Raw genomic sequence first — 57671 nt, 5'->3', positions numbered from 1 at the left:
CGGTTCATTGGCTAAACTCATTGGTGGAATACAGATTGCTACACTCATTCATACAGCTCTTTGGATATTCTTCAGTGCCTTTATAATTGTCCATTTCTACCTTGCCACACTAGGACACACACCAATGGCACATATTAAGGCTATGTTTACAGGTTACGAAGAAGAACATGAATAGTGTGAAAATTATAAAAATTAACGAAAGGAGGTGAAAGAGGATGAAATCTAAAAAAGGATTGATGGTTCTTATTGCTGCTAGTTTTCTATTTGCTATTTCCTTTGTCTATGCTCAGCCTCAGGATGTTTACAAGTTACATTGGGATGGTGGAAAGTTCCCACCAGTTGATTTTACGCACAAGAAACATATTGAAAATTATAAGGTGGATTGCAAAGTCTGTCACCACAAGGATGCAAATCCTGCTGAAAAGGCTCAGAAATGCACAACATGTCATGATGTTGCAGAGGCAAAAGACAATGCACCAAAGGCAATGGATGCATATCACAAGAACTGTATAGATTGCCATAAAAAGGAAAACGAGGCTGGAAAAGCAGCACCAACAAAGTGTAATGAATGTCACAAAAAGTCTTAATATTTAATTTTGCATAAAGAGGAGTCTCATCTAAGAGGCTCCTCTTTTATTTTAAGGGATTCATTTATGGATAAGTTTAAAAAATATATAGGGAAAACAGTTAATACTGAAAAAATCAAAGATTTTAAATTCTTACAGAACTGTGGTCTTTATTGTGAAAGAATACCTGATGATCTAAGTGAATTTGAAGAAATAGAATTCACAATTGACAACATTGTTATGTGTGTTGCCATTCTTGAAGGTAAAATTAAAAGAATAATGCTTGTAAAAGTTGACAGTTCAGAACCTGATGCATGCAGTCCTCTAAACAGAGAGGAACTTGAAGAATTTTTAAAGAAAAATGAAGAGAAATTAATTACATTTTTTGAAAATATAATCTCTTAAATGCTAAAATAAATAATCATTGGAGAGGTGCCGGAGTGGCCGAACGGGCGCGACTGGAAATCGCGTGTGGGGTCTAAAAGCTCCACCGAGGGTTCGAATCCCTCCCTCTCCGTATTTTATTAAGGGAGGAGGAAGGGGTGAAAATGAAGGTTACAGCCTTTAATGGAAGTCCAAGAAAAAACGGTAATACTTATCATGCTATAAAAATGGTAGTTGAAGAGTTAAAAAAAGAAAAAATAAAAGTTGAAATAATTCATGTTGGAAATAAGAAAATAAGGGGATGTATTGCATGTTATAGATGTGCAAAAAATAAGGATGAAAAATGCTCAATTAATGATGAGGTTAATCAATGGATTCAAAAAATAAAAGAATCTGATGGTGTTATACTAGGTTCTCCAGTTTATTTTTCAGGCATAGCTGGTACATTTAAATGCTTTTTAGATAGAGCCTTTCTTGTAGCATCCGTAAATGGAGGAATGTTTAGACATAAAGTCGGAGTAGCTGTTGTAGCTGATAGACGCTCAGGTGGGGTATCAACTTTTGATCAACTTTTGCATTATCTCCATTATGCAGAGATGATTGTTCCATCGTCTAATTACTGGAATGTAGTATTTGGAATGAATCCAGGAGAAGTTTTAAAAGATGAAGAAGGTATGCAGATAATGAGAATACTTGGGAAAAATATGGCATGGACATTAAAACTCATTGAAAATGGAAATAGTATAATAAGTAAGCCTGATAAGGAAGCAAAAATATTTACTAATTTTATAAGATAAAAATTAATCTTTTTTCTGAAAAAATTTCAATGCTTCAACCAGCTGTTTTTTTTCGCCTACATAGATTATTATATCTCCCTCTTTTAAAACAAAATCAGCAGGTGGATTTAAAATAGTCTCTTTTCCTCTTTGAATAGCAATCACTGTAACTTTTGCTCTATTTCTTATATTAAGAGATTTAAGAGAATGTCCTATTAACCATGAATCTTTTTCTACTAAAAAACTATCCATATCGAGTCCTTCAAAAATAACACACTCAATTCCTGCACGAGTTTTTGGAGTGTCGGCAAATCTTAAAATTTCATAACCTTCTGCTCTTATTTTTTCTATCATTTGCAATATTTGATTTCTAGGCACACTAAAGTAATGTAAAACTCTGGCAAAAATTTCCAGAGACGTTTCAAACTCCTCAGGAATAACTTCATCAGCTCCTAATTTTTTCAACTCTTCAATCTCTGTTACAAATCTTGTCCTGACAATTATATGTATAACGGGGTTTTCAGTTTTTGCTATTTGAACTATTTTTCTTGTTGCAGAAGGATCTGATATAGCAACAACGAGGACTTTAGCTCTTTTAATACCGAGTTTATGTAATATTTCCTGACTTGTTCCATCTCCATAATATATGGGTTCTCCTTTCTTTTTCATTTTTCTAACTGTTTCAGGATTAAGCTCTAAAACTACATATGGTATATTCGTCTCTTTAAGAACTCTAGCAAGATTTCTTCCATTTAGACCAAAACCTATGATAATTACATGATTTGATTTTTTGATGACAATATCTGATTCTTTAATTTTTTTAGCCCTTTCAAAATATTTGAAAAACTTCTTGTTAGATAATGAATCTACTATATTTGGTGAATACCTGATTATCAATGGAGTAAGTAGCATTGTTATGACTGAAGCCGAAATAAAACTCTGATATGCATTTTCATCTAAGAGAGAGAGAGATTTTCCAGTAAATGCTAATACAAAAGAAAATTCTCCAATCTGTGATAGTGAAAAGGCAGATTTTAATGACAACTTTAATGAATGCATAAAAATGTATATAATCAATGCAACTACCATTGTTTTTACAGAGAAAATACCACCCACAATAAGAAATTCTTCCAATAAGTTAGTTCTTACATAATCGAGATTTAAAAGCATTCCTACTGATATGAAAAAAATGCCAGAAAATATCTCTTTAAAAGGCAGAATATCTGATATAGCCTGCGCAGAGTATTCAGACTCTGATATAACTACTCCAGCCAAGAAAGCTCCAAGAGCAAGCGAAAGTCCCAACTTTGATGTAAAAAGGGCGGTTCCAAGACAGATAAGTATTGTTGAAATTATAAATAGTTCTCTATTTCTTGTCTTGACAATTTCATGGAGAATGTAAGGTACAGCTAATCGAGAGAATATAAAAACAATTGAGAGTATTAGCGATGATTTAATAATAACAGTGAAAAAATTAGAATATGTTCCACTGCTACCAGAAAGAATATTGGTAAAGAGCATGAGAGGAACAACACAGAGATCCTGAAAAAGAAGAATTCCAAGACAAATTTTGCCATGAGGGGAGTTCAATTCTCCTTTATCAGCGAGTAATTTCATAACAATAGCTGTACTGCTGAGGGCTACAATAAATCCATAGAAAATTGAGCTGTTTAAAGAAACATCCAGTATGAATTGACTCAAAATGGTTATTACAATAATAGTTAAAATAACTTGAAGACCTCCGAATAGAAATACTTCCCTCTTAAGAGAGAGCAGTCTTGGAAGAGAAAATTCTACTCCTATGGTGAACATCAAAAGTATAACTCCAATTTCAGCAATAATCTCAACATCATGAGGACTTTTAATAAATCCAAGACCATAGGGACCTATTACTGTTCCAGCAATTAAAAATCCTACAATAGAGGGAATGTTGAGTTTACCGAGAATATAAATTATTAAACCTGAAATGCCAAAAATTAAAAGGATAGCTTGTAAAAATTCGTACATTTTTATATTATGAGATAAAATTCAAAAATCTTCAAATAGTTGTTTGAAAATAAAGTAATCTTGCCTGTTATAATAAAAACATGAAGGGAAGGGCAGTTTACATAAAAACTTTCGGTTGTCAGATGAATGAACATGACACTGAAAGAATGCTTGGAATATTTGAATCAAAGGGATTTATTGAGGTTGAAGAACCAAAAAAGGCAGATATTGTTGTCTTTAATACCTGTGCAATAAGACAAAAGGCTGAACAAAAATTTTTAAGTAGTCTTGGAAGGATAAAACATCTTAAGAAGAAAAATCCTGAACTAAAAATTATTGTAGCAGGTTGTGTAGCGCAACTTCAAGGTGAAAAACTTTTAGACAGAGTTCCCTACATTGACTATATTATTGGACCAGATAATATTCATATGATTGAAAATATTTTAGAAAATCAAATTTCTAATAAAATATTTACTGATGAAAATCCCCTTGTTGCAAATATCAAAATTCCTGCTAAAAGAATGCATCATGTAAAGGCATGGGTAAATATTATGTATGGATGTAACAACTACTGCGCATACTGCGTTGTTCCATACACAAGGGGTAGGGAAAGAAGTAGACCTGTAGAGAGTATTCTTGAAGAAATTAGATTGCTTGGAGAGTCTGGATTTAAAGAAATTACACTACTTGGACAGAACGTAAATTCTTACAGAGATGGAGATATTGATTTTCCCTCTTTACTTGAAAAAATTAATGAAATTAAAGGGATTGAAAGAATTCGTTTTGTTACCTCTCATCCTAAGGATTTATCAAAAAGGCTTATCAATGCAATTAAATATTGTGATAAAGTATGTGAACATATTCATCTTCCTCTTCAGGCAGGGTCCAATAAAATTCTTAAATTAATGAATAGAAAATACACCTATGAAGAGTATTTTGAAAAAATATGCTGGCTTCGTGAGGCAATTCCAGATATTTCCATTACTTCAGATATTATTGTAGGATTTCCTCAAGAACAAGATGAAGATTTTGAAAAAACTATAAATGCTTTAAAGGAAATCCAGTTTGATGGTATTTTTGCTTTCAAATTTTCTCCACGAACTGGAACTGTTGCGGCAAAACTTGATGGACAAATTTCAGAAGAAGTCAAATCTCAAAGACTAACAGAGATCCTGAAACTTCAGGATAAAATAACAGAGAGAAAGAATAAATTACTTGAAGGCACAATTCAAGAAGTCCTTATTGAAGATAAGGATGAAGAAGAATACTCAACTGGAAGAACAAGAACAAACAAAATAGTAAAAATTGCTTCTGATATTGGCACAGGTAAAATCATTAATGTAAAAATTATAAAAGCACACAGGCACTCCTTAGAAGGAGAAATCATTAAACAATGAAAGTATCCTTTTTTACCTATGGATGCAAAGTTAATCAGGCAGAATCTCAGAAATGGGAAAAATTTTTAAAGCTTAGAGGATATACCGTTACAACTAATCCTGAAGAAGCAGATTTCTGGATTATAAATACCTGTGCAGTAACTCACAAGGCTGAAGTTCAATCAAGACAGATTATAGAAAAAGCTAAAAAATCGGGTAAAAAAGTCTATGTCACAGGTTGTTTTGTAGAGCTATGTAAACCCAAAGAAACAGAAAACTTAAAAGTATTTTTAAATTTTGAAAAAGACAGTATAATCAATAATTTTGAATCATTTAATAAAAATAATACTTTAAATATTTCAAGACATAGAGCTATTGTAAAAATTCAGGATGGATGCAATCACTTCTGCAGCTATTGTATTGTTCCATACTTAAGAGGAAAACCCAGAAGTTATAAATTGGAAGATATTATTGAAGAAATAAACGATTATCTCTCAATGGGAATTAAGGAAATTATTTTAAGTGGAATAAATATTGGACTTTATGGAATAGATCTTGAAGACAATGTAAATTTAAATACACTTCTAAAACAACTACTTAAACAAACTACGGGGTTTAGAATCAGACTAAGTTCTATTGAAGTAAATCATATTGACGAAGAATTTCTTGAAATAATATCTGACAGTAGAATTTGCAAACACCTTCACATTCCTCTTCAGCATGGAAGTGATAGAATCCTTAATTTAATGAATAGAGCATATAATTCTAATCAATTTTTAAATATCATAGAAAAAATCTTTAAATTCTATCCTGATATTTCAATTGGGACTGATGTTATAGTTGGTTTTCCATCAGAAACTGATGAAGATTTTAAAAAAACCTTACAACTAATTGAAAGAATTGGATTTTCCTATTTACATGTTTTTTCATTCTCAAAAAGACCTTTTACAAAAGCCTCTCAGATGCCAGAACAAATTCCCGAAAATATTAAAAAAGATAGAGCAAATTATCTTATAAAAATAGGCAAAGATAAAAAATCAAAATATATTAAAAAATTTTTAGGATCAGAGCTTGATGTAATTGTAGAAAATAAAAAAAATGGTTTTTATTCTGGAACTTCTGACAATTATATTAAATGTTTTATCACCAACAGCAAACTTTCCGAAGGAGATATTTTAAAAGTAATTGTTAATTCAGTTGACGATGAACACGCATTTGTAAGTTTAATTAACAACAAATAATAACTCAAAAATAAAAGTGCCCGATTACTAATCAATTGAAGATTTCTCTATAAAATTTACTAAGTTTTTAAATTTTCTCACAAAATTTTCAACAGGTTTTCAACAGTTTTTATCATTAAAATTATGTCTGATAATGTATATTATGTTAAATTTTTAGCAAACAAAAAATTATCGGAATGTGCTATACTTATTTAATCTAAATTGCACAGGAGGAGATTTATGAGATACTCTAAACTATTTATCCCTACTATGAGAGAAATCCCTTCTGGAATTAACGCAATATCTCACATTTTAATGCTCAAAGCTGGATATGTCAGACAACTAGCTGCTGGATTATTTATTTTCTTACCACTTGGATGGCGTGTTTTAAATAAAATAAACACGATTCTCAAAGAAGAAATGGAGCGAATTGGAGCTCAAGAGATTTCAATGCCTATTCTTCATCCAGCAGAAATATGGCAACAAACAGGTAGATGGTATACAATCAAAGAGGAAATGTTTAGATTAAAAGACAGAACCGGTAGAGACATGTGTCTTGGAATGACCCATGAAGAAATTATGGCATGGATAGCTTCAAAAGAAATAAAGTCCTATAGACAACTACCTCAGATATGGTATCAGATTCAAACAAAATTAAGAGATGAAGCAAGGCCTCGTGGAGGGGTTTTAAGAACAAGAGAATTTATTATGAAAGACAGTTACAGTTTTGATGTTGACTGGGAAGGTCTTGACAGAAGTTATAATTTGCATGCTGAAGCATATCATAGAATTTTTACAAGATGTGGATTAAAATACTACCAAGTTGAATCTGATCCTGGAGTAATGGGTGATATGGAATCGCATGAGTTTATGGCTCCAACACCTGCTGGTGAAGACGATATTGTTTTATGTGATAAATGTGGCTATGCAGCAAACATAGAAGTTGCTAAATCTCAGTTCCCTACTCTATCACCTTTAAATCTGGAATATAAAGAAGTATACACACCTCAAAAAAAATCAGTAAAAGAAGTTGCAGAATTTTTAGGTTTAGACGAAAAGTATTTTATTAAATCTCTTCTTGTTATATCAGAAAAAAATGAACCTGTACTTGTTATGATTAGAGGTGATCAGGAACTTAATGAAAAGAAACTTGCAAGAATTATAGGAGAATTTCGTTTTGCTACTGCTGAAGAGGCTCTTGATATAGTTGGAGTAGAAATAGGATTTATCGGACCAACTGAACATAAAATCAAAAAAATTGCTGATTTATCAATTCAAAAAGGAATTTCCTATATCTCTGGAGCAAATAAAAAAGACTATCATCTTCAAGGAATTATTCCTGAAAAACATTTTGATGCTCAATGGACCGATATAAGAAAAGTTAAAGAAAAAGACAACTGTCCAAAGTGTGGAAATCCTTTGAAGATTGAAAAAGCAATTGAAGTTGGTAATATCTTTAAATTGGGTACAAAATATACAGAACCTCTCAATGCCTATTTTTTAGATAAAGATGGTAAAGAAAAACCAATTATTATGGGAAGTTATGGTATAGGACCTGCAAGAGTAGCTGCTGCTGCAATTGAACAAAATCATGATGCTGATGGAATAATATGGCCTAAAAGTATAGCTCCGTTTGATATTGAAATTATTCCTCTTAATATGGCTGATGAAAAAACAATTAGGATTGCAGAAGATTTATATGAAAAAGTTACAGAAATTTATAACAGTTTCGCAGACAGACATATGGAAGTTTTAATTGATGATAGAGATGAACGCCCAGGTGTTAAATTTAAAGATGCCGATTTAATTGGAATACCAATTCAGGTCATAATTGGTGAAAAGGTACTTAAGGAAAATAAAATTGAAATTAAGAAAAGGAGAACAAAAGAGAGTAAAAAAGTTCCTATAAATAAAGCTGTTGTTGAAATAGTTAATTCCTATTATGAAACCTACTGAAAATATAGCCGTTGTTGATATAGGAAGTAATACCCTGAGATTATTAATAGGAAATATAAGAAAAAATAAAATTTGTAGAGTTTACACTGATAGAGTTGTAACCCGTCTTGGTAAAAATCTTGAAGAAAATGGAAATATTAAAGAGGAAGCAATAGAAGATTCAATTAATGCTTTAAAAAATTTTAAAAAACTATCTGAAACTTTTAATGTTTCCTGTATAATTGCTGTTGGAACAAGTGCTTTAAGAGAAGCAAAGAATAGTATTTATTTTTGTGAAAAGGTAAAGGAATCTACAGGAATTAATGTTCATATAATCTCTGGAGAAGAAGAAGCCTATTATACATTATGTGGAATTATGAATGAAGAATTGGAAAAGGAGCATTCACTTTTTATAGTTGATATTGGAGGAGGAAGCACAGAGTGGATAGAGTGGAAAGATCAGACATTTAGGATAGGTTCAATACCAATAGGTGCTATAAAAATTAAGGAAAAATTCTTGAATACTGATTCTTACTTTGAAGAAAATATAGAGAGTGCAAGAGAATTTATAGAAAAAAAAATAAGTATAATTCTACCAAAAGTAAAAATCAGGAAATTTATTGCTAGTGGAGGGACGGCATCTACACTTGCTATGATTAATTTTGGATTATCAACTTATCAACCAGAAAAAACTCATATGAGTGAAATTGATGTTATAAAATTTAAGATGATACTTAAAAATTTATTATCTATTTCCATACAAGAAAGAAAAAAAATAAAAGGAATGCCTGCTGATAGAGCAGATATTATATGTGCGGGGTTGATCATTTTAGAAAAAATTATTGATTATCTGAATGTTGAAAGATTAACTATTAGTGAATATGGAATTTTGGAAGGGATAATGAAAAATTATAAAAAATTTTGCTATAATAATCCGTTATGAAAAAGAAATTTTCAAGACCTGAATCATTAAAAAATGTTCCATTTAGATATTGCCCTGGCTGTGGACACAGTATTGCTCACAGGCTTATTGCAGAAGTGATTGACGAACTTAAAATAAAAGAAATAACTATTGGGATCGCACCTGTCGGATGTGCTGTATTTGCCTATGATTATTTTGATATAGACATGCTTGAAATTCCTCATGGAAGACCACCTGCAGCAGCAACTGGAATGAAGAGAGTATGTCCTGATAAAGTAATATTTACTTATCAAGGAGATGGAGACCTTGCAGCAATTGGAACTGCTGAAATAATTCATGCTGCCAATCGTGGAGAAAATATAACGATATTTTTTATAAACAATGCCAATTATGGAATGACAGGTGGGCAGATGGCACCAACAACTCTTGTGGGACAAAAAACTACTACAACTCCACTTGGTAGAATTCCTGAAGTTGCAGGATATCCAGTTCATGTCTCAGAATTGCTTGCAGTTCTTGAAGGTTCGGCCTTTATTGCAAGAGGCTCTCTTGATAGTTATAAAAACATTGTCATAACTAAAAAATACATTGAAAAAGCCTTTAAATATCAGCTTGAAGGGAAAGGATTCAGCCTTGTTGAAATGCTCTCACCCTGCCCTACTGATTGGGGAATGACTCCTGAAGAAGCTTTAAAGTGGCTCAGGGAAAATATGATGAAGGAATTTAAATTAGGAGTAATTAAAGATAAATGGAACAACGCATAATTATAGCAGGTTCTGGTGGTCAGGGAATTCTTTTTTTAGGTAAAGTTCTTGCCCATGTTGCAATTAAAGAAAACAAGGAAGTAACATGGTTCCCATCTTATGGTGCTGAAATACGTGGAGGAACAGCAAATTGTATGGTTGTTATATCTGACGAACTTATAGGTTCACCAATTGTTAAAAATGCCGATTATCTTATCGTGTTAAATGAAGCTTCCTTTAATAAATTTATGAGTAGAGTAACACAGGGAGGTTATCTTATTTATGATTCTTCAATAATAAAAAATTCAAAATCCCTTAATGATATAAATGTTTATCCAGTTAATGCTTCCCAGGAAGCATCATTGATTGCAAATCCTCGGCTTGCAAATATGGTTCTCCTTGGTGCTTTCGTAAAAATATCCAGAATATTTAACATAGAAAAAGTTCTTGAAACAATCGAAGAAATTATTCCACCCAAAAGAAAAGAGATGATTGAAATTAATAAAAGTCTTATCCTTAGAGGTTTTTCCATCGTTGAAAGTTAGAAAAGCTTTAGTACCCGATATCAAATCAATTCATAAATTAATCAATGAATTTGCCAAAAAAGGAGAGATGCTTCCGCGTTCTTTGAACGAACTCTATGAAAATATTAGAGATTTTTTGGTTTTTGAAGAAGATAATGAAATTAAAGGGGTATGTGCTTTACATATATTATGGGAAGATCTTGCTGAAATTAGGTCATTAGCAGTAAAAAGAGAGTCACAAAAAAAAGGAATTGGAACTATACTTGTGAAAAAGTGTCTCAATGAAGCTAAAAAGCTTGGAGTTAAAAGAGTTTTTGTTTTAACATATGTTCCAGAATTTTTCAAAAGAGCTGGATTTAAAGAGCTTGACAAATCAAAGCTTCCTCAAAAAATATGGGGAGATTGTATAAGATGTCCAAAATTTCCTGAATGTGATGAAGTTGCTCTTATTTACGAATTCAGGGAATAAAAATTATTTTAATATCTGATGTTTCTTTTAATTCTTCAAGATAATTTTTAAGTTTTTTATTTAACTCTTTTTCAAATAAATATTTTTCAATTTCATTCCTCACAGAAGCATATGGGATGTCTTTAAATTGAGTTTTATTCTGCTCATAGTATTGTCTAATCTCACTTTCTGAAATTACTATTGTTGATTTTATCTTCAAATCAATGTAGTTGTTGATTAATTCTTCATCTTTTCCTTCAATAAAAAGTTCTTTTGCTTTTTTTAGAAGAAGAACTCTGTTGATCATGGTATTTAAAATTTCTTCATTTTTGATTTGAGGAATTTTTTCTTTCGTTTTATCTGCTACTTTTTCAAAATCTCTAAGTGTTATTGCATAACTGTCTACATAAGCAACTACTCTATCTATAACCTCTGTGAAAGCCATAGAAAAGAAAAATAAATTAAAAAGCGTGACCGATGCTAAAATGAATTTCACCATGTGATTCACCTGCCTGTCTATTTAGTTTATATCCATAATCTATCCTTAAGGGACCAACAGGAGTTTTATATCTCAGTCCAACTCCTGTAGTATATTTAAGATTTGAAACATCTACATCCCCTACTCTTTTCCAGATATTACCAAAATCAAGAAAATTAACTATAAAAAAGTTTTTACCAAGATAGGTTCTAAATTCAAGATTTCCCATTAAAAATGCATTTCCACCTGTTGGTTGATTATTCTGTTTTGGTCCAAGTGTATTCTGAGCATAGCCCCTTACAGTATCTCTTCCTCCAAGAAAGAATCTTTCAGAAATTGGCAAATTTTCCGTTTTTCCGTAAAGCCATGCCCATCCACCTCTTAAAGAAGTTGCCAGAACAAGACCTTTTGTTAATTCTGTATATTTGTTAACATAAAATGAAGATTTCATAAAATTAATTTCGGAACCCAAAAATTCGTTGCTTAGTTTTGATGTAACTCCTGCGAGCCATCCTTTTGTCGGATCAAACGGATTGTCTCTACTGTCATAAATTAATGAAGCTTTTATTCCACTTATAAACAATTCTCCAATATCTTGATCAGAAATAACAACCTCGGGCATAACATCCCATGTTTTTGAATATGTTGCTTCATAAAGGATTTCAGCCTTGAAAGACTCAAAAAATTTTTTTTCAAACCCAGCAGATGCGCTATATCTCTTTAATTTGTAAATAATATCTTTTGTATCAATGTTTTTAATATCACTTCTTTCAAAAAGTAATGATGATTTAAAGGTAAGGTCTTTCCACATCCATGGGTCAACATAGGTTATGTAACTTCGTTTTTCTAAGCTGCTTAGTTCAATTCTTGAAAATATCTGTTTATTCATGCCGAATAGATTTATATAAGAAAGTTCTGCAAAACCTTTTGCCTTTTCATATTCTCCATATCCAAAACCGAATTCAAAAGCTCCTGCTGGAGTTTCTTCAAAATTATAAATTAAATCTACTGTTCCATCCTGAGGCTGAGGCTTTATATCTATACGAGAAAAAAGGCCTGTTTTATAAAGAGTTTGTCTTTCTTCCTCTAATGTATAAGGATCATATGGTTTATTCTCTTTTGGTAGAAGTCTTTGATAAATAAATTTAGTTTTCGTTTTTTCATTACCAAGAATAATTGATTTACCAAAATATTTTTTATTGCCTGGTTCAATCTTTAAATTTATATATGCATTAGAGTCCTTTATTTCATATTTTCCTTCAATAGTTGCATCAGAATATCCATTTTTTAAATAAACTTCCCTGATTTTTCTTTTTATTTCGAGAAAAATTGCTTCATTGAATGGATAGTCCTCATATGTTTTAACTAATTTTTGAATTTCTGACTTTAATAAATTATCATTCACTTCTATATCAATGTTTTTTATTTTAATCTGTTTCCCTTTTTGCACTTTAAACAAAATTTTTACCTTATTATCTTTTTCTTCTATCTGCGGCGGTAAAACCTGAGCAAAATAATATCCTTTTGTTTTAAAATAATCTTCAATTCTTTGTCTGTCATTTTCTAATTCTTCTGGATTAAATGGATAACCTTCTTTATTTGCAAGAATATTTTTTATTTCTTCCTGAGAAACTTCTGTCTGAATTTCAATTTTTTCAATGGTTCTTCTGTCACCTTCCTTTACAAAGTATGTTATTTTCCATTTGTTTTCCTCCTCTTCCATTAAAGGAATGATTTTCACATCAATAAAACCATTAGCTCTGTAGAAAGTAATCAAACTATTTATGGTGTCTTTTATAATATTGTCATTTACTTTATCCTGAAAATGAGCCATTGCTATATTTTTCAAATCATTCTCACTTAGAGAATCAACACCATTAAATTCTAAATCCAGTTTTTTACCTTCTTTAATTATTAAAGTAAGTTCTCCATCTTTAAAGGAATAAGTAATTTCAGAGCCAACCAATCCCTGTTTTGCAAAATATTTCTTCATGTTTTTAATGAAATCTTCAAGTAATACTTTATCAAAAGGATCTCCCACGTTCAAAGAAAAAAGATTTTTAATATATTCATCAAAATTCCCTTCCCATTTTATATTTTTTATTCTCAATGGTTCACCTTCATTTACATAAATCGTTATATTGACATAGTTTTCATTAAAGTTTTTTTCTATCCGAATTCGGCAATTTATAAATCCCCGTTTTTTAAGTTCTTCTTCTATATTAAGCTGATTTTTTTTGATCTCAATTTCTTTTAATCTGTCACCTTTTTTAAAAGTAAGTAATTTTTTGAAAAAACTTTCGCTAAAATGTTCATTTCCTTTTATCTCTATTTTGTCTATAAAAGGTTTTTCTTTAACTGAAATTTTCATTACTCCTTCTTTGTATTCGACAACTATGTCATCAAATACATTTTTTAAAAATACTCTTTTAATTCCTTTGGTTATTTCTTCGGCAGTAAAAATTTGATTTTCTTTTACTCCCATAAGATAAAGAAATTCTTTCTCAGAAATTGATTTTAACCCATTGACTTCTAATTTTTTGATATATTCCTCTGCATAGACAAAATTAAACAAAATCAGAAAAATACTAACGAAACTCAAAACGAAACTTAACTGCACCTGAAAGTCCTCCTATTTCGTCTTTTATACCAACAAGAGATATTCCTTTTTTGACTAAGTATTCAACTTTTATTATTTGCTCAGCAGTTGTTCCAGTTGTAGTGGAGTAAGTAACAGTGAGTCTGCCATCCATGAGTTTCTTACCCACTGTGACTCTTGGAGCAATAGAACCTGTTGTTTTTGATATTCCGGGTTCAACCGTCATGACATCAAGTCCAGTGAGCCCTCTAACTCTTTCCTCAAGCAATTCATACATCTGTCCTGTAATGAATGAAGCAGCTTCAGAACCTCCGGGAATGCCCTTACTTCCTCCATTCTGTCCCAATACTAACAGATTAAATAACTCTGACTCTGAAAGAGGCGGATTTGAGCTTAATATGAGATTAAACTGATCAATATATCCGTTTAAATTCAGATTTATATTATATTGTGATACATTGGTCCTTGCTGAAACATTAAGATAGGGCCTTATTGAGTTAGGATCATTGAATTGAATAAGGGCTTGCATAATTTCAAATTTACTACCTCTAAAATATATCCATCCATCTTTTGCATTTATCCATCCAATTAATGATGGCTCCGGAATACTGCCTTTCAAAAGAAGATCACTATTTAGATTTACTGTTGCGAGATTATTGTTAACGAAAAAGTTACTAGTTTGGACTCGCAAATTAAATCTTAAATTATTAAGCCAACTGTTTTTTTCTACTGTGATTTTTGGAGGACTTGATTTAAGAGCCAAACGAGTCCATTCAAATTTTTCAGTATATACACCTCTCTGAATATTTATTTGTCCTGAAAGCAAAGGCTGGGAATATGCTCCTGTAAGATAAATTTGTCCATCCATGTATGCCCAGCATCTTGGTGCAAAGATCCATCTAACCCCTGAGAATCTTCCTGAAAGTCCAAGTTGTTTTACTACAAACTTTTCAAGATATATAGTTCCATCCAACTGAACAGTACCTTCGGAAAATGTGCCATAAGCTTTTTCTATTACAATTCTGTCTTCATTAAATGACACAGTAGCATTTACATTGGATAAAGAAGGGAGATCTTTTCTTAAAGTAATTGATGCATTGTTTATGTCAACTCCTCCTACTATTTCAGGATTTTTTCTGCTTTCGTAAATATAAACCTGCATTAACGCGCTTCCTCTTAAGTCATCAACTTTGAATAAAGCTTTAAAGGGTCTTAAATCAGAATAACCTTCAATTAGAATATCAAAGTAGTCAACTATTTTACCTTTTATTGTTAATTCAGTAGATTGTCCTAAAAGAGTAATGGGAGTAAAATAAACATTACCCTTTTCTACTTTGATATTTACAGGATTTTTATTATTGAGTCCTATCCCATAAAGCCTCATAAATACTCTATTAAAGTCAATTTGGGCATCAAAATTTTTATCATTTATTGAACCTTTTAGATTTCCATTAACTAAAATAACTAAATCTTCTGGTAAATTATTAACAAAAGCTGATACAAAGGGATCAATTCTTGCTGAAGCAAAATTACCCGAGATATTCCAATGTTTTTTATCTGGGAGCCCTCTAATTGTAAAAAAGATATTTTTCATAAGATTCAGTTCAACTATTAAATCATTTTGTTTATAGTTAAACTTAATTAAGCCATCAATATTTCTACCATTTTTTACTTTAGCGATAAAATTAGTATATGCATTTACTGCTGGATTTTTTATTGAACCGGTAATAGAAAAATTCAAATTGTTTAATTTTACTTTTTCAAGATATTTGATGCCAAATCTTTTCATACAATGTTGAGTAATATCCGTTATATCAAAAGTTTTTGATATGCCAGAAATATTTACATCTCCATTAAAATTCAGATAACCCGAAGCATTTAACAAATCTCCATCGTTAAAAATATTTAAACTTTTTATAACAATTGTATCCTTTTCAAGAGAAACTGATCCTGCGAATTTGTCAATAAATTTATTCTTTCCCAAAAATAAGGAGTTACCATTGATTTTAGCTGTAATTTTCCCCTTATCTTTTATAGTGCCTTGTAGATTTAAAAAAGTCTCAATATCATTATCCAAAGCTTTTATATGGAGATTTTTTAGAGACAGGTTTTTTACTGAAAACAAGAGGTCATATGAAGGCTCTTGTATACCAAATAGCTTTTTTGAAAATGGAAATAAAATTTTTCCTTTAAGTGAAATATCCTCCCCATTTAATTCATTGATTGATAGGAGATTTTTTTTATAGAAGATATTTCCTTTTAAATTATTAAATGCAAATGCCTGCTCGGGAAGGGATTTTTCTATTTCCTGAATAAAAATGTTAACTCTTTTTGAGAAAAAACTAATAGAGATTTCAGGATCTTCTGTATTTCCATATAATTTTCCATTAAAATCTAATTCTCCATATATGCCCTTTTGATATGGAATTAAAAGCTCACTTATATCTTTACTGCTTCCTGTAAAATTAAAGTTAAGATTACTATTTTTTGTATCTATGTAACCATATGCCTTAACCTGACTTTTAGATAAACCAACTTCTATCAAGGAAAATCTATAAACTTTATCTAAAGAGTCAAAATTGCCATTTATCCATTCAATTTTTCCTCTTAAATCATCAGGTTTATGGCCTTTTCTTAAATAAACAAATGAACCTTTTGGAGAAAACTTCTCTCCTTCTGAGACTAACCAGCCTTTTACTATTCCTTCAGCAATTCCAGGATTCCAATGAATGAGTTCAAAAACTCCATTGCTTGATACATCATTTAATTCGATATAAGCATAGTGAGCTACCACTTTGGGAAGAGTTATCCAAACATGAGCCTGAGCATAGCCACCATAAAGTTTTACTTTCCCATTTTTGAAATCTAATATTCCATTTTTGTACACAGCATGAGATTCTACTTCATCTACTTTAACTCCAAGAATATTTCCTTTTTTCAAACTTACCTTAGCATTAACTTGAGGATTTGAAAGAGATCCTTGAGCTTCTCCCTTAATTTCAGTAACTCCTGATAATTTCTCAGAAACTTTTAAAATTTGCATTAACTGTTCAAGAAGAAAACCGCCATTAAATTTTAAATTCAGTTTAATTTTATCCTGCCATTTTCTGCCTTCATCAAATGTTACTTTACCATCAACATTAATTTCTCCATAACCGTCATCCATACCAAAAATCTTCATAATGGATTTAAAAAGAATTTTCCCCGAAACAATAAATTCTCCTAAGAAATTGATATAGTTTATTTTTCCTGAACTTTTTAAAAGAGAGTTTATATCAAAAAGTTTAAGTTCTTCGAGAATTATTTCATTATCTTTAATTCTAAGAAAAACTTTCATATTTGTATCAATGTTGGGATACTTAGATGAAAGAAGTTTTATACTGGAAAGCACTGAAATCTGAGGTTCTGTCTTTAAAATTACTCTACCGTAAGACTCTCTAAAATTCAAGTTTAAATCACTGGTATAAATTGAGCCAGAGAGATTTTCTATTTCAAAGGAATTAAATCTCAATTTTATTGGAAATTTTGTTGGTTTTTTTAAGTAATTTGAAACACTTTCTATACACTTGTTAAGATTTGAGTATTTCATTGAAAAATCAGTTGAATACAGAACAACTCTTCTTATTTCTATTTCTTTACTAAAAATCTTAGTTAGCCCCACATAAAATTTTGCTTTTTTCAGTGTCAATTTCTCTTTTTCCGCATTAAACACGACAACATTTTTAAACTCGAGAGAAAGTGGAATAAAATGCAAATAAGCTTTCTCAATTGATACTTCCATTCCAAGCATATCCTGAAGCTCATTAATAGCTGGTTTAAGAACAAGTGAAGAAACATCAATTTTACTAATAAGTAAAAACACTACAAAAATTGAAATTATAAGCGACATCAGAATCTTTTTTTTCAAACCATCGCCTCCTTTGTAATCTTTTCATTCTATATTTGTTTTAATCTATTGGTCAACTTAGTGTTATACTATTTTTATGAAACTAAGATGGATCACAGTGGCATTATTAATCTCCATGGTTGCTCATATAAGCATAATGATGGCTCTTGGTAAAATTCAGCTAAATCTACCTTCTTTTGATTTTATAGAAACTTATTTTTTTCAATCTAAAAAAGAAAATCCAAAACCCAAAATATTCTCAAAAACAGAACAACCACAACATTCAGAAACAGAAAAGCCAGCAGAATCAACACAAACTGAAAATTCTGTAACAGAAAAAAATACAGATTCTCAGGAAACTCAAAGCCTCTCTCAATCTACAGTCTCCGAGAATACTGAAAAAGTAAGAACTTTACCAGAAAATAATCCTTTTACAAAATTTATCAATGAAACAATGAAATTTGATATATACTGGATGGGTATATATGTTGGTTCAGCAACAGTTTCTGTCAAAGGTGATGGAAATACAATTACAATAACTTCAATGGTTAAGTCTGCTAGTTTTATTTCAAATTTTTATTATGTTAATGATCATGCAGAAAGTCAGATAGAAAATGGTAAACCAAAACACTTTACATTGGTTCAAATAGAGGGAAAATATAGAGGTAATAAAGAAACAATCTTTGATTACGAAAAGGGAGAAATTGTTTTTATCAATCACCTTAAAAATAATACAACCTATCACAAAGGCATAGATAAAGTATTCATGGATGTTCTTTCGGGATTTTTCTATCTCAGAACCTTAACGATCAACTTAAATGAGCCTGTAGCAATAGATATTTTTGACAGCAATAAATTTACCACTGTTGTGGTCCAGCCAATTAAAGAAGAAAAGATAGAATTATCAGATAAACAGATTGATGCGATTGTTATAAAGCCTCAACTTGATACAGAGGGACTTTTCAAAAGAAAAGGAGATATCATTATCTGGCTAAGTAAAGACAACAGTAAGATTCCATTAAAAATTGAAACAAAAGTTCCTGTAGGAAAAGTAGTAGCGGAGTTAAAGGAATACAAAAAAGATTAACCATGCAGCAAAGCATAATAATAAAAGGTGCAAGGCAGCATAATCTTAAAAATATTGACTTAGTACTTCCAAGAAATAAAATCATCGTTATTACAGGTCCTTCTGGCTCTGGGAAATCCTCTCTTGCGATGGATACAATCTTTGCCGAAGCTCATAGAAGATATCTCCAAAGCCTTCCAATAGAATTAAGAACTATCTTTGATCAAATCCAAAAGCCTGATGTTGATCTTATTGAAGGACTCTCACCAGCAGTATCTGTTGATCAAAAGACAATATCAAAAAGTCCTCGTTCAACAGTGGGAACAATAACAGAGATTTACGATTATCTTAGGCTCCTTTATGCAAAAATTGGAACTCCCTATTGTTTCATATGTGGAAAGGAATTGATTTCTCAAGATATACACAAAATGACTGCCTCCATTCTGAGTTTACCTGAAGGAACAAGAATTCAAGTGTTAGCTCCTGTTGTGATTGAAAAAAAGGGAGAACATAGAGAAATTATAGAAAGAGCTAAAGCTGAGGGATTTATAAGAGCAAGAATAGATGGCAAACTTGTTGAACTCACACAGAACATTTCACTAAAAAAAAATATCAGACACACAATTGAACTTGTTGTAGACAGAATTATCATTAAAGAAAAATATAAAAATCAAATAAAAAGGGCATTAGAACTTGCCATAAAATACACTCAAACAGTTGTAGTAAACATTGTAGATAAAAACAAAGATATCATATTCAGCAGTACCCTTGCCTGTCCAACATGTGGTGTAAGTTTACCAGAGATTGATCCAAGACTTTTCTCTTTTAACAGTAAATATGGCGCATGTCCAAGATGCAGAGGCTTGGGATATGAAAATATTGAAGAAGAGGAAGAAATAGATGTTCTAACCTTAACTCCCTGTAAACTTTGTAGAGGAACAAGACTTAGGCAAGAAGCTCTTGCAATAAAAATTAATGAAAAGAACATAGCAGAATTATCAGCAATTTCCATTGATGAATTAAAAAACTTTCTGTCTGAATTAAAAATTTCTTCCCATGAAAGTCTAATTGCAGAAAGAATACTAAAGGAAATTTTTATTAAACTTGAATTTCTTCAAAAAATTGGAGTTGGATATTTAAGTCTAAATAGACCAGCTTTTAGTCTTTCAGGAGGAGAAGCTCAGAGAATACGCCTCGCAACTCAGCTAGGTTCACATTTAAGCGGAGTTCTGTATGTACTTGATGAACCAAGCATCGGACTACATCCAAGAGATTGCCTTAAACTTATTGATTCAATGAAAGAGCTTTCAATGAGAGGAAATACTTTAATTGTGGTTGAACACGATGAAAAGACTATCATGAATGCTGATCTTATAGTGGAGCTTGGTCCTGGAGGAGGAAGACAAGGTGGGTATCTGACAGTAGTATCTGCTCCAGAAAAACTTATCAGAAATAAAAATTCAATTACTGCTCAATATTTAAATAATTCCAGTAAAATTGCCATACCTAAAGAAAGAAGAAAATCATCTGAATTTATAAAAATTATTGGAGCAGAAGCTTATAATCTTAAAAATATTGATGTTAAAATTCCTCTTGGTGTATTTGTTTGCGTTACAGGAGTGGCTGGTTCAGGGAAAAGCACATTAATATTTGAAGTATTATATAAAGCATTGATAAAAAAGCTATATAACACCAATGTTTTGCCTGGCAAACATAAAACAATTGAAGGTATAGAAAAAATAGACAAAGTTGTCTATATTGACCAATCTCCAATTGGTAGAACTTCTCGTTCAACACCTGCTACATACACTCAAGTTATGAATGAAATAAGAGAACTCTTTGCAATGTTACCTGATGCAAGAGTTCGGGGTTATACTAAATCAAGGTTCAGTTTTAATCTTTCAGGAGGTAGATGTGAAGATTGTCAAGGTGAAGGAGTAAAAAAAATAAAAATGCATCTACTTCCAGATGTATATGTTGTTTGTGATTCATGCAAAGGTAAGAGATATAATGAAGAAACACTTCAAATTAAATATAAAAACAAAAACATTAGTGAAATTCTTGAAATGACAGTGAGTGAAGCACTTGAGTTTTTCTCTGCTGTACCAAAACTGAGACATAAACTCCAGGTAATGGAAGATATAGGACTTGGATATATAACCCTTGGACAGCCAGCAACAACGCTTTCTGGAGGAGAAGCTCAAAGAGTAAAACTTTCTAAAGAACTCAGTAAAAAACCAACAGGTAAAACTCTTTACATTCTTGATGAACCAACAACAGGGTTACACATGGTTGACATAGAAAGGTTACTTAATATACTTCAGCGACTTGTTGAGATGGGAAACACTGTTATAGTAATTGAGCATGACTTAGATATCGTAAAATGTGCTGACTACATAATAGACCTCGGGCCAGAAGGTGGTACAGATGGTGGTTACATTGTTGCAGAAGGAACTCCCGAAGAAGTTGCTATGAATCCTAAATCCTATACTGGAAAATTTTTGAGAGAAAAATTAGGATTATGAACCTTTTTTTTCAAATTGACAATCTCAGCGAAGGTAAAAGGCTTGATGTTTTTGTCTCTGAAAAATTAAATCTTAGTAGGGCAAAGGCACAAGAGGCGATTGAGAACGGATTCGTTAAAGTTAATAATTTTTTAAAATCAAAAAGTTATAAATTAAAGCTTAATGATTTAGTCGAAATTTTCGATGAATTTTTACCTAAAACTGAAGAAAATGAGGGATTAATTCCACAGAATATACCAATTGAAATAATCTACAGAGATGAATATTTAATTGTGCTGTCAAAGCAGGCTGGTATGGTGGTTTATCCCTGTGCAGGGCATAAAGATGGTACACTGATGAATGCTTTGGCTTATCATATAAAAAAACTTGCCAGCGTTGGTGCACCTTTAAGACCTGGTGTGGTTCACAGACTTGATAAAGATACCTCCGGAGTTATTGTTATTGCTTTGGACGATAAAGCTTATTATGGATTGGTTGAAGTTTTCAAAAAAAGAGAAGTTAAAAAAGAATACATTGCGCTTGTTTATGGAGAATTAAAAGGCAGTGGCAGAATTACGCTTCCAATTGGAAGAGCGATTTATAATAGAAAAAAGATGTCAACGAGAGCAAAAAAGGCAAAAGAAGCAATCACAGAGTGGACAGTAGTTAAAAACTTTAAAAATTACACTCTTGTAAAAGTAAGAATAGTTACTGGAAGAACCCATCAAATAAGAGTTCATTTTTCAGCGATTGGACATCCAATCTTAGGTGATAGAATTTATGGAAAAAAAACACATATAGAGTTGGGCAGGAAAAGATTACCTATATTGAGGCAAATGCTTCATGCTTGGAAAATCGAATTTAAACATCCAATCACTGGTGAAACTCTTCAGTTTGAAGCCCCTCTTCCAAATGACATGAGAGAAATAATTGAGGTACTGGAAAGTATCTAGTAATCGGCTTTTATGAGAAAAACTCCTTTTTCATCAGCTAATTTTTCTACATCTTCTTTTAACTCGGCAGTAACAACAGTAGGAATTACTTCTTCATGAAGAACATGAGCCAATACTCGAGCTCGCTCAATTGCCCTTTGAATGTCATCTTCGTACAAACTATAGGAGACCTCTACTGCTAAAATAACTTTTTTGTGAGATGATTTAATCTCTCCTTTTATAAGAAGGTCAAGATTTAATAAGCTATCCCTTTCCTCTTCGGTAATTAAACCTTTCTCTTCTGCATCATCAAGGATTGGGATAATTTCCTCAAATTGAACAAGTTTGGATTTTCTTAAAAGTTTACCAAAGTAAGAATAATATCTCTCTTTGATTGTTCTTTCAAAATCTTTACCTTTAAATCTTCCAAATTCTCCTTTTAGATAAGCCATGTCTTTCTTTAAGACTGTTACATCCTGCTTGAGTACTGCTACATCTTGTTTGAGTACTGCTACATCTTGTTTAAGTACTGCTACATCTTGTTTTAAAACCTCTACATCTTTTTCGATTTTATCAACTCTTTTAAGAAGTTCATCAAATTTTTTAGGAAGTTCAAGAAGTTCTGTAGTTAAAATAATTCTTCTCAACTCTTCAAGCCAATCAGGATGGCTCTTAAGAGCATGCAAAATATCTGCAAAAGTAAGTATTGGATATTCTTTCATTTCTTTTTCTATGTCTTTTTCAATAGTTTGCACAATCAAATTATAACATATTTGTTAATTGAATTACTGTATTTAGATTAAATAGCTTATTCTTATAACTTTTCTTTAATTTTTTTGTAAATGATTTATACTCTTTTCTCCAAAAAAGCCGAACCCATAACAAAAATATCAACTCCTGCTTTGACAATTTCTTGGGCATTTTCAAGTTTTACACTACCATCAACTTCTAATAGAACCTGAGAGCTTTGTTAAAAATCATTGATTTTGCTCTTTTTATTTTATCTATTGCAGAAGGGATAAAACTTTGTCCTCCAAAGTCTGGATAAACTGACATTATCAATAAAAGATCAACATCTTGAGTTATTTCTTCTACTGAAACTAAAGAAGTCACAGGATTTAGAGAAACTCAAACTTTAATGATTTGTTTTTTTATCTGACATACTTTTCTGTGTAAATGTGCACAGGTTTCGACATGAACTGTTAAAAAATGAGCACCAGCCCTTTTAATCCGAAATGTACTTTTCAGAATTTCTATCTTTAAGTGAACATCAATGGAAAGGCATGTCTCTTCGAGTACAACTTCCACTTTTTATCAAAACGAGTTGAGATATCCAAATTTATATGAGAATTTTAAAAATCAAAAGAATTTGTATAAAAAATTTTTTTAATGTTAAAATGTTTTAAAATTATGAGTTTAAACAGTACATTACTAAATGAAATACTTGATACAGCCAATAAAAATTTTGTATGTCTAAGATGCGCAGAATGCTGTTATCGCTGGGCTATTCCTCTACCAGAAGGAGTAAAAAAGCCTGAAAATCAAAAATGTCCTTATTTAATTGATATTTCAATAGACGGAAATCAATGGAAAGAAGCATACTGCGCAATTTATGAGAGTCGTCCTCAGGTATGTAAAAACTTCAAAATAAGCTTTGCTACTGTTTGTCCAATCGGACTTTGGAAGTGGTTAAAATTAAAAGAATCTAAGCCAGAGATAGAACTTCCTGAAAGAGTAAAAGAAATTATAAGAGTTTTAAGAGAAATAAAATGAATATGCCAAAATTGAAAGGACTTTATGTAATAACAGATGAAAAACTGACTACATACGATAAAATTGTTGAAATGGTTGAAAAAGCTTTAAAAGGCGGTGCTAAAATTGTTCAACTCAGGGATAAAACTAATTCAGATGACTTTTTAATTCTTAATGGATTTTTATTAAAGGAACTCTGTGAAAAATATAACGCTTATTTTATTGTAAATGACAGAGTTGATTTAGCTTTGAAAATAAATGCTCACGGAGTTCATATTGGCAAAGAAGATGCTGATATTACCGAAGTAAAGAAAAAGCTAAAAAATAAAATAATCGGAGTTTCCTGCTACGGTGATATTGAAAGAGCTAAAATTATGGAAAGCCTGGGTGCTTCTTATGTAGCCTTCGGAAGTTTTTACCCTTCTCCAACCAAGCCCGAGGCTAAAATAGTTGATAAATCAATAATTCAACAAGCCAAAAAAGTGCTATCCATTCCTGTTTGCGTAATAGGAGGATTGAATGTGGAAAGAGCTAAGGAATTAGTTTGTCTTGGTGCAGACATTGTGGCAGTAGTAAGTGATATATGGACTGCCCCTTCAATAGAAGAAAGAGCGAAAGAGTATAAAAATTTATTCATCTCAGGGTCAGTTTTTTAAAACTTCATTAATCTTGTTTACTAAGAAAGAATGGATTACAGGATTGCCAGCAATGATGTGGCCTGTCTTTAAATATCCATCATCACCTTCAAAATCTGATACTACACCACCTGCTTCTTTTATTAAACTCACGCCTGCTGCAATGTCCCATGGACTTAGAGCAAACTCAAAAAATCCATCCACTCTTCCACAGGCTACATAAGCAAGGTCAATTGCTGCTGCACCAGCTCTGCGAAGGTCACTTACTGAGTAAAGGAGTTCTCGAAATATTTTTATGTAATTCGGAATGTACTGTTTGTTTCTGAAAGGAAAGCCTGTAGCAATAAGACTTAGCTCTGGTAAGTTTGTTGTTGAAACTTTAATTCTTTCTCCATTTAAAAAAGCTCCGCTACCTAGTTCAGCATAAAAAGTCTCATTTCTTGTTGGATCGTGAATAACTCCTAAAACAATCTCTCCTTTATACATTAAAGCAATGGATATGGCAACAAAAGGAAAGCCATGAATAAAATTTGTCGTTCCATCAAGAGGATCAATTATCCATAGATACTCTGCTTTTTTATAATCATTTGATGACTCTTCAGCCATTATCTGATGTGCTGGAAAATGTTTTTTTATATGATTAACTATTGTTTTTTCTGAATAAATATCTATCTCTGTAACGTAGTCTGAGATACTTTTATGTGTAATTTGTTCAAAGGTAATTGTGCCAATTTTTTCTTTTATTATTTTTCCAGCCTGCTGAGCAACTTCTATTGCAACGATTAGATAGTCTCTCATTCAACAAACTCCACTGCTTCATGGATTGAAACTCTTGGTGGTGCTGAAGGTACATAGGCTGGATATCCAACAGGTAAGATAACCACAGGTCTTAAATGTCTCGGCAAATTAAGAATTTTTGAGACCTCTTCTTCTCTGAATGCTCCCACCCAGCAACTGCCAAGTCCATTTTCATGAGCCACAAGCATGGCATTTGTAATACTGCATGCAACATCCTGTATTGCATAGAGTTCGACTCCTCTTTCTCCGTATCTTGGGAAAATCTTGTTTTTATCAATACATCCGACGATAACCAGAGGAACTTCTGCGATAAACATCTGATTTAGAGCTGCTTGAGCAAGTTTCATTTTTATTTCTTTATTTTTAACAAAATAAAATTTTCTTGCCTGAAGATTTCCTGCAGATGGAGCCCATATCAGAGCCTCAATAAGTTTTTTAACTATATCCTCTGGTATGTCTTTTTTCAAAAAAGACCTGATACTTCTTCTTTCTTTAACTGCTTTTAAAACCTCATCCATGTTTATATTGTAACAACTTCTCTTTAAGCCTGCAAACACTGCAAAGTTGAGTTGTTGTTGGATAACCGCAGTTCGTGCATCTCTGAACCGATATCTTTGTAGATGAACTTGAATAAAATTTTTCTACTCTTTTTAAAAAGCCCTTGTAAAATCCTGCAACTGAGCCTGGAAATTCTTTATTTATTTCATATACAAGACTTTTAAATATTTCATAAACTTCAGATTTATAGGGGCATTGTTCCTCTACATAGGTTATATTCGAAACTTTACAAAAAACTTTGGTTTCTTCCTCTGTAATAAGACAGAGAGGTTTAACTTTTCTACTTAATCCCTCCCTTTCTTCAAGAACTGGTGACACTCTTGCTAAAAGTTCATCATTCCAAAAAATCAAATTTTTCAGAATAAAAGAAACTTCATCATTGAGAGTGTGTCCTGTCACAATTATTTGCCCTTCTGCATGTTTGTTTAAAACATATCTTCTCAACATTCCACATACGGCACATACAGGTTTTTTTAATATCTTTGAAATTTTTTCAAGTGATACTTGAAATTCTTCCATTAAGTTAATAATTTTTAGATAAATTTTTTCACTTTCACAAAATTTTTTTACAATTTCAACGGATTTTTTCGAAACTTCTCCCAACTCTGCATTTATATGAATAGCTTTTATATTATATCCTAAATCTTTCAATGCTTTTGTAATACTAATGCTGTCTTTTCCACCTGAAAGAGCTATCAAGATATTGTCTTCCTGTCCAAACATTTTAAACTTCTCTATAGTCTCTTGAATCCTTTTTTTGAAAAAGTAAGGAAAACATTCAAGGCAAATTTTTAAATTATAATGTCTAAGAATTATGCCTTCTTTCAGGTTGCTACAGATTTTGCATCTTATTTTTCTTGTTTCCATGATGCTTGTTTGGCAAGCTCGTCTGCTATAGAGTTTTCTTCCCTATACACATGAAATATTTGATATTTTTTAAATTTAGCTAACAATTCTTTAGCTTTTCTATACAAAGGGATTAAGTTATTATTTCTTACTTTGTAAATTCCATTTAGCTGACGCACAAGGAGTTCACTGTCTGAAAAAATTTCTATTTCCTGTACATTTTGTTTTAAAGCTTCCTGCAACCCTCTTATTAATGCCGTGTATTCTGCTACATTATTTGTTGTTTTGCCAATATATTCTGATATCTCTATTTTTTTATCATTTAAAATAATTAAACACCCAATTCCAGCATCGCCTGGATTTCCTCTGGATGCACCATCGCAGAAAAGTTGAGCTTTCACTTAGTCTGAACCTGTGTTTGCTCTAATTTTTCCTCAGGCTTATAATAGAGAAATCTCCCACATTGAGGGCAATGATAAATTGATTGATTTAACTTTATTTCTACATAAAGCTGTGGAGGAATATGAAGAAAACATCCCTGACATACTGAGTTTTTTACTTGAGCAACTGCTAATCCTTTATGTTTTTTCATTAATTCCATATATTCTTCATAAAATTCTGAAGGGAGTTTACTTATTATCTGTCTTCTTTCTTTTTTGTATTCATCAATCTGCTGAGTTATTATATTAATCTGGTTTTCAAGTTCTTTTTTCTTATCTTCAATTTCTTTCTTTTTTTTATCAATATCACCCTTTATTCCCTTAAGAACTTTTTTGGCTTCATCAAGATCATAAAGAATTAAAAGTAGATTTTCCTCTTCTTTCTTTAAGCTTTCTTGAATCGTCTCAATTTCTTTCAATAGTGCTTGATACTCTTTATTTGTCTTAACTTGTGAAGTTTTTTCTTTGAGTTTATTTATTTTTTCATTGATATCTTCAATTTCTAACTCTTTTTCTTTTCTCTTTTTTTCTAAATTTATAACTTTTTTGTTTTCGTTCTCAAATTGTTTATCAATTTCATCCATTTTTTTTTCAAAATTTTTTATTTCAATAGGAATTATTTCAAGTGTTTGTTTTAAAGATAGAATAGAAGAATCAATTTCCTGAAGCTTTATAAGAGTATCAAGTACCTCTCTCACTTTCTACATCTCCTCATAAAATATGGGCCCACCAGGATTCGAACCTGGGACCAACCGGTTATGAGCCGGTAGCTCTGGCCGCTGAGCTATGGGCCCTTATTAAATACATATTTACTATAACCTTAGAAAGATAGATTAGTCAACTGTCTCTGATAAACTCTTTAAGCCATTTTAGCCTGCAAAGTCTTTTCAATTTTTTCATAGCTCTTAATTCAATCTGTCTAACTCTTTCTCTTGATACGGAAAATTCCTTTCCTACTTCTTCAAGGCTCTTCGGCTTTTCTTCATTTATTCCATATCTCTTCATTAATATATCTTTTTCTTTTTGAGTTAGAATAGAAAAAAGTTTCTCAATTAAATATCTTAAATCATCATGCAGAGCTTCCTCATATGGATTTGGAGAATTTATATCTTCTATAAACTCCCTTAACAAAGAGTCGTCATCTCTAAAAGGCATATCTATAGATAAAGGTTCTTTGATTATAGACAAAAGATCAGTAATTTTATCACGTGGAATGTTTAAAGTTGATGAAACTTCATCTATATCAGGCTCACTTTCTGAATTTTGATACCACTCACGATAAAGTTTATTTATTTTGCATATATTATCAATAACATGAATGGGAATCCTGATTGTTTTTGAATGATCTGCAATAGCTCTGGTGATTGATTGTCTTATCCACCATGTTGAATATGTACTGAATTTGAACCCTTTTTTATATTCAAATTTATCAACTGCTTTCATAAGCCCTATATTTCCTTCCTGAATTAAATCTTCAAGACTTAATCCTCTGCCTGTATATTTTTTTGCAATACTAACTACAAGTTTTAAATTTGATTCTATCATTTTATTTTTAGCCTCTGTTAATTCGCTAAATATTTTCCTTATAGTTGTATAATGATTTAGAAATTCATCATTTGACATTCCTGTAACAGCGATTAAATCTTTTCCTTTCATTATTTCTTTTCTAAAATTATCAAGTTCTTCCACAAACATATTTGTCAATTCATCTCTCAATGGAATATTAAATATTTTTTTCAAAGAATCTTTTGTTGCTTTTTTTCTTCTCATAATCTTCTTTATATTTTCTGAAACGTCAATAAATATTTCCTTGATTTGTTCTATTTCAAAAGTTTCTTCATCATCTAACATTTCTTTAGCTTTTTCAGGATCTTTGGAAAAAATATTGCTCAATTCGTATATTTTCCTCTGGACAAAAGGAATATGAAGCAATTCTTTTATTAAATCTATCTTTTTCTCGTTTATAGTTTTGGCAAGATTTTTCTCTTCCTCTTCCGTAAGAATTGGAAAAGACTTAATACACTTAAAGTAAAGCTTCAAAGAATCATCTACTCTTGATATTTCAGTATCTTTTTCAATAAACTCATTAAACAAATTTTTCTCGTCACTCATTACAGTTTTTTATAATGTTTTTTCTTATTATAATCAATTCACCAAGAGCCTTTTCATCACCTAATTTTGCCACTTCTTTAATTTTCTTATCAATAGATTTAAGTGCAAGACTTTTAATACAATCTTTCAATATTTTAAAAACTAATTCTTCCTCAATTTCAGAATCCACTATCAATTTAGAAATTAGAGTTTTCTCTTCTTCATTGAGAAGATTTAAAAGTCCATTTAATGAAAACTGATTTACTTCACATAATTCTTTTATTTTTAAAAAAATGTTTTTTATTAAAAGATTTTCAAAATCTTCAATTTTGATTCTTTCCAGTACATAGTCGATTTTTTCAGGATAAGATAAAATTATACGAAGAAGAATTTCCTCTTCCTTGGAACTGGAATACTCTTTTATCTTAATCCGTTCTTTTTTAGAAGTTTTAGCTGAAACAATTTGTTTAAGTTCATCTCTTAAAGTAACTTCATTAACTCCTGTTTTTTCTGAAAGTTCTTTTAAAAGTTCATCCCGATATATAAGATCTTTGAGATGACTTAATAAATTAAGAAAATTACGAATTCCTTCATTTAGTTTTTTTTGAGGATAAGTTTTTATAATTAGATCAACAGGAGATAAAGCTTTTGATAAATAAGTTTTAAATGCCTTTTCTCCATATTTTTGTAAGAAACTGGCGGGATCTTCTTTTTCAGGTAATAAAACTATCTTTACTGTAAATCCTCCATTAAAAAGAGGTAATAATGACCTCTGAGCAGCAGTAATTCCTGCTTCATCTCCATCAAAGATTAATAGCACTTTATTTGTAAATTTTTTCAAGTTATTTAAAATTCTTTTTGTTTTTTCTAACTGTTCCTGTGTAAGAGCGGTTCCCAGCGGTGCTACTGTGTTTTTAAATCCATATTGATGGCATAATATTACATCCATGTAACCTTCCACTACAATTACATATCCCTTTTCTCTGATATATTGCTTTGCATGCCAAAAGCCATAAAGGTTTTCTCCTTTTTTAAATATCGGCGTGTCAGGTGAATTAATATATTTGGGGATTTCTGCTGTTGAATCAATTAGTCTTCCACCAAATCCTATAACTTTGCCAGTCAAATCGTGAATGGGAATGATAATTCTATTTCTAAAAAAGTCACAGTTATTACTCACAAGTCCCGAAGAATTAATTAAATTATCATCAAAACCCTTATTTTTCAGAAAATTATATAAAGATTCTCTCTCCGGAGGTGCATAACCGAGCTTAAATATTTTTATAGTTTCTTCATTAATGCCTCTATTTTTAAGATAATGTCTTGCTCTTTCAAAATTTTTTAACTGCTCCATGTAATAGTAGGTTGCTTGCTCGTATATCTCATAGAGTTTTTCTTTAGAAAAATTTGATATACTTTTTTTTAAAGGTTCAAATTCTATCCCGGCTTTTTTGGCAAGAATTGAAATAGCCTCAATAAAACTTATTTTTTCATATTCCATTATAAAGGTAACAATATCTCCACCTTTTCCACATCCAAAACAATGAAAAATCTGTTTGGATGGGTTAACAAAAAATGAGGGAGTTTTTTCGGCATGAAATGGGCATAAGGATTTATAATTCTGGCCTGTTTTTTTTAGATCAATATATTCAGAAATAACATCAACAATATCCAATCTATTTTTAATTTCTTCTAAAATCTTCTGATATTCCATTACTTAGGCTTATTGCCTAATAAAACGCCTAAATCCTGAACACTCCAAAATTTTAATATCCTCATCTTCTATTATTTTATCAAGAAGTAAATTCAATCCAAGAGTATCACTTGCTATATGTCCAGCAATTATTACATTTATATGATTTTTTTCAGCTTCTTTCCGATGCTCTTCGCTTAAATGCATTGCTACTATAGTGTTTATTCCGCTTAAAGCCATACTCTGGAAAATATCCTTTGCTCCCTCAGTTCCTCCTGTCATATCAACAAAGATTTTTCCTGCTTTTCTTTCCTTGTTTCCAATTAAAATTTTAGGACCTGCATTATTTTTTTCCGCTTCTCTGTATTCAGGGATTTCCAAAAGTAAATCTATTACATCTTCCAGATTATAAGGCTTTTTTTCATCAAAGAGTTTTTGTAGATATGTAGCAACCATATTATCTGCTGGAGTATGAAGACACATAAAAGGTATATTGAGAAGTCTTGCAGCATCTACTGCCCGGGTGTGATTTACTGGCATTAATTTTCTCTCAACTTCTTTTATACGTCTTTCAAGAAGACTTTCAGCAATATTTATTGGAACGCCAAATCTTCCAAGTATATCAGCCTGCATATGCATTACTGCAAAAAGTCTTGCATAAGCTCCGCCTTCAGGATGATGAGCAAGAATTAGATCTACGGGAGTACCATTTGATCTTAAAGTATGAGCTAAAACCACCTCTCCTACTTCCATGTCTATACCAGCAATAATTGTTTTAACTTCTTCCTCACCTGTACCAAAAAGAATTCTTGAATCACTATAAGGATTTTCAAGAGACTCTATATCAAAAAATTCTCTTTTTTTCTCAGAAAGGGATTCATAATCCTTTTTTCTTTTTTCAAGTTCTTTTAAAACTTCATCTTTTCCTCTTGGATCATTTTCAATTCCAATCTGAATAGCTTTTTTATATAGTTCTCTTAGTTTCATAATTCCTCCTAAGAAATAAAATTAAGGAGATTCCTTTAAAGGAATCTCCTTAATTAATAACATGATTTTTACTACTTTGATAACATTTTCATTTTTTTTGCTAATTTTTTCTTGGCAGCAAGAATCTTTTTCTTTCTCTTTACGCTTGGTTTTTCATAGTGCTCTCTTTTCTTGATTTCGGAAAGTATACCTTCCCTCTCGCACTGTTTCTTGAACATCTTCAACGCTGCCTCGAATGACTCCATTTCCCTGACATTTACAGAGGGCATTCAGTTAATCCCCTCCTCTCTTTTTAGATTTTTTAATAAAATACTTTACCAGCAAATTGCTGTTTTAGTCAATAAAATTAATTAAAAAAAAGCTGCTTTCCCATCTGGGCAGCACATATTTTTACTGGATTACCTTTTTTCTTACATAGGGAAGAAGACCACCCTGTAAAATTAGCTCTCTCTCCTTCTCATTTAAATTTGAATATACTTCAAAGTAAGTATTCTTTAATTTATTGAAAACTAAATATCTCTGTGAACCTTTTACTCCTTCAACTAAATCACTGAGCCTTAAAATATCACCCTGATTTACCTTTTCATAGTCCTCTGGATTAACAAAGATAAGAGGGAGAATACCAAAATTAATTAGATTTGCGCGGTGAATTCTTGCAAAAGATTTTGCTACTACGGCTTTAATTCCAAGATACATGGGAGCTATTGCTGCATGCTCACGGGAAGAGCCCTGACCGTAGTTTTCACCTCCAACGATAATTCCTCCACCTTTTGTTTTTGCATTCACTGCCCTCTCATAAAAGGTTTCATCAATGTTCTTGAAAGTAAATTTTGATATCTCAGGTATGTTTGATCTGTAAGGAAGAACTTGAGTACCTGCTGGAAGAATGTCATCTGTTGTGATATTATCACTGAGTTTAAGAAGAACTTCAGCTTCAATATTCTCTTCAAGAGGTTCCTTCACAGGCACTTCTTTTATGTTTGGTCCTTTGATTATCTTTACATCTTTATCTTTTTTTGGTGGAATAAGGGTGTTGTCATTGATTAAAAAGCTATCAGGTTCGGTAATTTCATTTACAGGGATATCTGTATCAAAGGGATCAACTATCTCACCCTTGATAGCTGTTAAAGCACATACCACAGGTGAGGCAAGATAGACAAAAGCATCCTTCGTGCCAGAACGGCCTTTAAAGTTTCTATTGTAGGAACGGACAGAAATCTGACCACTACCAGGTGCACCTCCCATACCAATACATGGGCCGCATGCTGACTCAAGAATTCTTGCACCAGCAGAAATCATCTTTTCAATATCACCTTCTCTGGCAAGCATCTGATAGACCTGTTTTGAACCAGGATTTACGAATAGGGTTACATCTTCATGAACTGTTCTTCCATTTAAAATTGAGGCTACAGTTTTCATCATTTTATAGGAAGAATTTGTGCAAGAGCCAATACATACCTGATGAACCTTCATTCCCTTTATTTCTCTTACGGCTACAACATTGTCAGGACTGTGTGGTTGAGCTATCATTGGTTCAATTTCTGACAGATTAAGCTCAATGATTTCAGAGTATTCTGCATCTTCATCTGCCTGAAGTTCAATCCATTGATGCTGTCTGCCCTGAGCTTTGAGAAACTTTAACGTATTCTCATCGCTCGGGAAAATAGATGTTGTTGCGCCAAGTTCTGCACCCATATTTGTTATTGTTGCTCTTTCTGTAACTGATAGATCTTTTACACCTTCACCACCGTATTCAAATATTTTCCCTACCCCACCCTTAACACTGAGCATCTTAAGCAGTGTAAGAATCACATCCATAGCAGTCACATATGGTCTTCTTAGTTTTCCTGAAAGATTTATCCTCACAACCTTTGGCATGGTAAACTCAAAAGGCATTCCTGCCATCACAGAGGCTGCCTCAAGCCCTCCAACTCCTATTGCTATCATTCCCATACCACCACCTGTTGGTGTGTGACTGTCTGTACCAAGAGCAATTCTTCCGGGTGCTGCAAATCTTTCAAGATGAACCTGATGACATATTCCATTACCGGGTCGTGAAAAATATGCACCAAATTTTGCTGCAGCAGTTCTCAAAAAAAGGTGGTCATCGGCATTCATAAAATTACTCTGAAGCATGTTGTGATCCACATAGGAAACAGCAAGAGGTACTCTTACTCTATCAATTCCAATTGCTTCAAACTCAAGCCATGCCATGGTTCCTGTAGCATCCTGAGTATAAACCTGATCAACTCTAACTCCTATAAGTTCACCCTCTTTTATTTTTCCCGATACAAGATGGGCTTCCAATATTTTCTCAACAATATTCTTTCCCATTCACTCCTCCTTGTGCATAGCATTTAAAAAATTAGTATAATATTATATTTCATAAAAATTCAAAAGGAGGACAATGTGCATTTTTTTAGTTACAAAAATGGCGACCTCTATGCAGAGGATGTACCTGTAAAAGAATTAATAAAAGAATTTGGAACTCCTCTTTATATTTATAGCTATGGGACCTTAATAAGACACATAAGGGCATATGAAGAAGCCTTCTGCGAAGTTCCACACATTATTTGTTATGCTGTTAAGGCAAACTCTAATCTTGCCATTTTAAGCCTTTTTGCTCAACTCGGAATTGGTGCAGACATTGTGTCAGGAGGTGAGCTTTTCAGAGCATTAAAGGCTGGAATAAAGCCTTTCAGAATAGTATTTGCAGGAGTTGGGAAAAGTGAGGAAGAAATAGAGTATGCTTTAAAAAATAATATTCTTATGTTCAATGTAGAATCTGAGGCAGAACTTTACAAAATAAATGAAATAGCTAAAAAACTAAAAAAACAGGCAAGAGTTGCCTTAAGAGTGAATCCTGATATTGATCCAAAGACTCATAAGTATATTGCAACAGGCTTGAAAACAAGTAAATTTGGTATTCCTATAGGTAAAGCACTTGAATATTACAAATTGGCAAAATCTCTTGAAAATGTAAAAGTAATCGGGATTCATAAACACATTGGCTCTCAAATTACAGAGATTAATGCTTATGTTGAAGCATTAAAAAAACTTCTTGAACTTTACGAAAGACTTGTTCAGGCAGATGTTGATATAGAGTATATTGACATTGGTGGAGGTCTTGGAATTACTTATAAAGATGAAGAGCCTCCTCATCCAAAAGAGCTTGCGAATGCTTTAATCCCTCTCATTAAAAATCAGAAAGGTAAATTAATAGTGGAACCGGGAAGATCAATTGTTGGCAATGCCGGAATTCTTGTTACAAAGGTTTTGTATATAAAAGAAACAGATATAAAAAATTTTATAGTTGTAGATGCAGGTATGAATGATCTTATAAGACCTACTTTATATGGCTCTTATCATGAAATCATGCCCGTAACTCATGGAAAAAGAAAAAAGATTACAGCAGATATAGTTGGTCCTATATGTGAGTCAGGAGACTTTCTAGCAAAGGACAGAGAAATTGAAAAAGTATCAGCTGGAGAATATCTTGCTGTAATGAGTGCTGGAGCTTATGGATTCAGTATGTCATCAAACTACAACAGTCGCCCAAGAGCAGCGGAAGTGCTTGTAAAAGGAGATAGATTCAGTCTGATAAGAAAGCGTGAAACCTATAAAGATTTAATAAGAAATGAAATAATACCGGAGGATTTGCTCTAATGGAAAAGATTAGTTTTGTAAAAATGCATGGTCTTGGAAATGATTTTATATTAATTGACTGTCTTAATCAAAAACTAACAGAACCTGAAAAATTTGCAGTCAAATACTGTGATAGACGCTTTGGGATTGGAGCCGACCAGCTTTTACTCCTTTACCCTTCTCAGATTGCGGATTTCAAAATGAGAATTTTTAATGCCGATGGCTCAGAAGTAGAAATGTGTGGAAATGGAATAAGATGTTTTGCAAAATATATATGGGATAGAGGATTATCCGATAAAGAAATTCTTGAAGTGGAAACACTTGCAGGCATTATAAAGCCTAAAAAAGTAGGACCGCTTGTTCAGGTTGATATGGGAAAACCTGAATTCAGCCCTCAAAAGATTCCTGTAGATGCGGAAGGACAAAAAGCATTTGACCTCTTACTTGAGGTCGCAGGTTGGCATGCTAAACTTAATTGTGTCAGTATGGGGAATCCGCATGCAGTAATATTTCTTGAAGAGGATCCAAAAAACTTTGCTGTTTCAAAATACGGTCCCCTCATTGAAAATCATCCGATTTTTCCTAAAAGAACAAATGTGGAATTTGCTTTTGTAAAGAATCCTCATGAGATAGTAATGCGTGTGTGGGAAAGAGGAGCTGGAGAAACTCTTGCCTGTGGAACAGGAGCCTGTGCAACTGCAGTAGCTGCAATGGTAAAGGAATTAACAGAGAGAAAAGTTACTGTTCACCTTCTTGGTGGTGATTTACTGATAGAATGGGCAGAAGATGGACATGTCTATATGACAGGTCCTGCAGAGGAGGTTTTTGAAGGAGTTGTAAAGGTACCACAGATTAATTGATAATCGCAGAGCTTACACTTTGTTTTAAAGTCAGAGGTGGGGTAAAAGGGTATATCTTTATTTTTTATCTCACTGAGAAGTGTTTCTAATACAGTTGATACAGCTGTTATGTATTCTTCTTTGTTGACTTCAGGGAAAGGATCAAATCTTATTTCATCATCATTGATTAATGCTTTACCAAGTAAGAGATAACAACCTTTAAGATTAAAAATATTTAGCCTATGTTTTTTAGCATAAAGTAGCATATATAGAGGAATCTGAAGACTACCTATGCATGCAGACCAGCTCTGTCTATTTGATAGATCAAGTTTATCAAATCTTATTCTGTACTGTTGCTCAGACCCTGATATCTTATAGTCTACAATTGTGATAGATTCGTCTATACTTTCAACTAAGTCTATTCTATATTTGAAAATAGAGTTAAAAAGATTTTCTTCTATAAGTTCTTCCACTTCAAGAACTTTTAAACGATGCTCTATGCTCAATTTTCTGTAATACTCGATCAACTGCAAAAGTCTTTGAATTATCTGAATTTTTATTAAATACACTTTGCCCCTTATTTTGCTTCCATATCTTCTAAAAAAGATATCTTGAACAATCTTCTCTATCTCATTTCCAAAATCATGAGGAGTGAGTTTCTTGTTTTTCCTCAACTTAAAATATTCCCTGAGTGCTTCATGAACAATAGTTCCAATATCAGAGCGTTCAATATCTGCAGAAATCTCTCTTTTTCTTTCCAGTTTAAGCACATGGGAGTAATAAAATCTCAGCCCGCATTGAAGATAATCATCAATTGCAGAAGGTGAAAAGCAGAGATTATTTATGACTGACATTATTTGTTCTGTTTTAACAACTTCAGCTGGCAGTTTTGATGAAAGATTTACTGACCATGAGAGCGATTTTATTGGTATTTCCATTTTTTGAGCTTTTCTCTTTTCTGCTTCCCATATAAGTTTTTCAATAAATCTTGATCTTTCAAATCTATCATTCTTTATGTAGCAAAGATGTACCTCTTCAGCACCATCAACTAAAAGAGAAAAGTAATAATATATAAGTTTTTCTCTGTCTTGATAAGTAGATAGACCAAGAATTTTTCTTATTTTATAAGGCATAAGATAATCTTCTGAAAGGGGAGGAAAAACTCCTTCATTTAAATCAAGAAATATAACTTTTTTAAATTTTAAATTTCTTGTTTCAAGAAATCCAAGTATCTGTAATCCTTTTAAAGGTGTACCAGGAAAGGGAACATTTTCATGGGCTATAAGATTCTTAAAAAAGTTAAAGTAAGACTCTAAATGCTCAAATTTAAAGTTTTTTATCACAGAATTCTGAAGTTTATCAAATTGGGCAATAAAGGCTTCCACATAGGGATAGAAAAAAGGATGAAATCTGGCTGTTGTATTTTCATAAATAAAGACAAGCACATCCCTACAGCTTTTTATGAATTCTTCAATATTTTTAATTGTGGTAAACTTTTTTATCGTGTTGTTGTGAATAGTCTCAAAATGCTTTTTTATCTCGTAAGCTGAGAGATTAAAACTTTCCAATTTTTGGGCTAATATTACTGATGCTTCCTTTTCTATCCATTCAAGTTCAACAAAGGAAAGCTCTTTAGAAATTAATAAATTTTCAATTTCATGGAAGATTATCCTGCTTATTTCAGCGCTTTTTTTAATAATTACATTTTTTGTATAAGGATGAAGAATAAATTTTAAATATGAAGGTGTATAGAGTTGGTTGTCTTCAATTGAGTTTAAAACTTCAAATAAATTGTTGAAAAAACCATAAATTGGAGTTCTGTTTAAAGGATAACCCATTGAGATGTTATAATCTTCTTCTCTCAAAAATGGAATACCCTGCCTTAAAAGAGGGAAGAGATTGTCGGATTTCGGCAAAACTACAACTGTCTTTTCATCTATCGTTGAACTCTCTATAATTTTTCCTGCAATTTTTATCTCAGCATGGGTATCAGGACAACTGTAGACATTTATTTTATTTAAAATTTTTTCATCGAACTCTGGTGCTTTTTGAAAAACAAAATAAAAATTTTCAAAATTAGATAGTTTCTCTAAAATTCTCTTTTCAGAAACTGTAAAAGCAAAAAAACCTGCAAAAATCAATTCCTTAAACTTAAAATCTGGCAAATTTTTACACTCTGCAACTTTTCTATATCTTAATGACCTGGTAGAAAGATTTTTCTGACTCAATTCTCTATAAAGCTCTTCATAGACAATTGATAGAAATCTTAATTTTTCCTGAGATTTTACAGGAACATTGATAAGAGTCTCTACTTCTTTAAGTTTATTTACAGAAACATCTTCAATGTAAAGTTCTTCTAAAAGATTAAACAGTTTGAAACCGTAGGAGATGAAGTTGTCAAACTTTTTAAAAAACTCTGTTAATAAATTGTGTTTTAAACAGATCTCATAAATAATACCAACAGCTTCAAATGGTTCAATTTGAGAGGCTGTGCTTATTTTTCTGAAAATAAAATCTATAAACTCATCAATTGAAAAAATTTTTGGTGGAATATAAGACTGTTTTATTTTTTGTGCAAGGATTTTTTTTAAATAGTATGAAGGTCTTTTCCCTGGAAAAACTATAAAAGTTTCAGAAAAATCATATCCTTCATTTAAAAAAATATTCATAACTTTTTTAATTATGTCATCGGAACTTTTAATTTCAATAATTTGTTCCTTTTTTAGAAAATTCAACTCATCAATCAACTCGTTTCACCTCTCTTAAATCAAGATAATAAAGGTATCCTTCCACTCTTTTATCCTTAAAGATATCAGATATTAAATTCATGTAAAGTTTTATTTGCGACAGATGCTCTTGCTGTTGAGAGCCTGTTTTGTATTCAATTACAGTAACAGAGTCTTTATCAATAACAACTCTGTCTATTCTATGGATAATGCCTTCTTTGTCTATGACTTCCATCTCATTAAAGATTTTTTCATACCTCTGTTTAAAAAATTTTCCAATCTCTGGATGATCTATCATATCAATTATCAGAGGTTTTATCTCTGATGGTAAAAAATTAGTATGGAGATGTTTGTTTAAAATATCTATAAGTGCATCTATATTTTCTAAGAAGTTTTCTTCTAAATACTCAATCTGTGCAAGAAGCATATGTATGAAGTCTCCTCTCTTTTTTTCATTGAAATGGATTATCTCATCAGAAATTGCAAAATCCAGTAATAATGGATAGTGAGAGGCTGTTAACTCTGAATGCTCTAATAATGATAAAGGCTTATCTTTATAAGACTTAGTTCCTATTTCACTACCATAGTATTCAGAGAGAATATCAAAGGGAAGTTTATCTTCTTTGTCGGTCCTGCACAAAACATATAATTCATCTTCTGCTCTTGTAAATGCCACATAGAGAGTATTTAATAGATCTATAATTTCTGATTTTTTTTCTTCATCTTTTATTTTTAACAACAATTCATTTTTTTCAGCTATTTGGTTTGTAATTTTTAAAACATTTACTCCCCTATCATCTTCATGAAGAACGTATCTATTTTTTGGTTTGTTATTATTTTCCAGATAAACAAAAACAATTGGAAAACCCAATCCTTTCGCTTTATGAATAGTCATAACCTGTATGGCATTTATCTCAGTCGGAGTTGTTATATTCCATATAGTATCATCAGTAGGAGTTTCAAAAAAATCTATTAAATCCTTAATACTGTTATAGCCATTTTCTTCAAACTGTTTTACAAGATCAAGTAATTTAATAAATGTTGCTTCCTCCTCAGGCATTGTTTCAAATACCTTAAAATTATCCAGTGCCACCGAAACTAAATCATAGATCGGTAGATATCCTGAAAGTTTAAAAAGTTGTCTAAAGTATTTTTCCCATAATTGAGGAAAATCTCTTTCAAAATGTTTATAAAGTGTTGTTTCATCCCTGTATTTAATAAGAAATTCCTCAGCAGAGAACTTCTCTCCGTCTCTTTTAATTATTCTTTTGAATATGTCGCCTAATAAAAAAACAGAAAAAGAAAAGTCATCTATTGGAGAGTCAAGAAAACGTAAAAGACTTAAAATTTCTGAAGTAACCTTTCTCTTTCGCACATCAAGACTACTATAAGATATGAAAGGCATATTCAGTTCATTTAACCATTGAGAAATGGTTATCACATGTTCATTTTTGAAGGCAAGTATGCTTATATCTCTCAACTGGTAACCTCTCTGAGTAATATCTCTAATACATTCTGCAATATATTGTTTTATCTCTGTTTCTTCATCTTCAACAAAATTTTTCACTTCCACATAGCCTTCCATATTACTTTCTTTTGTAATCTGCTGACATTCATTAAATCCAGCGAACTTACCAGCTTCAGCATATGCTGAATGTTTCAGGACTTTATTCATAAAGATTTCTGTCACGAAATCAATAATCTTTTTTCTACTTCTGTAATTTTTATCAAGAGTTTTAACAACTTTTGCAGCTGAGGGAAATATTTCCATTTCCTCCAAACTTTTCATTATTCTGTAATCAGCTCCGCGGAAAGTATAAATTGCCTGTTTTGTATCTCCAACAACAAAAAGACTTCCACTTTCAGCAAGGGCGTTTTCAATTAAAAACTTCAAATTATTCCACTGCAGTGGAGATGTATCCTGATATTCATCTATGAAAAAATGATGAATCTTTTCCCCTAATCTGAAGTATATGTCCGGTACAATTGAGTTATTAAGATATTCAGAGAGAATTTTGTTGATGTCTTCAATAAAAATTTTACATTCTTTTTGTTTTATTTTATTTAACAGGGTTTTAAAACTCTGATAAACCTCAAGATATGGTAAATAAAAAGTTAGTGCATAATAAAGAGCATAGTCTTTTAATACATCAACAAATCTATTCCACAATATCAAAATATTTTCATATTTTTGAGATAAACTTTGATCCTTAGGTTTATTTACAGGAATCCTTTTAATACCTTTTGTTAGAAGAACCTTAAAATTCCTGCTCTCAATTATCCTGTCAAATTCATCAAGAATTTTTGTTGAGCGATTTATCTCAAGTCCAGAAAATTTTATATATTTCTTAATATTCTCCATTGTTTCTTCAAGTTTTACTTCAATATTTTTTAATATCTCTCTGTATTCTTTTTTAAATACAAACTCTTTATCAGTGTTATTAATTTTTAGATGTAATCCCTTTACTTCATTAAAAATTCTTTCTGAAGGATTCCAGACATAGGTATTGCTATTTGAATTTATTATTTCTATAATTTCATTGAAAAACTCAGTTTTTATAGAGTTTTCCTCCACATCTTTCAAAAATAGATCATAACTAAGCCTAAAAAGAGATTCGTTGTTCATTAAAATCTCAAACTCCGGATTGTAATCAAAATCAAGAGCAGAAGCCTTAAAAATTGAAGTCATAAAGCTATCAATTGTTTTAACCTGAAAGTCTGAGTAATGATTAAGTATTTCATCAAGAACCTCTCCAGCTCTAAATGAGAGCTCTTCATTAGAAAGACCTGTTAATTCAGAAAATCTGGAAATAGAAGATTCTTCTTGAAAGTATATATTTTTAAGCCACTGCATTATTCTTGATTTCATCTCAAATGCAGCATTGTTTGAAAAGGTTATAGCAAGAATATTTCGTAGCGAGTTATAAGGAACTTTATTTGAAATCAAAAAATATACAAACCTTTCTGTGAGAGCAGTTGTTTTTCCTGAACCAGCAGAAGCTTTCAAAATAACATAATGGGGAAACTGAATTTCCATTGAAAACTCTGAAATATTATAATCTCTTTTGTCTTGACAGTGTCAATATTTTTATAACTTCGCTTTTTACAATATAAATGCACATTGATGAGTATTTTCAGCACTGTTTTAAGTTATAATAAAAGTTTATGGAGATAAATTTTTTAAGAAATATTGGTCAAAAAATATTTAAAGAAATATCACTGGTTAAGCCACAGTTCAACAGAACTTCATTAGGCAGAGGAGCCTCAGGAGATACTACATTTCCTATTGATAAATTAGTTGAAGACAGAATAATTGAAGCATTTGAAAAAGAAAATATAAAAGTTAATTTAATTTCAGAAGAAAAAGGAGAAAATTTAGTAGATTCAAGTTATCCCACCCTTATAGTTGATCCAATTGACGGAAGTAAAAACGCAGTATCAGGTATTCCTTTTTTTTCCACATCAATTGCAATAGCTGACGGGAATACTTTAAATAACCTTAAATTAGGATATATTATAAATCTCATAAATGGAGATGAATTTTGGGCAATAAGAAAAGATGGGGCTTTTTTTAATGGAGATAGAATTAGGGTTAATAATGCTACATCACCAATAATTATTGCCTTTGAGGCATCCAGCCCCTATAAAGCCATTAAGAATATTATACCTGTATTTAAAATTGCAAACAGAGTAAGATGTTTTGGAAGCACTGCCTTAGACCTTGCTTATCTCTCTGCAGGGGCTCTTAGCGTATTTATTGTTCCAACTCCTTCTAGAATTTTTGACTTTTCAGCAGGAATTTTAATTGCAAAGGAATATGGTGCAATTGTTACTGATATTGAAGGTAATTCTATTGAAAATTTACCAGTTAATTTTGACACAAAAACCACGCTTTTAGTTTCTACCAGTGAGATACTTCATAAAAAAATTCTGGATTTAATAAAATAAACAATGCAGCATTCTTCTACAAAAAAACTATCTTTTGCCTTAGGAATAACCTTTTTTATTTTCATTTTTGAACTAATTGGTGGGCTAATAAGTAACAGTCTTGCTTTGCTTAGTGATGCTGGACATGTTTTTACCGATTCCTTTGCATTAATTCTTAGTCTGATTGCTTCAATTATTGTTAGAAAACCATCAAATAAGAAAGCTACATATGGATATCATAAAATTGGTATTCTTGCAGCATTTATAAACGGACTTAGTCTTATTTTGATTGCTGGTTTAATATTTTTTGAAGGTTATCAAAGACTGATTAATCCACCAAAAATTGACTTTGCAATAATGCTTCCTGTGGCAGTGTTTGGTTTTTTAGGTAATCTACTTATGGCTTGGATTTTAGGTCATAAACATGAAGATTTGAATTTAAAAAGTGCATGGCTTCATGTAATTGGAGATACCATCTCTTCTGCAGGAGTAATTGTTGCAGGTTTAATCATAAAATTTACAGGATGGTTTATAATTGATCCGATAGTAAGCTTGTTTGTGGGAATAATTATTATTGTTGGCGGGATAAGAGTTATCAAGGATTCTCTATGGATTTTCCTCGACTTTGTTCCTAAAGGATTTGACATAGAGGAAATAACAGAAAAAATAAAGAAAATTAAAGGAATTACTGATATTCATGATATTCATATATGGTCAATAGGTTTTGGTGTTCCAGCCTTTTCAGCTCATGTAGTTGTTGAAAATCAACTTCTAAGTGAAGCAGATACAATAAGAAAACAGATTGAAAGGGAACTTGAAAATATGGGGATCAAACACAGTGTTATTCAAGTAGAGTGTATTAAATGCGAAAAAAGCTCAATCTATTGTAATTCTATAAATAATAAACATCACTAAATCTTTTAAGTCTTTGTTCAAGTTGAAATTGAAGTTTAAGATGCAATCCTTCTAATTCTCTGAGTTTTTTTAATTTTTCGGGTGAGAGTTTATCTTTAATTTTGTCGCAGATAAAGTTTATACAAAAGGCATCTCTTGCAAAGAGTAAACATCCTGAATCTGTAAGAAATAGACACATATCAGAAAATTTAGGCTCCTCAGGAATCTCAACTCCATAAAGAAGATTTATTAAAAGAAGTTCATCAGAGTATTTAAACTCTATATTGCTTCCGCAGCAGCTTTTACCTTCAATACCACATTGAACACATATTGAAGTCATTCCACAGAGTTTTCGTTCCATGTTTTCCTGTATTATAATTTCTTTCAACTCATTAAGTAGCAACTCTATTTTAGGCAACTCCCCTTTTTTCTCTAACATTTTTATTCTTTTTTTTAAAGGCTCTATTTTTTCGGTAATAAGATGCATTTAATAAATTTTAAAACTTTTCATATACTCTGTTGTGATAAAATATTTAAATGAGAAGTTTAATTTTAATTATTTTGCTATTTATTCCATCTTTCCTATTTGCTGAAGATTCAGTCTATGTTTTCATTACCGATGAAAATAACAAACCTTTTTACGGGTATAAACTTCTTGAAACACAAAGAGACGATATTTATGTCAGCAAAATTGAGCCAATAAAGAAGTGGATTACTTCTCTTAAGTCGCAGTTAATTGTTGTGCATAATGGGCATGTTTATCCTGTTAAAGACTCAATTATCATAGATAAAAAACAGGGTATTGCCCTTTTATTGATTGATTTTTTACAGAGAAAACCTATTTATTTTAATCCAGAAGAAGTTTTGATTGACAGAGATATAAAGGTGCTAATGGAAAATAAAAAAAATATTTACTCAAAAGTTAAAAATTTATTTCCTCTGGAAACAAAAAAAATAGAGATAAAAAAACAGGAAACAGATTATATTGCTTTAGCTGAAAAATATGAAAAAATAGGCAACTGGAGCATGGCTTTATCAATGTATGAAAATTTACTTAAAAATAAGCAGGAAGATAATATTATAAAAAAAATTGGAGTTCTCTATTATCGTATTGGAAACTTCAAAAAAGCAAAGGAATATTTCAAAATGCTATCAAATATTGAAGAAAATGTTATAAAAGTTGTTGGAATCTATATAATTGAAAAAGATTTTAATGGTGCATTAAAGGTTATAAATAATTCAGGGTTAAATTCTGCATATATCCACTATCTGAGGGGAATTCTTTATTACCTGATCAATGACAAAGAAAGAGCTTATAAAGAAGTTTCGATACTTTCTTCTATGAATAGCACTTATGCTCAAAATCTGAGAGACCTTTTAAGATAATTTAATCTATGAGCTTCAGTTCAATAATTTTTTCGACATTGAAATTTCTTTCCTCATTTCGTAGCATGCAGAAAGCCTTTAATCCAAGAAATGTTCGACTACCGTACTCAATTTCTCCAATGTAGATAGGTTTTACAACTCTTTTTGATTTTACATCTGTAGATTTCAGGTAGACAAGTTCCAGATTTTTCTCGGTTTCTATTGCATTTTTTATAATTTTTATTTTTTCCTCAATTGGTAGATTTTTTTCTGAATGCCTGTATTGAAATTTTGTGAGAAATCCAACAACTCTTTTATCAAGTAGTATATGTTTCTTTGAAAGAGGTTTTTTTAATATTAATCCCTGTAGAGTTCGACATCTTGACAATGCCACGTATAATTGACCATGTGAAAAAGTTCCTCTTCCTATGTCAAGAATTAATTTATCAAAAGTTAAACCCTGACTTTTATGAATTGTAATAGCCCATGCAAGCTTTAAAGGATATTGAGTAAAATCTCCAATTGTCTGAGTTAAAATCTTCTTCCTGTCTTTGTCATAATAAAACTCATACATCTCCCATGTAAATGGTGTAACCTCAACAACTTCTCCATTCTGAAGTTCCACATGTATTATATCTGGCTCTGTTTTTCTTGTTTCTATCTTGACTATTCTCCCTATATCACCATTTATCCATCTTCCTTTTGAATCATTATTAAGAAGCATTACCTGAGCATCAACTTTAAGAACAAGCTCTTGAGATGTAGGAAGTTCCTGTTCAGTAAATTCTCCATTAATAAACCCGTAGTATTTGAATTCTTTATGTTTTATCTTTGAGAGTCTTTCAAAATTTATTTTCTCAGCCATTTTATTTGTTGTTGTAAGATAAATACAAAAATCTTCATCATTTTGCTCAAAATAAGGATTTACTCTCTTATTTAATTTCTCAATAATTTCGTCATTTACAGTGTTATTTCTAATTGAGTTGAGAATTTCAAGAAATTCAATATCAGACTGTCTGTAAACCTTCTCAAACTCAATAAATTCAAATTCCATCTCATTAAAAACATTAGAACTAAAAAAGTAAGGTGTATTATAAAAATCTCTAAAAATGTTTTTTTCTTTTGATGTAACAACAGGGGGCAGTTGATATAGATCACCTATAAAGATCGCCTGAATACCACCAAAGGGTTTTTTCTTCTTTGGACCATGAATTTTTAAAAAAGCATCAACGCAGTCAAGAAGATCAGCTCTTACCATTGAGATTTCATCAATGATGATGCAGTCAAGTTTCTTATAAAGTGCTGGATTTCTAGGTTTTATCTCTCTTATTTTATTTATAGTTATATCAGGTTTAAAGTTAAAAAATGAATGAATTGTCTGTCCTTTAGTATTTACTGCAGCTACACCTGTTGGTGCAAGAACTACAATATCTTTTTTCGTTTTTTCTCTAAAATAGTTTAAAAATGTTGACTTGCCTGTGCCTGCTTTACCTGTTATAAATAAATTTTTATTTGTATTTTCAGCTAAGTTTAAAGCTCTGAGGAATTCTTCGTTTAAATCGATTTTAATCATGGAAGAATCTCCACTGGAGTACCATCAGGCACTAAGTTCCATATCTCATCCATTTCCTCATTGGTTACAGCAATGCAGCCTTCTGTCCAATCATCAATTACATGATATTTTCCAAGATACTCCACCCTTTTTGAAAGGCCATGTATCATTATCCCACTACCTGGCTTTAAACCAATTTTTGTAGCATACTCAACATCCTGTTCGTTTGGATAAGATATTTTAAGTGCTTTATAAAAACTACTGTTTGGATTTCTGCCAACTATGTAGTATCTTCCCTCAGGAGTTTTTCCATCTCCCTGAACTGTTTTTTTTCCTACAGGATTTTTTCCAAGAGCAATTCTATAGGCTTTGATTATTTTACCTTCATTCATTAGAAACATGACTCTCTTTGATTTAATAACAACTACCAAATCGGCAACTTCATATGCTGATGTTGAATTAATAAAAAAAAGCAAAATTAAAAAACTAAAAAGAAGCTTTCTTAAGAGCATTTTTACAGAGACAACCCCTTTCTTGTGGTAATCTCTTTATCGTCTCTCTTATGAGTAAGCCTACTGTCTCAATTGTATCCTGCATTGTTTCAATAACCTCTTTAACTGTAAGAGGAAATTTTGATATTCCAGCTGCATAGTTTGCAACAACAGCAACTGCTGCATAACATATTTCAGCTTCTCTTGCCAGAGAAGCTTCGGGCATAGCTGTCATGCCAATGATGTCAGCTCCAATATTTCTAAAAAATTTTATCTCAGCGGCTGTCTCGAGTCTGGGACCATTTACACAAACATATGTTGCACTAGGTATTACATCAATTCCTAATTTTCTGGCTGTATCCAGTAGATAGTGTCTCATTTCAGAGCAGAATGGTTCTGTGAAATCTATATGAACAACCTTTCCCTCTTCATAAAAAGTATTGGCTCTCATTCCTTGGGTGAAATCTATTATCTGATCTGGTATAACTATGCTCCCCGGAGGAAAATATTCATCTAAAGAACCTGTAGCAAAAACTGCAAAAATCCTCTCTATTCCGACAGTTTTAAATCCCCAGATATTAGCTCTGTAATTTACTCTATGAGGAGGAATGCTGTGTTTCTGTCCGTGTCTTCTGAGAAATAAAACTTTTATATCATCAAATTCTTCTATTTCATAGGGACATGAAGGCTCACCATAGGGAGTGTTTATAGTGATAACCTCTTTTTTTATATCTGATTCACTAAGTCCACTACCGCCAATTATTCCTATTTTCACAGGTTTAACTCTTTTAATCTTATCAATGCGCCCAGGAGGATTTGAACCCCCGACCTACGGATTCGTAGTCCGCCGCTCTATCCTACTGAGCTATGGGCGCTAAAAATATTATAACACAATGATTGTTCTATGAGGACACTTTTATAATGGTTTTTACATTTCCTCTTGGATTAAAGTCTCCAATCACTTCAAGAAATCTTGGTTTAAGAAGATTGTGAAGATCATCATATATTTTATTCGTTACCGCTTCGTGAGAAATGTATTTATCTCTGTAAGAATTAAGGTAAAGTTTTAATGATTTAAGCTCAACAATTTTTTTATCAGGAATGTAGCTTATCTTAATTGTTGCAAAATCAGGATATCCAGATCTTGGGCATAAACATGTAAACTCAGGAAAGCTGATCTCAATTCTGTAATCTCTATCAGGATATGGATTGTCCCATGCTTCAAGTTTTGCCTCTTCTATAGCTTTTTCACCATAAAGCATTTTTAACTTCCTCCTTCTAAAGATTCTAATACAAGATTTTTGAGAGCTTCAATAAACTTTGATGAGGTGTTTAAGGAGTCAACCCTGTAAAGTTTTACCCCTGATTCCTCTGCCATTTTTTTGTAAACAAAGTCAATCTCATAAAGAGTCTCTATATGATCAGATACAAAGCTCACAGGTATGATTAAAATTTTTTTAATTCCCTCTTTGCTTAGATCTTTTATAACTTCGTCAGTTGAGGGTTCTACCCACTTAACAGGTCCAGTTCTACTTTGATAACATATTTTAAATTGCTTTAGGTTCATCCTATTGGTAATAGCTTTTACGGTTCTCTCTACTTCAGAGATATAGGGATCACCCTTTTTATGAAGTGAAATAGGAATTCCATGGGCACTGAAAAGTAAAAAACAGTCATTTCCAAGTTTTTTTAATGATCTTTCAATGTTCTCAACCCATGCTTCAATAAATAGAGGATAGTCGCACCATGATTTTATAATTTTAAAGTCAAAGTATCCATCTGCCAATTCTTTAAATTTCTCACATACTGAAAGAGTAGTAGCCCTACAAAATTGAGGATAAAGCGAAATAGCAACAACTTTTTTTATTTTTAATTTTAAAAAATCTTGTAGAGCTTCCTCAATAAAAGGGTGCCAGTATCGCATCCCAACTAAAACTTTAAAATTATCCCCCAATGCTTCTTCAAGAGCTCTTGCCTGTGCCTCTGTAATTTCCTTTAAAGGAGATTTACCACCAATTTTTTCATATGCTTTTTTAATCTTACCTGACCTTAAATTAGAAATAAGCCATGCAAGAGGTTTTTGCATAAATCCAAAGTTTACTATGTAAGGATCGCTAAAAAGATTATAAAGAAAGGGTTTAATTGCTGAGAGACTGTCAGGTCCTCCCATGTTAAGCAGTAATACTCCAATTTTACTGTCCATTCCATCTCCTGTAAAGTTGATTTTCTATCCCCATGCTATCAAGAAGCTTACCAACTATAAAATTAACAATATCATCAATTGTATTGGGTTTGTGATAAAAAGCAGGCACTGGTGGTGCTATGATGACTCCAATTTTAGCAAGTTTTAGCATATTTTCAAGATGAATTGAACTAAGAGGCATTTCTCTTGGAGAAATAATGAGTTTTCTTCCTTCCTTAATCGTCACATCAGCAGCTCTTGTAATTAAATTATCGGCATAACCACTGGCAATTGAAGATAGAGTCTTCATTGAACAGGGAACAATGAACATCCCTCTGGTTTTATAAGAGCCGCTTGCTACTGAAGCATCAATATCATTTTCAGAATAAATCTTTATATTTGGTTTATTAAATCTCTGTTTAAACTCATGTAGGCTTTCTATCCCTATTTCATGCTTAATCACCTGAATTGCATTTTTAGATAAAATTACAGAAACTTCAAAATTTTTAGAAAGTTCATCAAGAAGTCTTATTCCATAAATTATGCCTGAAGCTCCTGTAATTGCCAGAATTAATCTTTCCATTATTTTATCCTAACATATTTATAACTTCCCATAAAATTGAGTAAAATAAATAAAAAATCGGAGGGAGTTATGGAGATAGATGCGAGAGGATTAGCATGTCCTAAGCCAATTATCCTTGCGGAAGAGGCATTATCAAAAATGCAAGAGGGAGTGGTAACAATAGTTGTTGATAATGAAGGTTCTATGGAAAATTTAAAGAAATATGCTACTCGATTTGGTTATTATTATGAAGTTGAAAAAGAGGAAGATTACTGGAAAGTTAAAATAGTTAAAGGGTATACATGTCAGATTACTTCGCATAAAGAAAAACCTGCTAAAAAAGATTTACTTGTTATCATTACATCAGATGTAATTGGTAAAGATGAGAAACTTGGTAGAATTCTTATGAAAGCCTACTTTGAAACAATGATAGCAACAAAGCAACTTCCCCAGATGATTTTTTTAATGAATACAGCTGTTAAGCTTTCTACTGTAGATGAAGAGTTTATTCAGCTTCTAAAAAAGATTGAAGAAATGGGAACAGAGATATTTACATGCGGAACATGCCTTAAGTATTATAACCTTGAAGATAGACTCAAAGTTGGATTCAGAGGCACCACAAATCATTTTGTCGAGGGAATGTTTGATTTTAATAAAACTGTATGGATTGGTTGATATAAGTGTTGAAATAAAACAACAAAACAAAATAAAATTTAAATATGCCACAGGCAAATAAAAATTTAAAATTTATAAAAAGAAAAAAGCACGATATTGCAATTGCAAAGTATACAAAAATTATAAAAAAAGAGCCTGATAACTATCAGGCTTATAAAGAAAGAGGAAATGCATATTACCGAAAAAAACTTTATCATCTTGCAATAGCAGATTACACAAAGGCTATTGAGCTTAAACCAGATTACTTTCTTGCTTATAATAATCGTGGAATTGTTTATTCAGTTTTGGGTCTATACGAGTTAGCAATTGCAGATTATAATAAGGCTATTGAGTTAAAACCAAACAATGGAATGCCATACAACAACAGAGGATTCACATATCTACTAATGGGTAAATTAGAAGAAGCTGAGAGAGATATTAGTAAATCAATTGAACTTAATCCTAACAACATCTATGCATTAAACAGTATGGCAGAACTTTTTGCTATAAAAGGAATGCCTGAAGAAGCCTGTAAATGGCTACTTCAGGCAATTGAAAAAGGCTACAATAACTGGAAATATCTTAAAACATCCAAAACATATGATCTCATAAGAAATCATCCTTGTTTTCAAGCAATTATGGAAAAATTTTGTTCAAGGTCTTCCCACACTGAAATATTCAAATCCTAATTGTCTTACTTTTAAAGGGTCATAGATATTTCTAAAATCAAAAAATAAACTACCTCTCATGATTTTTTTAACTTTTTCCAGATCAAGATTTCTAAATTGGTTCCACTCAGTAACAACAACCAACGCATCAGCTCCCTCTGCTACTGAGTAAGCATCGGAGCAATAGATTATATTTGGAAAAACTTTCTTAGTATTCTCCATAGCCTGTGGATCATAAACCTTAATCATTGCTTTTTTATTAAGTAAACTTTGAATTATAGATAATGCTGGAGCTTCTCTTATATCATCAGTGTTTGGTTTAAATGATAAACCGAGAATTCCAATAACTTTTCCTTCAATATTACTATTAAAAGCCTCTATTATTTTTGAAATTAATCTCTCTCTCTGCCATTGATTTACTTCAACTGCAGCTTTAACAATGCGAAGCCTTATTCCTTTTTCTTCAGCAATTTTTAAAAGTGCCATTGTATCTTTTGGTAAACAGGAACCGCCAAAACCTATCCCTGCATGAAGAAATTTTGGCCCAATTCTTCCATCAAGTCCCATGGCTTTTGCTACAGTATTAACATCTGCACCTACTAACTCACAAAGTGCTGAGATTTCATTGATAAATGAAATTTTGGTAGCAAGAAAACTATTGGTAGCATATTTTATTAGTTCAGCGGTCGCTATATTGGTAATTACAAAGGGAGTTTCAATTAAATATAAAGGTCTATAAAGATCTTTCATTATTGCAACTGCTTGATCACTTTCTGCGCCTATTACTACCCTGTTTGGACGCATAAAATCTTCAACAGCAGAGCCTTCTCTTAAAAATTCAGGATTTGAAACAATATCAAAATTAACAGGTTTTTCAAGATTTTTTTTGATAATTTCTTTTATTTTAAATCCTGTTCCAACAGGCACTGTGCTTTTTGTTACAATGACCTTGTAACTATTCATATTTTTTGCAATCTCTTTAGCTACCTCTTCCACATACTCAAGATTTGCAGAACCATCTCCTCTTGGAGGTGTTCCTACGGCGATAAATATAACAAGAGATTCATTCACTGCTTCATCGATACGAGTGGTAAACTTTAATCTATTTTCCTTCAAGTTTCTCTTTACAATCTCATCAAGTCCTGGCTCATAAAAGGGAATTATTCCTTTTTTCAGTTTTTCAATCTTATCTTCATCTTTATCTACACAGGTAACAAAAACTCCAAACTCTGCAAAACAAGCACCAGTTACAAGTCCGACATATCCTGTACCAATTATGGCTATATGCATTCATTAACCTCCTAAAGAATTTATTTAAATATTATAACGCACATTCTAACTAACTAAAAAGCTTGCATTTATAAATATTTTTATTTAAAATAAAATAAAACTAAACAGAGGAGGTAAAAAATGGCAATTTTTAAATGCAGTAATTGCGGAGCTACAAAAGAAGGAAAATGCAAACCTCAGAAATGTCCAAAATGTGGGCAGAAAGGAACTATGCAGAAAGTATCTTAAAGGAGATTAAAATGAATGAAGACAAAAAAGAAAAATTTATGCAGTATAGGTGTTGTCACTGTGGATATATTTATGATCCTTCAAAAGGCTGTGAGAAAAATAACGTAAAACCAAACACATCATTTGAAGAAGTCCCAGAAGAATATCGCTGTCCTGTGTGTAAATCTAAGAAATCTGGCTTTGTTCCAATAAAATAAGAGCCGCAGTTTTAACTGCGGCTCTTATACGTCCCCAAGGGGATTTGAACCCCTGTTACCGCCTTGAAAGGGCGATGTCCTAGGCCTGGCTAGACGATGGGGACAAACTTATGAGCCGCGTTGGATTCGAACCAACGACACCCGCCTTAAAAGGGCGGTGCTCTGCCTGCTGAGCTAGCGGCCCAAAATAACTTTATTAATTTACACTTTTAGGTTAATTTTTGTCAAATATCATTTGATTTAAAGTGGGCAGGGACGGAATCGAACCGCCGACACGGGGCTTTTCAGGCCCCTGCTCTACCGACTGAGCTACCTGCCCTTTTCTCAACTGAAGATTATTTAAAATAATACATTTTCTGTGAAAAAGTCAAATATACCAATGCAATATACTACTAATTTAATATTTTCGATTCAGTTATCAAACAGTATCATGCATTTTAAAGAATTCTTTGCCATTGCTGTAATTTCATAGGCTTCCTTAACTTTTTCTAATGGAAATCTATGGGTAATAAGTAAATCCGAATTCACAACACCATTCTCTATAAATCTCAATGCTTCTTTTGTATCATCAGGTCCGCAGGAGTAACTTGTTGTAATTGTAATATCATTAAAATAAATATCGTTTACTGAAAAACAAAGTCTCTGTTCTGGAGGTGTTGGAGTGAATATCAAAAGAGTTCCTCCACGGGAAACAAGTTTCGTAGAATTTGCAATTACATCAACATTTCCAGGTCCAACTATAACTGCCTGAGCCATTAATCCATCTGTCAAATCACTCAATTTTTCAAAAATATCTTCCCTTGAAACATCAACTACATAATCTGCACCAGCCTCCAGTGCTTTGTCCAGCCTGAATGGCACCATATCTGCACCAATAATCATCTGAGCACCAAAATCCTTCGCAAGCATTATATGTATTTGTCCCATTACACCAAGTCCAATAACCAATACTGTATCACCCTTTTTTATGTTTGCTCTTTTTAAAGATTTAACAACACACGCAACTGGTTCAACAAGCGCTCCCTGCTCAAAGGAAACTGAATCTGGAAGCTTTAGAGTGTCATTTTTTAAATTGACTTCTGGAACAACTATATATTCAGATAGTCCTCCTGGAATAATCTTTGATTTTTTCCATGTATCACATTGAACAAAATCACCTCTTCTGCAGTAAAAACAACTCATACATGGTGCGTGATGATGAATCGCAACTCTGTCTCCTTCATTTAAAGAAACTTTTGCTCTAATTTCATCTCCAATTTTTACAATTTCTCCTGAAATTTCGTGACCTAAAACAAGAGGTGCTTTTTTTTCAATATACCATGGCATTACATCACCAGAGCATATTCCGCAGGCTTTTACCCTTACCAGAGCTTCTTTGGGTGAAGGCTCTGGTAAGGGAATTTCTTCAATTTTTATATCGCCAAATCTGTAAAGTTTTGCTACTTTCACTAAACTTTTACGCCCTTAATTGCATCAGTAAGTTTCTTTATCACATCATTTAAGTTTTCAACCTCTTGTATAACTACTTCTGTAGTATTTTTAACTTCCTGTGCAAGAGCACTTGAACGCTCTGCAGCACGAGCTACTTCATCACTTGCTGAGGACTGCTCCTCAGTTGCAGTTGCAATCTGTGTTATCTGGTCTTTTACTTTCATAGAATAGTCAGCGATCTTGTTTAAGGATTTCTTCACTTCATTCAATGATTTAAGTGCTTCAGCTACCTCTTTGGCAGTTGCGTCCATGCTCTTAATGCTCTCTCTTGATTCAGTCTGAACTGCATTTATTTTTTCTGCAATTTCATCTGTTGCCCTGATTGTTCTCTCAGCAAGTTTTCTTACTTCATCTGCTACAACTGCAAACCCTCTACCTTGTTCTCCTGCCCTGGCTGCCTCAATTGCTGCATTAAGTGCTAAAAGATTTGTCTGGTCTGCAATGTCTTTGATAACAGTTACAATGTCTCCTATTTCCTCTACTCTGCTGTTTAGTGCATCTATTGTCTTTTTAAGTTCTACTGTTGAACGATTTGCAGACTGAACTGTTTTCATTGAGTTTTCAGCCAGAGTTTGTCCTTCCTTCGCTACATTCATACTCTCTGTGGCAATGTCAGATGCAGATGCAGCATTTTTTGCAATGTCAGTTATCGTCTGACTCATCTCTTCTGCAGCAGTTGCTATCTGGTGTGCCTGTGAAGTCTGCTCATTAACCTTTGCTTTGACATGTTCAACATTTTGTTCCAAAGCCTCGACAACACTATTTACCATTGTAGTTGAATTTTTTATCTGTTTCACCAGATTTTGAGTAAATTCTTCCACTTTTATAACAGACCTTGCAATGAGACCAATTTCGTCTTTTCTGTTTCTATAACCTTTACCAAAGCCTACACGGCTGAAATCGCCTTTTGCCACTTCTTCAAGTTTGTTTGCCATATCAGGAATTGGTCTCAAGGCTCTCTGCGTTACGAAAAGAATAAGCAAAGAAACCGCTATGGCACCCAATATATTCATGAGCCACATAACATTTCTTACTACCGCCACTTCTGAGGCAATGTCTTCTATATAACTTCCAGATGCGATTATCCAGTCCCATGATGGATAATGAACATAGGCAACCACTTTGTCTCTTACTGAAGTTTCTCCTGGATTTTTCCAGGGATAAACAATTATGCCTTCTTTTTTAGTAACGATCTCTTTTATAAATTCTCTTCCTTTTGCATCTTTTGAATCTATGATGTTTTTGCCTTCTAAAGCAGGATGCACTATCAAAGTGCCTTTGCTGTCAATGACATACATATAACCAGTCTTTCCAACTTTAATGGAACGAATAAAATCTTTAAGATGTTTCATTGTCTTTGTTATGTCAAAACCTATGAAATACACACCAACTACATTGCCTGAACTGTCTTTTACAGGAACATACTTTGTCACATAATCTTTACCAAAGAGAGTTGCTTTACCAATATAGGTTTCACCTTTAAGTAAAAGTTGATAGGCAGGATGGTTTCTGTCAAGAGTAGTTCCCACTGCCCTTGTGCCATCTTCTTTTTTCAAAGATGTGGCAATTCTTAAAAAGTCATCTCCCTTTCTCTCAAATATAGTTGCTACAGAACCACCTGTCATTGAAGTGAATCGGTCGCATACATCGTTGTCTGGTTTAATACCTTTTACCATACTTTGAAATATTTTCATAAACTTTTCAGCAGAGTCTTTAGCAGATTCGTCAAAGCATGAAATCTGTTCTTTAATAAGAGAAACTTCTCTTTTTAATGCTTCAATGTTGTAAGTCTCAATCTTTGATTTTGTCTGGTAGTAAATAACCAGAGCAACTACAGAATAGACGATTAAAATTGATAATATCGCTAAAACAAAAACTTTCTTACCAAGTGACAACGAGTTAAACAGATTAAATAATTTGTTCATTTTCCCCCTCCTGCTGCATGTAAAATAAAAAATCTCTGATGAGTTATAATTATATAACATGAATTCAAAGAAAAAACAAGAAAATTTTTTTTGCGAGATAGACAGAGCTGTTAAATTAAAAAAAAGTAAAATTATCCGTTTTAGAAACAAAAGATGGCAAAACATAAAAAGTGTTCCCTACAAAACGAAAGAAGGCAACTGGCATTCAATTGAAAGATTCCCTCTTATTAAAACAGATGATGCAAAATTTGAAGTAAGATACTTTGAAATTGCACCAGGTGGATGCTCCTCTCTTGAGTATCACCAACACTCGCATGTTGTTATATGTTTAAAAGGAAAAGGGAAAGTACGTCTTGGAAAGAAAAACCATATTTTAAAATATCTTGATATACTATACATAGCACCGAACGAAATTCATCAGCTATTTAATCCGTTTCGGGAACCTTTTGGTTTCCTCTGTATTGTTGATTCTGAAAGAGACAAACCAGTTGAAATTAATGAGAGATAAGGCTCTTCTCATATAACTTTCTGCAATTACTGGATTATCATTTTTTAAAAAATCTTCAACTTTTTTTAATTTCAGACATTTTTACCACAGCATTTTTTATACTTTTTACCACTTCCACAGGGGCATGGATCATTGCGACCTATTTTCTTGGGCTTTTCAACCGGTCTGTCGCTTCCGTCACTTCTTTTTTGAATTCTATGACTTTTTGGCATCCTGACCTGAGACTCTTCTCTAATTTGAATCTTGAATAGTCTCGTTAAAATATCGGAAATAATATTTTTTGACATCTCCTCAAAAAGTTCAAAAGCCTCCTTTTTATATTCAACAAGTGGGTCTCTCTGGGCATATCCTCTTAGTCCAATTCCTTCTTTAATATGGTCTA

General features: G+C 32.0%; 54 protein-coding genes, 6 tRNA genes and 2 pseudogenes (2 of these 62 only partly in view). 27 read left to right on the top strand and 35 right to left on the bottom strand.

The window, feature by feature from the left end; genetic code table 11:
* From TAGGR_RS01140 to TAGGR_RS01120, 5 genes are all read left to right on the top strand, one after another.
* On the top strand, positions 1-175 hold the final stretch of the coding sequence (locus tag TAGGR_RS01140) for a cytochrome b/b6 domain-containing protein (protein WP_059175540.1). It extends 452 nt beyond the left edge of the window; only the last 175 of its 627 coding nucleotides appear in the window; its start codon lies beyond the left edge, outside the window; the stop codon is at positions 173-175.
* A gap of 40 nt (positions 176-215) precedes the next feature.
* Entirely contained in the window at positions 216-587 is a 372-nt protein-coding gene (locus tag TAGGR_RS01135; RefSeq protein ID WP_059175539.1) for a cytochrome c3 family protein, read from the top strand.
* A gap of 66 nt (positions 588-653) precedes the next feature.
* A complete protein-coding gene (locus TAGGR_RS01130; RefSeq protein WP_059175538.1) occupies positions 654-971 on the top strand; it encodes a hypothetical protein in 318 nt (105 codons plus the stop codon).
* Between the two features lie 21 nt (positions 972-992).
* Positions 993-1083 (top strand) — tRNA-Ser (locus tag TAGGR_RS01125).
* Positions 1084-1114: 31 nt separating this feature from the next.
* The gene (locus tag TAGGR_RS01120; RefSeq protein WP_059176523.1) at positions 1115-1747 is read left to right on the top strand and encodes a flavodoxin family protein; all 633 of its coding nucleotides are present in this window, start codon (positions 1115-1117) and stop codon (positions 1745-1747) included.
* Positions 1748-1750: 3 nt separating this feature from the next.
* Here the strand turns inward: TAGGR_RS01120 and TAGGR_RS01115 are convergent, their stop codons facing one another.
* Positions 1751-3733 (bottom strand): monovalent cation:proton antiporter family protein, encoded by a 1983-nt coding sequence (locus tag TAGGR_RS01115; RefSeq protein WP_059175537.1) that lies wholly within the window; start codon positions 3731-3733, stop codon positions 1751-1753.
* Positions 3734-3813: 80 nt separating this feature from the next.
* Between TAGGR_RS01115 and miaB the strand changes: the two genes are divergently transcribed.
* The 7 genes from miaB to TAGGR_RS01080 all read left to right on the top strand — a co-directional run bounded on the left by miaB (position 3814) and on the right by TAGGR_RS01080 (position 10901).
* Positions 3814-5109 (top strand): tRNA (N6-isopentenyl adenosine(37)-C2)-methylthiotransferase MiaB, encoded by a 1296-nt coding sequence (miaB, locus tag TAGGR_RS01110; RefSeq protein ID WP_059175536.1) that lies wholly within the window; start codon positions 3814-3816, stop codon positions 5107-5109.
* Positions 5106-6329 (top strand): tRNA (N(6)-L-threonylcarbamoyladenosine(37)-C(2))-methylthiotransferase MtaB, encoded by a 1224-nt coding sequence (gene mtaB / locus TAGGR_RS01105; protein ID WP_059175535.1) that lies wholly within the window; start codon positions 5106-5108, stop codon positions 6327-6329. Before miaB ends, mtaB begins: the two co-directional genes overlap by 4 nt.
* A gap of 219 nt (positions 6330-6548) precedes the next feature.
* On the top strand, positions 6549-8264 hold the full coding sequence (locus TAGGR_RS01100) for a proline--tRNA ligase (protein WP_059175534.1): 1716 nt from the start codon (positions 6549-6551) through the stop codon (positions 8262-8264).
* Positions 8251-9186, top strand: coding sequence for a Ppx/GppA phosphatase family protein (locus TAGGR_RS01095; RefSeq protein WP_059175533.1), 936 nt, complete (start codon positions 8251-8253; stop codon positions 9184-9186). The genes TAGGR_RS01100 and TAGGR_RS01095 overlap by 14 nt, the downstream gene beginning before the upstream one ends.
* Complete coding sequence (locus tag TAGGR_RS01090; RefSeq protein ID WP_059175532.1) at positions 9183-9929, top strand: thiamine pyrophosphate-dependent enzyme; 747 nt, start codon at positions 9183-9185, stop codon at positions 9927-9929. Before TAGGR_RS01095 ends, TAGGR_RS01090 begins: the two co-directional genes overlap by 4 nt.
* The gene (locus TAGGR_RS01085) at positions 9914-10453 is read left to right on the top strand and encodes a 2-oxoacid:ferredoxin oxidoreductase subunit gamma family protein (protein ID WP_059175531.1); all 540 of its coding nucleotides are present in this window, start codon (positions 9914-9916) and stop codon (positions 10451-10453) included. Before TAGGR_RS01090 ends, TAGGR_RS01085 begins: the two co-directional genes overlap by 16 nt.
* A complete protein-coding gene (locus TAGGR_RS01080; protein WP_059175530.1) occupies positions 10443-10901 on the top strand; it encodes an N-acetyltransferase in 459 nt (152 codons plus the stop codon). Before TAGGR_RS01085 ends, TAGGR_RS01080 begins: the two co-directional genes overlap by 11 nt.
* Here TAGGR_RS01080 and TAGGR_RS01075 read toward each other — a convergent pair.
* Genes TAGGR_RS01075 through TAGGR_RS01065 form a run of 3 tightly spaced genes read right to left on the bottom strand, consistent with a single transcriptional unit; the run spans position 10891 to position 17864 of the window.
* Complete coding sequence (locus TAGGR_RS01075; RefSeq protein ID WP_059175529.1) at positions 10891-11379, bottom strand: SurA N-terminal domain-containing protein; 489 nt, start codon at positions 11377-11379, stop codon at positions 10891-10893. The two genes, TAGGR_RS01080 and TAGGR_RS01075, sit on opposite strands and share 11 nt — an antisense overlap.
* On the bottom strand, positions 11342-13978 hold the full coding sequence (locus TAGGR_RS01070) for a POTRA domain-containing protein (protein WP_153000406.1): 2637 nt from the start codon (positions 13976-13978) through the stop codon (positions 11342-11344). The genes TAGGR_RS01075 and TAGGR_RS01070 overlap by 38 nt, the downstream gene beginning before the upstream one ends.
* Positions 13947-17864, bottom strand: coding sequence for a translocation/assembly module TamB domain-containing protein (locus TAGGR_RS01065; RefSeq protein ID WP_059175527.1), 3918 nt, complete (start codon positions 17862-17864; stop codon positions 13947-13949). Before TAGGR_RS01065 ends, TAGGR_RS01070 begins: the two co-directional genes overlap by 32 nt.
* Before the next feature lie 76 nt (positions 17865-17940).
* Between TAGGR_RS01065 and TAGGR_RS01060 the strand changes: the two genes are divergently transcribed.
* Genes TAGGR_RS01060 through TAGGR_RS01050 form a run of 3 tightly spaced genes read left to right on the top strand, consistent with a single transcriptional unit; the run spans position 17941 to position 22366 of the window.
* On the top strand, positions 17941-18930 hold the full coding sequence (locus TAGGR_RS01060; RefSeq protein ID WP_082673508.1) for a DUF3108 domain-containing protein: 990 nt from the start codon (positions 17941-17943) through the stop codon (positions 18928-18930).
* A 2-nt stretch (positions 18931-18932) separates the two neighbouring features.
* Entirely contained in the window at positions 18933-21434 is a 2502-nt protein-coding gene (uvrA, locus tag TAGGR_RS01055) for an excinuclease ABC subunit UvrA (RefSeq protein WP_059175525.1), read from the top strand.
* Positions 21431-22366: an RluA family pseudouridine synthase gene (locus TAGGR_RS01050; RefSeq protein ID WP_059175524.1), complete on the top strand. Its 936-nt coding sequence runs from the start codon at positions 21431-21433 to the stop codon at positions 22364-22366. Before uvrA ends, TAGGR_RS01050 begins: the two co-directional genes overlap by 4 nt.
* On the opposite strand, the gene TAGGR_RS01045 is transcribed toward TAGGR_RS01050, so the two are convergent.
* The 3 genes and pseudogenes from TAGGR_RS01045 to TAGGR_RS10980 all read right to left on the bottom strand — a co-directional run bounded on the left by TAGGR_RS01045 (position 22363) and on the right by TAGGR_RS10980 (position 23653).
* Positions 22363-23100, bottom strand: coding sequence for a hypothetical protein (locus TAGGR_RS01045; protein ID WP_059175523.1), 738 nt, complete (start codon positions 23098-23100; stop codon positions 22363-22365). The genes TAGGR_RS01050 and TAGGR_RS01045 overlap by 4 nt on opposite strands.
* 92 nt (positions 23101-23192) lie before the next feature.
* Positions 23193-23264: pseudogene (locus TAGGR_RS11105) on the bottom strand (hypothetical protein); the annotation flags it as partial.
* A gap of 29 nt (positions 23265-23293) precedes the next feature.
* A pseudogene (locus TAGGR_RS10980) lies at positions 23294-23653 on the bottom strand (hypothetical protein).
* Positions 23654-23755: 102 nt separating this feature from the next.
* Between TAGGR_RS10980 and TAGGR_RS01040 the strand changes: the two are divergent.
* A complete protein-coding gene (locus tag TAGGR_RS01040) occupies positions 23756-24118 on the top strand; it encodes a hypothetical protein (RefSeq protein WP_153000405.1) in 363 nt (120 codons plus the stop codon).
* Positions 24115-24753: a thiamine phosphate synthase gene (thiE, locus tag TAGGR_RS01035; RefSeq protein ID WP_236698875.1), complete on the top strand. Its 639-nt coding sequence runs from the start codon at positions 24115-24117 to the stop codon at positions 24751-24753. Before TAGGR_RS01040 ends, thiE begins: the two co-directional genes overlap by 4 nt.
* Here thiE and TAGGR_RS01030 read toward each other — a convergent pair.
* The 11 genes from TAGGR_RS01030 to TAGGR_RS00980 form a co-directional block, all read right to left on the bottom strand.
* The gene (locus TAGGR_RS01030; protein WP_059175521.1) at positions 24742-25530 is read right to left on the bottom strand and encodes an inositol monophosphatase family protein; all 789 of its coding nucleotides are present in this window, start codon (positions 25528-25530) and stop codon (positions 24742-24744) included. The genes thiE and TAGGR_RS01030 overlap by 12 nt on opposite strands.
* Positions 25527-26048, bottom strand: coding sequence for a nitroreductase family protein (locus tag TAGGR_RS01025; RefSeq protein WP_059175520.1), 522 nt, complete (start codon positions 26046-26048; stop codon positions 25527-25529). Before TAGGR_RS01025 ends, TAGGR_RS01030 begins: the two co-directional genes overlap by 4 nt.
* The gene (locus TAGGR_RS01020; protein WP_059175519.1) at positions 26041-26955 is read right to left on the bottom strand and encodes a PP-loop family protein; all 915 of its coding nucleotides are present in this window, start codon (positions 26953-26955) and stop codon (positions 26041-26043) included. Before TAGGR_RS01020 ends, TAGGR_RS01025 begins: the two co-directional genes overlap by 8 nt.
* Positions 26937-27335, bottom strand: coding sequence for a ribonuclease HI family protein (locus TAGGR_RS01015; protein WP_059175518.1), 399 nt, complete (start codon positions 27333-27335; stop codon positions 26937-26939). Before TAGGR_RS01015 ends, TAGGR_RS01020 begins: the two co-directional genes overlap by 19 nt.
* Complete coding sequence (locus tag TAGGR_RS01010; protein ID WP_059175517.1) at positions 27332-28072, bottom strand: zinc ribbon domain-containing protein; 741 nt, start codon at positions 28070-28072, stop codon at positions 27332-27334. Before TAGGR_RS01010 ends, TAGGR_RS01015 begins: the two co-directional genes overlap by 4 nt.
* Before the next feature lie 23 nt (positions 28073-28095).
* Positions 28096-28168, bottom strand: a tRNA-Ile gene (locus tag TAGGR_RS01005).
* 43 nt (positions 28169-28211) lie between these two features.
* Entirely contained in the window at positions 28212-29468 is a 1257-nt protein-coding gene (locus TAGGR_RS01000; protein WP_059175516.1) for an RNA polymerase sigma factor RpoD/SigA, read from the bottom strand.
* A 10-nt stretch (positions 29469-29478) separates the two neighbouring features.
* Positions 29479-31179, bottom strand: a complete 1701-nt coding sequence (gene dnaG, locus TAGGR_RS00995) for a DNA primase (protein ID WP_059175515.1) — start codon at positions 31177-31179, stop codon at positions 29479-29481.
* A 9-nt stretch (positions 31180-31188) separates the two neighbouring features.
* Complete coding sequence (locus TAGGR_RS00990) at positions 31189-32145, bottom strand: NGG1p interacting factor NIF3 (RefSeq protein ID WP_059175514.1); 957 nt, start codon at positions 32143-32145, stop codon at positions 31189-31191.
* 71 nt (positions 32146-32216) lie between these two features.
* The gene (gene rpsU, locus TAGGR_RS00985; RefSeq protein ID WP_059175513.1) at positions 32217-32414 is read right to left on the bottom strand and encodes a 30S ribosomal protein S21; all 198 of its coding nucleotides are present in this window, start codon (positions 32412-32414) and stop codon (positions 32217-32219) included.
* 121 nt (positions 32415-32535) lie between these two features.
* Positions 32536-34479, bottom strand: a complete 1944-nt coding sequence (locus tag TAGGR_RS00980; protein ID WP_059175512.1) for an aconitate hydratase — start codon at positions 34477-34479, stop codon at positions 32536-32538.
* Between the two features lie 75 nt (positions 34480-34554).
* Between TAGGR_RS00980 and lysA the strand changes: the two genes are divergently transcribed.
* Together lysA and dapF are read left to right on the top strand one after the other, a co-directional pair.
* On the top strand, positions 34555-35811 hold the full coding sequence (lysA, locus tag TAGGR_RS00975; protein ID WP_059175511.1) for a diaminopimelate decarboxylase: 1257 nt from the start codon (positions 34555-34557) through the stop codon (positions 35809-35811).
* An 8-nt stretch (positions 35812-35819) separates the two neighbouring features.
* Positions 35820-36650 carry a diaminopimelate epimerase gene (gene dapF, locus TAGGR_RS00970; protein ID WP_059176521.1) on the top strand — a complete coding sequence of 277 codons (831 nt, stop codon included), beginning with the start codon at positions 35820-35822 and terminating at the stop codon, positions 36648-36650.
* Here the strand turns inward: dapF and TAGGR_RS00965 are convergent.
* Together TAGGR_RS00965 and TAGGR_RS00960 are read right to left on the bottom strand one after the other, a co-directional pair.
* On the bottom strand, positions 36587-39376 hold the full coding sequence (locus TAGGR_RS00965) for a PD-(D/E)XK nuclease family protein (protein ID WP_059175510.1): 2790 nt from the start codon (positions 39374-39376) through the stop codon (positions 36587-36589). The genes dapF and TAGGR_RS00965 overlap by 64 nt on opposite strands.
* Positions 39369-42392, bottom strand: coding sequence for a UvrD-helicase domain-containing protein (locus TAGGR_RS00960; RefSeq protein WP_059175509.1), 3024 nt, complete (start codon positions 42390-42392; stop codon positions 39369-39371). Before TAGGR_RS00960 ends, TAGGR_RS00965 begins: the two co-directional genes overlap by 8 nt.
* A gap of 128 nt (positions 42393-42520) precedes the next feature.
* On the opposite strand from TAGGR_RS00960, the gene TAGGR_RS00955 reads away from it, so the two are divergent.
* A complete protein-coding gene (locus tag TAGGR_RS00955) occupies positions 42521-43303 on the top strand; it encodes an inositol monophosphatase family protein (RefSeq protein WP_059175508.1) in 783 nt (260 codons plus the stop codon).
* A 3-nt stretch (positions 43304-43306) separates the two neighbouring features.
* The gene (locus TAGGR_RS00950; protein WP_059175507.1) at positions 43307-44197 is read left to right on the top strand and encodes a cation diffusion facilitator family transporter; all 891 of its coding nucleotides are present in this window, start codon (positions 43307-43309) and stop codon (positions 44195-44197) included.
* Here the strand turns inward: TAGGR_RS00950 and TAGGR_RS00945 are convergent.
* Positions 44175-44615, bottom strand: a complete 441-nt coding sequence (locus tag TAGGR_RS00945) for a hypothetical protein (protein ID WP_153000404.1) — start codon at positions 44613-44615, stop codon at positions 44175-44177. The two genes, TAGGR_RS00950 and TAGGR_RS00945, sit on opposite strands and share 23 nt — an antisense overlap.
* A 98-nt stretch (positions 44616-44713) precedes the next feature.
* Between TAGGR_RS00945 and TAGGR_RS00940 the strand changes: the two genes are divergently transcribed.
* Entirely contained in the window at positions 44714-45562 is an 849-nt protein-coding gene (locus TAGGR_RS00940) for a tetratricopeptide repeat protein (protein ID WP_059175505.1), read from the top strand.
* A gap of 1 nt (position 45563) precedes the next feature.
* On the opposite strand, the gene TAGGR_RS10975 is transcribed toward TAGGR_RS00940, so the two are convergent.
* From TAGGR_RS10975 to TAGGR_RS00905, 7 genes are all read right to left on the bottom strand, one after another.
* Positions 45564-47114, bottom strand: coding sequence for an AAA family ATPase (locus TAGGR_RS10975; protein ID WP_059175504.1), 1551 nt, complete (start codon positions 47112-47114; stop codon positions 45564-45566).
* Complete coding sequence (locus TAGGR_RS00930; protein WP_059175503.1) at positions 47111-47605, bottom strand: L,D-transpeptidase family protein; 495 nt, start codon at positions 47603-47605, stop codon at positions 47111-47113. The genes TAGGR_RS10975 and TAGGR_RS00930 overlap by 4 nt, the downstream gene beginning before the upstream one ends.
* Complete coding sequence (mtnP, locus tag TAGGR_RS00925) at positions 47580-48359, bottom strand: S-methyl-5'-thioadenosine phosphorylase (protein WP_059175502.1); 780 nt, start codon at positions 48357-48359, stop codon at positions 47580-47582. The genes TAGGR_RS00930 and mtnP overlap by 26 nt, the downstream gene beginning before the upstream one ends.
* 26 nt (positions 48360-48385) lie before the next feature.
* Positions 48386-48459, bottom strand: a tRNA-Arg gene (locus tag TAGGR_RS00920).
* 27 nt (positions 48460-48486) lie between these two features.
* Positions 48487-48846, bottom strand: coding sequence for a preQ(1) synthase (gene queF / locus TAGGR_RS00915; RefSeq protein WP_059175501.1), 360 nt, complete (start codon positions 48844-48846; stop codon positions 48487-48489).
* A 2-nt stretch (positions 48847-48848) separates the two neighbouring features.
* Positions 48849-49787, bottom strand: coding sequence for a ferrochelatase (gene hemH / locus TAGGR_RS00910; RefSeq protein WP_059175500.1), 939 nt, complete (start codon positions 49785-49787; stop codon positions 48849-48851).
* Positions 49777-50349, bottom strand: coding sequence for a UbiX family flavin prenyltransferase (locus TAGGR_RS00905; RefSeq protein ID WP_059175499.1), 573 nt, complete (start codon positions 50347-50349; stop codon positions 49777-49779). The genes hemH and TAGGR_RS00905 overlap by 11 nt, the downstream gene beginning before the upstream one ends.
* Before the next feature lie 69 nt (positions 50350-50418).
* Here TAGGR_RS00905 and yedF point away from each other — a divergent pair, with 69 nt between their 5' ends.
* Positions 50419-51003 (top strand): sulfurtransferase-like selenium metabolism protein YedF, encoded by a 585-nt coding sequence (yedF, locus tag TAGGR_RS00900; protein ID WP_059175498.1) that lies wholly within the window; start codon positions 50419-50421, stop codon positions 51001-51003.
* Positions 51004-51047: 44 nt separating this feature from the next.
* Entirely contained in the window at positions 51048-51671 is a 624-nt protein-coding gene (locus TAGGR_RS00895) for a tetratricopeptide repeat protein (RefSeq protein ID WP_059175497.1), read from the top strand.
* On the opposite strand, the gene TAGGR_RS00890 is transcribed toward TAGGR_RS00895, so the two are convergent.
* A complete protein-coding gene (locus TAGGR_RS00890; RefSeq protein WP_059175496.1) occupies positions 51636-52940 on the bottom strand; it encodes a UDP-glucose dehydrogenase family protein in 1305 nt (434 codons plus the stop codon). The two genes, TAGGR_RS00895 and TAGGR_RS00890, sit on opposite strands and share 36 nt — an antisense overlap.
* A gap of 120 nt (positions 52941-53060) precedes the next feature.
* On the opposite strand from TAGGR_RS00890, the gene TAGGR_RS11100 reads away from it, so the two are divergent.
* Together TAGGR_RS11100 and TAGGR_RS00880 are read left to right on the top strand one after the other, a co-directional pair.
* On the top strand, positions 53061-53168 hold the full coding sequence (locus TAGGR_RS11100; RefSeq protein WP_059175495.1) for an RCKP-type rubredoxin-like domain-containing protein: 108 nt from the start codon (positions 53061-53063) through the stop codon (positions 53166-53168).
* An 11-nt stretch (positions 53169-53179) separates the two neighbouring features.
* Positions 53180-53365, top strand: coding sequence for a rubredoxin (locus TAGGR_RS00880; protein ID WP_201783808.1), 186 nt, complete (start codon positions 53180-53182; stop codon positions 53363-53365).
* Positions 53366-53394: 29 nt separating this feature from the next.
* On the opposite strand, the gene TAGGR_RS00875 is transcribed toward TAGGR_RS00880, so the two are convergent.
* The 5 genes from TAGGR_RS00875 to TAGGR_RS00855 form a co-directional block, all read right to left on the bottom strand.
* Positions 53395-53469, bottom strand: a tRNA-Glu gene (locus TAGGR_RS00875).
* Between the two features lie 7 nt (positions 53470-53476).
* Positions 53477-53549 (bottom strand) — tRNA-Lys (locus TAGGR_RS00870).
* 62 nt (positions 53550-53611) lie between these two features.
* Positions 53612-53684: transfer RNA gene (locus tag TAGGR_RS00865), tRNA-Phe, on the bottom strand.
* A gap of 92 nt (positions 53685-53776) precedes the next feature.
* On the bottom strand, positions 53777-54814 hold the full coding sequence (locus tag TAGGR_RS00860; RefSeq protein ID WP_059175494.1) for a zinc-dependent dehydrogenase: 1038 nt from the start codon (positions 54812-54814) through the stop codon (positions 53777-53779).
* A complete protein-coding gene (locus tag TAGGR_RS00855) occupies positions 54814-56781 on the bottom strand; it encodes a methyl-accepting chemotaxis protein (protein ID WP_059175493.1) in 1968 nt (655 codons plus the stop codon). The genes TAGGR_RS00860 and TAGGR_RS00855 overlap by 1 nt, the downstream gene beginning before the upstream one ends.
* A 58-nt stretch (positions 56782-56839) precedes the next feature.
* On the opposite strand from TAGGR_RS00855, the gene TAGGR_RS00850 reads away from it, so the two are divergent.
* Complete coding sequence (locus tag TAGGR_RS00850) at positions 56840-57289, top strand: cupin domain-containing protein (protein ID WP_059175492.1); 450 nt, start codon at positions 56840-56842, stop codon at positions 57287-57289.
* Between the two features lie 71 nt (positions 57290-57360).
* Here the strand turns inward: TAGGR_RS00850 and secA are convergent, their stop codons facing one another.
* Positions 57361-57671 carry the 3' portion of a preprotein translocase subunit SecA gene (gene secA / locus TAGGR_RS00845; RefSeq protein WP_059175491.1) on the bottom strand. 2329 nt of this gene lie beyond the right edge of the window, so only the last 311 of its 2640 coding nucleotides appear in the window; its start codon lies beyond the right edge, outside the window; it ends in the stop codon at positions 57361-57363.

Origin of the sequence: Thermodesulfovibrio aggregans (assembly GCF_001514535.1) — a bacterium.
Classification (GTDB): domain Bacteria; phylum Nitrospirota; class Thermodesulfovibrionia; order Thermodesulfovibrionales; family Thermodesulfovibrionaceae; genus Thermodesulfovibrio; species Thermodesulfovibrio aggregans.
This window is presented reverse-complemented; position numbering and strand designations above follow the sequence as displayed.

Bases quoted from the DNA above. Each gene is read 5' to 3' on its own strand.
- TAGGR_RS01135 (WP_059175539.1), top strand. From the start codon at position 216: ATGAAATCTAAAAAAGGATTGATGGTTCTTATTGCTGCTAGTTTTCTA.
- TAGGR_RS01130 (WP_059175538.1), top strand. From the start codon at position 654: ATGGATAAGTTTAAAAAATATATAGGGAAAACAGTTAATACTGAAAAA.
- TAGGR_RS01120 (WP_059176523.1), top strand. From the start codon at position 1,115: ATGAAGGTTACAGCCTTTAATGGAAGTCCAAGAAAAAACGGTAATACT.
- TAGGR_RS01115 (WP_059175537.1), bottom strand. From the start codon at position 3,733: ATGTACGAATTTTTACAAGCTATCCTTTTAATTTTTGGCATTTCAGGT.
- miaB (WP_059175536.1), top strand. From the start codon at position 3,814: ATGAAGGGAAGGGCAGTTTACATAAAAACTTTCGGTTGTCAGATGAAT.
- mtaB (WP_059175535.1), top strand. From the start codon at position 5,106: ATGAAAGTATCCTTTTTTACCTATGGATGCAAAGTTAATCAGGCAGAA.
- TAGGR_RS01100 (WP_059175534.1), top strand. From the start codon at position 6,549: ATGAGATACTCTAAACTATTTATCCCTACTATGAGAGAAATCCCTTCT.
- TAGGR_RS01095 (WP_059175533.1), top strand. From the start codon at position 8,251: ATGAAACCTACTGAAAATATAGCCGTTGTTGATATAGGAAGTAATACC.
- TAGGR_RS01090 (WP_059175532.1), top strand. From the start codon at position 9,183: ATGAAAAAGAAATTTTCAAGACCTGAATCATTAAAAAATGTTCCATTT.
- TAGGR_RS01085 (WP_059175531.1), top strand. From the start codon at position 9,914: ATGGAACAACGCATAATTATAGCAGGTTCTGGTGGTCAGGGAATTCTT.
- TAGGR_RS01075 (WP_059175529.1), bottom strand. From the start codon at position 11,379: ATGGTGAAATTCATTTTAGCATCGGTCACGCTTTTTAATTTATTTTTC.
- TAGGR_RS01060 (WP_082673508.1), top strand. From the start codon at position 17,941: ATGAAACTAAGATGGATCACAGTGGCATTATTAATCTCCATGGTTGCT.
- uvrA (WP_059175525.1), top strand. From the start codon at position 18,933: ATGCAGCAAAGCATAATAATAAAAGGTGCAAGGCAGCATAATCTTAAA.
- TAGGR_RS01050 (WP_059175524.1), top strand. From the start codon at position 21,431: ATGAACCTTTTTTTTCAAATTGACAATCTCAGCGAAGGTAAAAGGCTT.
- TAGGR_RS01040 (WP_153000405.1), top strand. From the start codon at position 23,756: ATGAGTTTAAACAGTACATTACTAAATGAAATACTTGATACAGCCAAT.
- thiE (WP_236698875.1), top strand. From the start codon at position 24,115: ATGAATATGCCAAAATTGAAAGGACTTTATGTAATAACAGATGAAAAA.
- TAGGR_RS01030 (WP_059175521.1), bottom strand. From the start codon at position 25,530: ATGAGAGACTATCTAATCGTTGCAATAGAAGTTGCTCAGCAGGCTGGA.
- TAGGR_RS01025 (WP_059175520.1), bottom strand. From the start codon at position 26,048: ATGGATGAGGTTTTAAAAGCAGTTAAAGAAAGAAGAAGTATCAGGTCT.
- TAGGR_RS01020 (WP_059175519.1), bottom strand. From the start codon at position 26,955: ATGGAAACAAGAAAAATAAGATGCAAAATCTGTAGCAACCTGAAAGAA.
- dnaG (WP_059175515.1), bottom strand. From the start codon at position 31,179: ATGGAATATCAGAAGATTTTAGAAGAAATTAAAAATAGATTGGATATT.
- TAGGR_RS00990 (WP_059175514.1), bottom strand. From the start codon at position 32,145: ATGAAACTAAGAGAACTATATAAAAAAGCTATTCAGATTGGAATTGAA.
- rpsU (WP_059175513.1), bottom strand. From the start codon at position 32,414: ATGCCCTCTGTAAATGTCAGGGAAATGGAGTCATTCGAGGCAGCGTTG.
- TAGGR_RS00980 (WP_059175512.1), bottom strand. From the start codon at position 34,479: ATGGGAAAGAATATTGTTGAGAAAATATTGGAAGCCCATCTTGTATCG.
- TAGGR_RS00960 (WP_059175509.1), bottom strand. From the start codon at position 42,392: ATGGAAATTCAGTTTCCCCATTATGTTATTTTGAAAGCTTCTGCTGGT.
- TAGGR_RS00955 (WP_059175508.1), top strand. From the start codon at position 42,521: ATGGAGATAAATTTTTTAAGAAATATTGGTCAAAAAATATTTAAAGAA.
- TAGGR_RS00950 (WP_059175507.1), top strand. From the start codon at position 43,307: ATGCAGCATTCTTCTACAAAAAAACTATCTTTTGCCTTAGGAATAACC.
- TAGGR_RS00945 (WP_153000404.1), bottom strand. From the start codon at position 44,615: ATGTTAGAGAAAAAAGGGGAGTTGCCTAAAATAGAGTTGCTACTTAAT.
- TAGGR_RS00940 (WP_059175505.1), top strand. From the start codon at position 44,714: ATGAGAAGTTTAATTTTAATTATTTTGCTATTTATTCCATCTTTCCTA.
- TAGGR_RS10975 (WP_059175504.1), bottom strand. From the start codon at position 47,114: ATGATTAAAATCGATTTAAACGAAGAATTCCTCAGAGCTTTAAACTTA.
- TAGGR_RS00930 (WP_059175503.1), bottom strand. From the start codon at position 47,605: ATGCTCTTAAGAAAGCTTCTTTTTAGTTTTTTAATTTTGCTTTTTTTT.
- queF (WP_059175501.1), bottom strand. From the start codon at position 48,846: ATGCTTTATGGTGAAAAAGCTATAGAAGAGGCAAAACTTGAAGCATGG.
- hemH (WP_059175500.1), bottom strand. From the start codon at position 49,787: ATGGACAGTAAAATTGGAGTATTACTGCTTAACATGGGAGGACCTGAC.
- TAGGR_RS00905 (WP_059175499.1), bottom strand. From the start codon at position 50,349: ATGGAAAGATTAATTCTGGCAATTACAGGAGCTTCAGGCATAATTTAT.
- yedF (WP_059175498.1), top strand. From the start codon at position 50,419: ATGGAGATAGATGCGAGAGGATTAGCATGTCCTAAGCCAATTATCCTT.
- TAGGR_RS00895 (WP_059175497.1), top strand. From the start codon at position 51,048: ATGCCACAGGCAAATAAAAATTTAAAATTTATAAAAAGAAAAAAGCAC.
- TAGGR_RS00890 (WP_059175496.1), bottom strand. From the start codon at position 52,940: ATGCATATAGCCATAATTGGTACAGGATATGTCGGACTTGTAACTGGT.
- TAGGR_RS11100 (WP_059175495.1), top strand. From the start codon at position 53,061: ATGGCAATTTTTAAATGCAGTAATTGCGGAGCTACAAAAGAAGGAAAA.
- TAGGR_RS00880 (WP_201783808.1), top strand. From the start codon at position 53,180: ATGAATGAAGACAAAAAAGAAAAATTTATGCAGTATAGGTGTTGTCAC.
- TAGGR_RS00855 (WP_059175493.1), bottom strand. From the start codon at position 56,781: ATGAACAAATTATTTAATCTGTTTAACTCGTTGTCACTTGGTAAGAAA.
- TAGGR_RS00850 (WP_059175492.1), top strand. From the start codon at position 56,840: ATGAATTCAAAGAAAAAACAAGAAAATTTTTTTTGCGAGATAGACAGA.